The sequence below is a fragment of the Amycolatopsis sp. NPDC004625 genome (genome assembly GCF_040609695.1).
Classification (GTDB): domain Bacteria; phylum Actinomycetota; class Actinomycetes; order Mycobacteriales; family Pseudonocardiaceae; genus Amycolatopsis.
The window spans coordinates 57,326-112,846 of the sequence record NZ_JBEXKX010000015.1 but is presented as its reverse complement, the minus strand read 5'-3'; the positions used below and the strand labels follow the sequence as shown (position 1 = coordinate 112,846).

Below are 55,521 nucleotides of genomic sequence, written 5' to 3'. Positions count from 1 at the left end.
GAGCCCGGGGAAGTTGTACCGGGGGCAGCACCACACGACGAGAAGGAGTGACGCCGTGACCACGTCAACCGAAAGGGCCGTCCTGGCCGGCGGCTGCTTCTGGGGCATGCAGGAGCTGTTCCGCCGTCAGCCCGGGGTGATCTCGACCCGGGTCGGTTACAGCGGCGGCGACGTCCCGAACGCCACCTACCGCAACCACGGCACCCACGCCGAGGCCATCGAGGTGATCTACGACCCCGCGCAGACCACGTTCCGCGACCTGCTCGAGTTCTTCTTCCAGGTGCACGACCCGACGACGAAGAACCGCCAGGGCAACGACATCGGCCTGAGCTACCGCTCGGCGATCTACTTCGAGAACGACGAGCAGAAGCGGGTCGCCGAGGACACCATCGCCGACGTCGACGCCTCCGGGCTGTGGCCGGGCAAGGTCGTCACCGAAGTCGCCCCGGTGGGCGACTTCTGGGAGGCCGAGCCGGAGCACCAGGACTACCTGCAGCGCATCCCGAACGGGTACACGTGCCACTTCGTGCGCCCGGGCTGGAAGCTCCCGAAGCGTGAGAAGACCGCCTGACCCCTTGCACCACGGAAGGCCCCTTCGCCGAGTCCCGGCGAAGGGGCCTTCGTCGTCTCGGCCGCAGGGAAGATCACCCGAACGGCGGTGACCCTGATCAAGTCCTCAATGGACAGTGGACACCGAGATCCCAATAGCGTCGATTGTCCCGTTTGGGATGTATTGCTACTTCCAAATAAGACCGTACGTTAGTCGCTTGTTCACGAGGCTTCGGCACCGGATCCTGATTTTCGTTCCACGGCACCATCTCTCGTCCCCTTGATCCGGCCCGGCCATGAACCCGGGTCTGGTTCACCCTGCCCGGAGGGAATTCCTCGATGGATCTGAGACGTCCTGTCGTCTTGGCAGCAACCGGCGTACTCGTCGGCGCGCTGTGCATCACCGGCACCGCACAGGCCCAACCCACCCCGAACGCCGCCCCGGCCGCCGCGCCGAGCGCCCTGGCCCAGGCCGTCTCCGCGGCCTCCGGGCTCGTGGCGAGCAGGCCGGCCGCGCTGCACGCCAGCGCGGACGACGTTTTCTCCGCTCAGAAGGCGATTTCCGCCACCAACGGGCTCCAGTACATCCCCTACGAGCGCAGCTACAAGGGCCTGCCCGTGGTGGGCGGCGACTTCGTGGTGGCGACCAACTCGACGGGCCAGGTGCTCGGGACGTCGGTCGCGCAGGACCAGACCATCAACCTCGCCACCACCGGCGCCAAGGTGACGAAGGCGGCCGCCGAGGCCACCGCGCGCAAGCAGCTGTCCGCCGTGGACAGCGTGAGCCCGGCCGAGCAGGTCGTGTTCGCCCTCGGCGCGCCGACGCTGGCCTGGAAGAGCACGGTCGTCGGCCACGACGCCGAAGGCCCGAGCCGGCTCGACGTCATCGTCGACGCCGCCACCGGCAAGGTCATCCACACGCAGGAGCACGTCCTGCACGGTGACGGCACCTCCGCGTGGAACGGCCCGAACCCGGTGCACCTCGACACCACGCACTCGGGCTCGACCTACTCGATGAAGGACCCGGCCATCACCAACACGTCCTGCCAGGACGCGGCCAACAACACCACCTTCAGCGGCCCCGACGACCTCTGGGGCAACGGCAACGCCACCAGCCGCGAAACCGGCTGCGTCGACGCGCTGTTCGCCGCCCAGACCGAGAACAAGATGCTCTCGCAGTGGCTGGGCCGCAACAGCTTCGACGGCAACGGCGGCGGCTGGCCGATCCGCGTCGGCCTGGCCGACGAGAACGCCTACTACGACGGCACCCAGGTCCAGATCGGCCACAACTCGCAGAACCAGTGGATCGGCTCGATCGACGTCGTCGCGCACGAGCACGGCCACGGCATCGACGACCACACCCCGGGCGGTATCTCCGGCAACGGCACGCAGGAGTTCGTCGCCGACGTCTTCGGCGCTTCGACCGAGTGGTTCGCGAACGAGCCGGCGCCCTACGACGTCCCGGACTTCCTCGTCGGCGAGCAGATCAACCTGGTCGGCTCCGGCCCGATCCGCAACATGTACAACCCGTCGGCGCTGGGCGACAAGAACTGCTACGACAGCTCCGTCCCCAACGGTGAGGTGCACGCGGCCGCCGGCCCCGGCAACCACTGGTTCTACCTGCTGGCCGAAGGCACCAACCCGAGCAACGGCCAGCCGACCAGCACCACGTGCAACAGCTCGTCGATCACCGGCCTCGGCGTGCAGAACGCGGTCAAGATCTTCTACAACGCGATGCTGCTCAAGACCTCCGGCAGCTCGTACCTGAAGTACCGCACCTGGACGCTGACCGCGGCGAAGAACCTCTTCCCGGGCAGCTGCACCGAGTTCAACACCGTCAAGGCGGCGTGGGACGCGATCTCCGTCCCGGCGCAGTCGGCCGACCCGACCTGCTCGGCGACCGGCACCGTCACGGTTTCGAACCCGGGCAACCAGTCGACCGTGACCGGCGCTTCGGTCAACCTCCCGCTGTCGGCTTCCGGCGGCACCGCGCCCTACACCTGGTCGGCCACCGGCCTCCCGGCCGGCCTGTCGATCAACGCCTCCACCGGCACGATCTCGGGCACCGCGACCACCGCGGGCACCTCGAACGTCACGGTGACGGCGAAGGACGCGGCCAACAAGACCGGCACGGCGTCGTTCAGCTGGACCGTCGGCACCACCGGCGGCTGCTCCGGCCAGAAGATCGCCAACGGCGGCTTCGAGTCGGGTGCGGCGAGCTGGACCGGTGACACCGGGTCCATCGGCCAGTGGGCGTCCTCGGGTGAGGCGGCGCACGGCGGCACGTACAGCGCCTACCTCGACGGCTACGGCTCGACCCACACCGAGGCCGTCGCCCAGTCGGTGAGCATCCCGGCCGGCTGCCACGCCAGCCTGACGTTCTACCTGCACATCGACACCGCGGAGACCACCACCACGGTCGCCTACGACAAGCTGACCGTCACCAACGGCAGCGCGACGCTGGGCAGCTACTCCAACCTGAACAAGAACACCGGGTACGCCCTCAAGACCATCGACGTCTCGTCGGCGGCCGGCGGCACCCTGGCGCTCAAGTTCAGCGGCACCGAAGACAGCTCGCTGCAGACCTCGTTCGTCATCGACGACGTGGCCGTCACCCTGAGCTGAAGCTAGCCGATTGAGGCGGGGAGGCCGGGAAACCGGTCTCCCCGCTTTCGTCGTTTCCGGAGCACAATCGGCCCATGGATGCCGAAACCCTGCGTGCGACCCAAGGCCCGCTGAAGGACCAGTACCGCGAACGGCCCGAGAGCGCGCTCGTCACCCTGCACGCCGACGCCGAACTGGACGGTCTCGGCATCTCCTGCAAGGTCGAGACCGGGCGGGCGGTCGTCGAGGCCGGGCTGCACCCGGCGACCGGCGGCGACGGGACCCTCGCCTGTTCGGGCGACATGCTGCTCGAAGCGCTCGTCGCGTGCGCCGGGGTGACGCTGCGGGCGGTCGCGACGTCGCTGGGTCTCGAGGTCCGCGGCGGGCGCGTCCGGGCCGAAGGCGACCTCGACTTCCGCGGCACCCTCGCCGTCGCGAAGGACGCGCCGGTGGGCTTCCGCGCCATCCGGCTGTCGTTCGCCCTGGACACCGACGCTTCCGAAGAGCAGCTGGCCACGCTGAAGAAGCTGACCGAGCGCTACTGCGTCGTGTTCCAGTCGCTGCGGACACCCCCGGAGTTCGCCGTCACGCTTTCGGCGAACCAGGGATAAACCCGGAGGACAAAACGGGCGGCTTGGCCTAGCTTGTCGGGGTCACCGGAAGGGGGAGCCGACATGCCACAGCCGGAACCGGACGTTGCCGTCCGGGTGCGCGGGCTCGTGAAGACCTATGGTTCGACCCGCGCGCTCGACGGCGTCGACCTCGACGTCCCGGCCGGGCGCGTGCTCGGCCTGCTCGGCCCGAACGGCGCCGGGAAGACCACGACCGTCCGCATCCTGACCACGCTCCTGCGCCCGGACTCGGGTTCGGCTTCGGTGGCGGGCTTCGACGTGCTGGCCGAGCCGGACGAGGTCCGGCGGCGGATCGGCTTGTCCGGCCAGTACGCGGCCGTCGACGAGAACCTCACCGGGTTCGAGAACCTGTACATGGTCGGGCGGCTCTACGGCCGGCCGAAGGGCCCGGCCCGTCAGCGTGCCCGGGAGCTGCTCGCGCGGTTCCGCCTGGAGGAGGCCGCCGACCGGCCGGCGAAGGGGTATTCCGGCGGGATGCGCCGCCGCCTCGACCTGGCCGGCGCGCTGGTCGCCGAGCCGACCGTGGTCGTGCTCGACGAGCCCACCACGGGGCTCGACCCGGGCGGGCGCCTGGACACGTGGGCGGTCATCAAGGAGCTCGTCGCCGACGGCACGACCGTGCTGCTGACGACCCAGTACCTCGAAGAGGCCGACCAGCTGGCCGACTCGATCGTGGTGATCGACCACGGCCGGGTGATCGCGCGCGGCACCGCGGACGAGCTGAAGGCCCAGATCGGCGGCGAACGCCTGGAGCTGGTCGTCGCCTCGGCCGCGGACCTGCCGAAGACGCTGGACGTGCTGCGCGAGGTCGGCACCGGCGAGCCGGCCGGCGACGACCACACGCGGCGGGCCGAGATCCTCGTCGACACCGGGCCCAAGGCGTTGATCGAGGCCCTGCGCCGGCTCGACGCCCAGGGCATCGCGATCCAGGACGTCGCCCTGCACCGGCCGACCCTGGACGACGTCTTCCTGTCCCTGACCGGCCACGGCGCATCGGCCGAGGAGGCCGCGAAGTGAACGCGTTCGCGAAAGGCATTTCCGACGGCGGCATCGTGACGTGGCGCAACCTGATGAACGTCCGCCGCAACCCCGACTGGCTGATGGCGGCGACGCTGCAGCCGATCATGTTCGTGCTGCTGTTCGCGTACGTCTTCGGCAACGCGATCGGCGGCGAAGCGGGCGGCGCGGCGTACCGCGAGTTCCTGATCGCCGGGATCTTCGCCCAGACGGTGGCGTTCAACTCGGCGTTCACGGTCATCGGCTTCGCCAACGACCTGCAGAAGGGCATCATCGACCGGTTCCGCTCGCTGCCGATGTCCCGCATCGCGGTGGTGCTGGGCCGCACGACGTCGGACCTGGTCGTGAGCGTGGTGGCGCTGGTCGTGATGTCGCTGTGCGGGCTGCTGGTGGGCTGGCGCATCCGCGGCAGCTTCTGGGACGCCCTGCTCGGCTACCTGGTCATGCTGATGTTCGCGTGGGCCCTGTCCTGGGTGGGCGCGCTGATCGGCCTGGCGGCGCGCAGCGTGGAGGTCGCGCAGAGCGCGGGCCTGATCTGGATGTTCCCGCTGAGCTTCATTTCTTCGGCGTTCGTCCCGACGGGCACCCTGCCCCCGTTCCTCAAGGCGATCGCGGACTGGAACCCGTTCACGGCGGTGATCAACGCGACGCGGGACCTGTTCGGCAACCGCTTCGGCCCGGCGCAGACGGGCTGGCCGGCCGAACACGCGGCGCTGTACGCGATTTTGTGCTGCGTGGCGATCATCGCGGTCTTCGCTCCCCTGGCGACGGCGAAGTACCGCCGGGTGGCGAGCAAGTAGCACTGTCCGAAGAGGACCGTTTCAGTCCTCTTCGGACAGTTCCACGATCGGGATCACCCGCTTCGCCTGCCGGGCCTTCGCCTGGTGGTCGGCCAGGAACGGGTAGTGGTGCTCCAGCTCGGTCCACATCCGCACGTAGTCGGCCCCTAGCAGCGGCAGCGCCTCCGCGTCGAACTCGCGGCCGTCCACCTCGACGTGCACCCGCGGGTCGGCGTCGAGGTTCAGGTACCAGTCCGGGTGCCGGGGTGCGCCGATGTTCGACGCCACCACCAGCAGCCGGTCGCCGTCGCGGTGGTACATCATCGGGACCGTCCGGGGCTCGCCCGACGTCCGTCCCGTCGTCGTGAGCAGGACCAGCCTCTCGCGGTGCATCCCGTCGACTTCGCCGCCCGCCCGGAACTGCTCGATCACGCGGCGGTTGGTCTCCTGGACGTCCATGGTCACCGGTCGTAGTAGCGGGTCGGCGGGTCCTGCTGCGTCCACTGCTGCTGCGTCGGCGGCGGCGGCGTGCTCCGCTGGCTGCGGCGCCGGTGCAGCGTGCGGGCGCTGGCCGCCATGCTGTTCACCACCGCCGCGATGACCAGGCCGATCACCAGGTTGATCACCGCCGTGGCGATCTTCGCGCTCGGCGCCACCGTGAGCGTCAGCGGCAGCACCACGGCGATGAGCGTGACGAGCACCATGATCCAGCCGAAGAACTGGGACGGTGCCGGCGTCGCCACGCTCAGCAGGTGCATCAGCCCGGTGGCGAGCAGGGCCACCGCGGCGGCGACCAGCGCGTACGTCGTGGTGCTCGCGTTGCCCCAGACGCCCTCGCCTTTTGGGGCGAGCACTTCGACCTCGAAGATCCCCCGCGCGATCAGCAGCCCGACGACGGCGAGCAGGGCTGCGACCACCGCCGTCGCGACGCCGCCCGCCCACAGGCGGCGTGCGTCGATCCCCGGGCGGACGTCCTGGGGCTGGTTCCCGTAGTAGTCGGACATCAGTGCCTTCCTGGGTCGGCCTTCCTGGGTCGGCTGCGCCTCTCCGATCGATTGTCCCCCGTTTCGGCCCGGGACGCGCGATTTGCGCTGGAGCGCACTCCAGCTCTTAACGTCGGAGGCATGACAACCGCACAGCACAAGATCGGTTCGGGCTTCGGCGCCATTACCACGGCCGCCGAAGCCGTCGCAGGCGTCGACCTCACCGGGAAGCTCGCCGTCGTCACCGGCGGGTACTCCGGGATCGGCCTCGAAACCACCCGCGCGCTGACCGGCGCCGGCGCCCACGTCGTCGTCCCGGCCCGCCGCCGCGCCACCGCCGAGGAGGCGCTCGCCGGCGTCGGGAACGTCGAGGTCGACGAGCTGGACCTGGGCGACCTCGAGAGCGTCCGGGCGTTCGCCGAGCGCTTCCTGGCGACCGGGCGCCGGATCGACCTCCTCATCGCCAACGCCGGGATCATGGCCTGCCCCGAGACCCGCGTCGGCCCGGGCTGGGAGGCCCAGTTCGCCACCAACCACCTCGGGCACTTCGCGCTGGTCAACCGGCTGTGGCCGGCGGTCGCCGAGGGCGCCCGCGTGGTCTCGCTGTCCTCGCGCGGCCACCACTACTCGCCGATCCGCTGGGACGACGTCCAGTTCGAGCACGGCTACGAGAAGTGGCAGGCCTACGGCCAGGCCAAGACCGCGAACGTGCTGTTCGCCGTGCAGCTCGACCAGCTGGCCGCCGAGCAGGACGTGCGCGCGTTCGCGCTGCACCCGGGCGGCATCATGACGCCGCTGCAGCGCCACCTGCCCCGCGAGGAGATGATCGAACGCGGCTGGATCGACGAGGCCGGGAACTATCTGGTGGAGTTCAAGTCGCCGGAGCAGGGCGCGGCGACCACGGTCTGGGCCGCGACGTCACCGCAGCTGGCCGGGCTCGGCGGGCTGTACCTGGAGGACTGCGACGTGGCGGAGCTCGCACCGTCCGATGCCGAGGGCCTCGCCGCCTCCGGCGTCCGCCGGTACGCCCTCGACCGCGACGAGGCCGCGCGCCTGTGGACGCTGTCGGCGCAGCTCACCGGCGTGGACGCGTTCGCGCGAGCCTGACTGTCACGTCGGCGGGCCCCCGGACGATACTTCCTCCGTGATCTTCCGACGTTTGCCGTTCACGAACCCGGGGTACATCGGGCCCGTGGCCGACGAAGCCGGGAGACAGGGGCGCCCGCCGACGCGCGACGGCGATGACGTCACGTGCAGCCGGTACGCCCTCGGCGAGTTCACCATCACCCCGCGCAGCGCGTTGGACGACGAGCGGCCGCCGGGACTGCTCGGCGAGCGGTACGAGGTCGGCAGGCTGATCGGCAGCGGCGGCACGGCCCGGGTCTACCGGGCCTACGACGTCCGGCTGGGCCGCGAGGTCGCCGTCAAGATCTACGACCGCGACGCCGTGGCGCTCGACCAGCGCCGCCGGCTGCGCGAGATGACGATCCAGGGCAGCATCAGCCACCCGGGCGTGGTGGCGCTGCTGGACAGCGGCACCGAGGGCGGCCGGACGTTCCTGGTGATGCAGCTCGTCGAGGGCGAGAACCTGGCCGAGCGCCTGCTGAGCGGCCCGCTGCCGGCGGCGGAGGTGACGGCGCTGGCCGACGGGCTGGCGGAGGCGCTGGCCCACGTCCACGCGCGCCGGATCGTGCACCGCGACCTGAAGCCGGCCAACGTGTTCCTGTCCGCGGACGGCTCCCTGATCGGCGACTTCGGTATCGCGCACGCGCTCGACGCCACGCACATCACGGGCACGGGCCTGATCCCGGGCACGGCGGCGTACCTGGCCCCGGAGCAGGTGTCGGGCGAGCCGGCGGGCCCGCCCGCGGACGTCTACGCGCTGGGTCTGATCCTGCTGGAGTGCCTGACGGGCCAACGGGAATACCCGGGCACGATGGTCGAGGCGGCGATGGCCCGGCTGACCCGGCCGCCCCGGATCCCGGAGGAGGCCCCGGCGGCCCTGGGGTACACGCTGCGCCGGATGACCCAGCGCGACCCGGCCGACCGCCCGACGGCGGAGAAGGTGCGGGACATGCTGCGCCACCCGCCGCCGACCCTGCCGTGGAAGAGGACGCGCAGCCCACGCTGGCGCCGCCGGCTGGTGGCGGTGGAGCGGGGCGACGCGGTTTCGGCCCACGAAGGGGCTGGGGCCTTCAGCCCGGCTCGCGGGGAACTGACCGCCGGTCCGATCGCAGCCCACGGTCCGGCCGCCGATCCCAACGCGGCCCGAAGCGACCACCTTGCCCCCGGCGCAGCTGCCGGTGCCGCGGCCCTCTCGGCGACCGGTGCCGCCGACGCTCCCACTCGCCACCATGACCTCACCGCCACCCCCTCCCCGGCCGAGAACCCCCGGCGACGGCGGCTGGCCGCCGCGGGAGGGCTGAGCGCCGCCGCCGTGGCCGTCCTCGCCGCCGTGCTGCTGACCGGCCAGGACCCCGGGACCGGCTCCCCCGCCCCGCCGCCCGCCGCGCACTCGCCGGGCGCCACCTCCGCACCCCCTTCCTCGCTGCCCGTCGCCGAGTCCGGCACCCCCGCGACGAGCCGGAAATCCGGCTCCGGCACGCAGCCGGGCACCGGCGAGGCCGCGTCGCTGGAACCCGCCGCCGTCACGAGCCAGAGCACGTCCTCGGCCACCCAGCCGTCGTCGAAACACGGCAAGCCGCCGAAGACCGATCCGCCCGGCAAGACCCGGGGCAAGGGGCCCGGCAGCGACTGAGGCCGCCGCGGGAGGACCTCCGGCGCGCCGATCAGGGTCGAACGGCCCTAGTGCCGGAAACACGCGGAAACCGCGGGTAATTCAATTCCGTGAATTGGGACTCGAACCAATAACGACAGGTAACCGGAGGCGGGCGCGGCCCGACTCACTTCACGGTGCCGCCACCGGGAATCCCCTCCCGGCCGGTTCGACGAACATTCCCCCGGAGGTCTGGATGAGTGTCCACGCTGCCCTCGAGCGGCCGGTTTTCCGCACCACGAGCGGCCGGCACGCCAAGCCCCGCCCCGCGTGGCCGCGGGTCGCCGGCCGGGCAGTCTTCCTGCTCTTCGCCCTGATCTTCGCGGGTCTCACCGTCGCGCTCGGCTGGTCGCCTTTCCTGCTGCTGGTGCCCGCCGCCGCGTTCGTGCTGCTCGTCGCGAGCGTCACGAAACTGCGCACCGCGAGCCGGAAGATCGACACCATCTTCGCCGAAGAACTGTCCGGTAACTGATTTCCCTTCACCGCAGATCGAGCCACATGATGCGCAGGCCGACGTCGCCGGCGGACGGGTGGCGGAACGCGCCCGGCGCCGTCCCGAGGGTCACGAATCCAAGGCTCTCGTACAGCCTGATCGCGGGCAGGTTGACGTCGACGACCGCGTTGAACTGGATCGCCGCGAACCCGCTCCGCCGCGCCCAGGCGATCAGATCGGTCGTCAGGGCCCGTCCCACGCCCGCGCCGCGGGCCTCCTTCGCCACCATCAGGCTGCCGGAGGCGACGTGGCTGCCCGGCCCCGGGCGGTTGGTGTACATGTTCGCCGTGCCCGTCACCCGGTCGCCGTCGAGGGCGACGACGACCCGGGCGGGCGGCCCGAGCAGCCACATCCGCCGTGCGTCCGGCTCGGTCATCGCCGGGTCGTAGGGGAACGTCCGCTGCTCGGTGACGACGTCGTGGACGATCGGCCAGATCCCCGGCCAGTCCGCCGCGCGGGCTTCGCGGATCACCGGTCGCCGGCCACGGCGGCGCACAGCTCGGGCACGACGGTCTCGATGTCGTCCCGCAGCACGAACGTGGCGTCGTCGTCGTACGGTGTCGGGTCGCGGTTGACGATCACCAGCGTCGCGCCGGCCTGGACCGCCAGCGCGCACAGCGACGCCACCGGCTCCACCTGCAGCGAGCTGCCGATGGCCAGGAAGAGCCCGCTCGCCGCGGCGATGTTCCGGGCGTGGCCGAGCACCTCGGCGTCCAGCATCTGTCCGAAGAGGACGACGTCGAGCTGCAGGATCCCGCCGCAGCGCGGGCACGCCGGGTCGTCGTCGCCCGCCGCGAGGATCTCGGGGGTCGGGAACCGCCGCGGGCACCGGGTGCACCGCGTGGTGTGCATGCTCCCGTGCAGTTCGAGGACCTTCCGCGCGGCGAGGCCGGCCCGCTGGTGCAGGCCGTCGACGTTCTGGGTGAGCACCCGCACGGCGACCCCGGCCCCGTCCAGCCCGGCCAGCGCGCGGTGGGCGGCGTTCGGCTCGGCCCGCCAGGCGGCGTGCCCCGCGTAGGTGCGCCAGAACTCCCGGCGCACGGCCGCGTCGGCCATGAAGTTCTTGTGGGTGAACGCATTCACCGCACTCGGTGTGCGCGTCCAGACGCCGTCCGGACCCCGGTAGTCGGGGATCCCGGACGCGGTGGAGATACCCGCGCCGGTCAGCGCAGCGATCCGCGGGGCGCCGCGGATCAGGTCGATGAGCCGGCCGTCCATGTTCCGGAGGGTAACGACCGGCCCGCGGCGGCACGACCGGATTACCGCGCCGGATCGGTGACCAGCAGGGGACGCCGACAGCGCAGCTCGTCCTCGGTGAGGCCGAAGACCGTCAGGAACCGGCCGCCCAGGGGGCTCGCCGGTGGCGGGGTGAGCTCCAAACCCGCTGGTGCCGGGGTTGTCGCACTCCTTACCGGACAGCTCGGAAAGGCGTCCACCGCCGCAGGCTACCGGTCACGCCTTCCGCAGCCGCAGCGCCAAAGCCGGGCACGCCGCGGCCGCGCGGCGGGCCTCCGCCACCAGCTCCGGCGGCACCGGGCCCCGCGCCACCACCGGGTACCCCCACTCGTCGTGGCCCACCAGCTCCGGGAGCAGATCCGCGCACAGGCCGTGCGCGCGGCAGCCGATCGGGTCCACCGTCACCTTCATGCCACACCCGCCGGAACCCGGCACCGGCCGCCGGCCTGGTGCGCGTGGACGTCCGCCTCGAAGGCCCGCAGCGCGCTCGCCGCGAGGCGGGCCGCGCCGTCCGGGTGGGCGCACGCGCCGCGGCCGGTCAGCAGCGGGAGGCGGCGGGCCAGGCGGGGTGCCGCCGGGCCGCCGCGGACCAGGTCCGCGAAGTCCGCCGCGATCGACGGCAGGCCGAACGTGCACGGCCCGCACTGCCGGGCCGACTCCGCCGCCAGGAACGCCAGCACCTTCGCGGTGTACTCCAGCCCGCAGGCCCGCGCCGGGAGCGCGAAGGCCGCCGAAATGCCGGTCAGGCCGCCGTCCAGGTCCGTCGTCCACGACCCGCCGTAACCGCCGGCGAGCACGGCCACGACCGGTTCCGCTTCGCCGCCCGCCGCCGCCAGCACGCCGGCCAGGGACGTTCCGGCGGGCACCTCGACGACGCCGGGCCGCCGGACCGCGCCGGTCACCGTGACCAGGTCGGTCCGGGCCGCGCGGTAGTGGTGCGGGCCGAGCAGGACCACCGACGCCAGCTGCGCCAGTGTGTCCACATTGGACACCAGGGTCGGGCGGCCGCGCACCCCGCGTTCGGCGGGCCGCGGGAGCTTGCCGAGCGGGCGCGCGTCCCCCGACGTCAGGTAGCGCACGAGCGCCGTCTCCTCGCTGGCGACGTACCGGCGCGGGATTTCCGCCACCCGCACCGGCACCCGGTCGTCGCGCTCGGCCAGCGCCGCGGCGACGCCGGGAAGCACCGGGCTGCCCGCGTGCACGCAGAGGACGGCTTCGGCGGCGCCGATGGCGTGCGCGGCGAGTTGCAGGCCGTCGAGCACGAGGTGCGGCGAAAGGCTCAGCAGCGCAACGTCCTTCTGACTGAGCGGATCGCCTTCGCACCCGTTCGCGACGGCGATCGAGCGCTTCGCCCGGGCCGCGCGCAGCTTCACGGCGGTCGGGAAGCCGGCGCCGCCGCGGCCGCGCAGGTCCGCGGCTTCGACGGCCTCGATCAGCCGGTCGCGGCCGTCGTCACCGTGGTAGGCGACCCACGGCACGACGCCGTTGCGGCGCCGGTGCCCGGCCAGGTCGAGCCGGTACGGGGGCAGGATGCTCATCGGGTGCCTCCCAGGGCAGCGGATTTGCGGGCGCGGTAGGCGCCGACGGCGGCCACCGCCAGCACGCACAGCGCGTCGAGGGCGACGATCCAGCCGTAGGCGGAATCGTCTTCGGCCATGCCGAAGCCGTGCACCAGCGCGACCGGCCAGCACAGGTAGGCCAGCCAGTGCAACGCGCGCCAGGCCCGCGGCGGGATGCGGGTGCGCACGAGGCTGGTGACGACGATCGCGAGCAGCAGGTCGATCGCGACGGCGCCGAGCCCGACCCACAGCGGCTGGTAGCCGGCGCCGAACGGGACGACGACGTCGAGCCAGCTCAGCGAGACGTAGCCGTCGAGGATGGCCGACGCGATGTGCGCGGCGAGGAACGCGAGGCTGGTCAGGGCGAGGTTCCGGTGCACGGCGGCGACGGTGAACCGCGGCCACTCGCGGGTGGCGAACCGGCCGGCCCCGAGGGCGCCGAGGACGACGACACCGGTGAAGAGCACCAGCGAAACGAGCCCGGTGGCGCGGCTGAAGTACCACACGGCGGAGCTCATGACGCGGGCCATCCGGGCGTGGTGACGACGTCGCCGCCGACGCCGACGAGCCGCGCGGGCAGGTGTCTGCGTTCGAGCCAGTCCGGTGCCCCGGCGCCGAGGACGATCGCCGCGGTGCTCGCGGTGTTGGCGTCCACAGTGGACTTGGCCGCGACGGTGACGGTGCGCCAGCGCGCTTCGGGCACGTCGCCGGTGCGCGGGTCGACGATGTGGTGCACGGTCCGGCCGTGGCGGCGCCAGCGCCGCCGGGTGGTCCCGGAGGTGGCGAGGGCACCGTTCCGGCGCAGCGCGACGGTGGTGTCGGGCCGCGCAACGGCCTCGGCGTGGTCATCGGCGAGGGCGACCTGCCAGCCGCCGTCGGGAGCGGGCCCGGCGGCGCACAGATCACCCCCGAGGTTGACGAGCACCCCGCACCCGACGACGGCGTGGATCCGGCGGGCGGCCCGATCGGCGGCCAGGGCTTTCGCGGTCGCACCGAGGTCGAGGTGGACGCCACGAGGGAGGACGACGAAGCGGTGGACGGGGTCGAAGAGCACGCGGTGCCAGCCGGGCGCGGGTCCGCCACCGGTCGTCCCGGCGGTACCGAGCACGCCGGGCGGCGCGGCCGCACCCCGCGGGTGGTCCCGCTCCGCCGCGAGCGAGCCGGGAGCGTCCCGATCCTCGGCGACCAGGGCGAAATCCCGGTCGTACCCCAGATCCCGCACCGCCGCGCCGACCGTCGGGTCCACCAGGCCGCCCGTCAGCCGCGCCGCGCGGAAGGCCACGGTCAGCGCCTCCGCCAGCAGCGGCCCCACCCGGACCTGCCGGCCCGCCGCCGCGTGCAGGCGGGAGATCTCCGAGTCCGCGCGGAACCGGCTGCACGCCGCGTCGATCGCGGCCAGCTCCTCCCGCAGCAGCGCGACCGCCGGCGCCAGCCGGGCCGGATCGGTCACCACCAGCTCCGCCGTGGTGCCCAGCGCCGGGAACGCCGTGGTCACGACGCACCCGAACCGGTGTGCGCCGAACCGGAACCCGAACCCAAGCCGCTGTCCGGGGCCTGCAGCTGGTCACCCGAGCCGGTCGAAGACGAATCCGAAGACGTGGACGAAGACGTGGACGTGGACGTGGAGTCGGAGCTCGAAGCCGTGCCCGCCGAAAGGCCGAACCCGATCGCGCCGACCGCGGCCGCGCCCAGCACCGCCGCGGCCGCCGTGGCCAGGGCGGCCTTGTGCCGGCCGTGCTCTCGGCGGGCCGCGCCGCCTGTGCTGAAAGGTTCCATGGGACCGAGTGTCGGCTTCGTTCCTTTGAACGAGCTGGGAGCGACCTGTCAGCTCCCTGACCGGCCATTGTGGACACCTACCAAAGAGGGTTGACACCGGAAAGGCATTAACCCACTCTTTCCGTTGTCCGCCGGAGGTTTCCTGGTGTTCACGAGCCGGACCACGACACGGCACGTCCCGGCCCCCTGTCGTGGACATCATGAGGCGCCCTCACCCGCCACCGTTGGAGGACCCATGATCCGCAAGCGGATCTTCGCCGCGTTCGCCGCCGCCGCCCTGGTCACAGCCGGTGTCGTCACCGCGGCCGTCGTCACCGGAACGGACGAGCTCGGCGCGATCCGGCCGACCGCGTCGGCCGTGCCCGCGTTCGACCACATCGTCCTGGTGATGTTCGAGAACAAGAAGTACTCCTCGATCAACGGCAGTTCCAGCGCGCCCTACTTCAACACCCTCGCTTCGCAGAGCGCGAAGTTCACCAGCTCCTTCGCGATCACCCACCCGAGCCAGCCCAACTACGTCGCCCTCTTCTCCGGCGCGACGCAGGGCGTCACCGACGACACCTGCCCGGCCAACCTCGGCGCGAAGGCCAACCTGGGCCAGCAGCTGATCGGCGCGGGCAAGACGTTCAAGGGCTACTCCGAGGCCATGCCCTCGGACGGCTACACCGGCTGCTCCAGCGGCACCTACCGGCGCAAGCACAACAGCTGGGTCGACTTCTCGAACGTCCCCGCCGCGAGCAACGTCCGGTTCTCGAGCTTCCCGAGCGACTTCACCCAGCTGCCGACCGTCTCGTTCGTCACGCCCGACATGTGCAACGACATGCACGACTGCAGCATCGGCACCGGCGACACCTGGCTGAAGAACCACCTCGACGCCTACGCCCAGTGGGCCAAGACGCACAACAGCCTGCTGATCACCACCTTCGACGAGGACAGCGGCACGTCGGTCAACCAGATCTTCACGACGTTCACCGGCGCCAACGTCAAGGTCGGCAGCTACAGCGAGTCGATCAACCACTACACCGTGCTGCGCACGATCGAGGCGTCCTACGGCCTGCCGGGCATCGGCAACGCCGCGAGCAAGTCGCCGATCCTCGACGTCTGGCAGTAACCGCGTGTACCTGTCCACCATCGGCCGCCGAGAGCATGCTGGGGCGATGTCCCGGCGCAAGCTCTCGGCGGTCGGCGCGAACGTCTTCGCGCTGGGTGCCGTCAGCCTGGTCACCGACGTCTCCTCGGAGATGGTCACCGCGGTGCTGCCGGTGTACCTGGTCCTCGGCCTGCACCTCGGCCCGGCCGCCTACGGCCTGGTCGACGGCCTCTACACCGGTGCGACGGCGGTGCTGCGGATCGTCGGCGGGTACGTCGCCGACCGGATCCGGCGGCGCAAGGTCGTGGCCGGCGCGGGCTACGCACTGTCCGCGGTGGCCAAGCTCGGCCTGGTCGCGGCCGGGGCGTCGGCGGCCGCGATCGGCGCGGTGATCACGCTCGACCGCACCGGCAAGGGCCTGCGGACGGCGCCGCGGGACGCGCTGATCACCCTCTCGGCCCCCGAACCGCTGCTCGGCCGCGCCTTCGGCGTGCACCGCGCGATGGACAGCATGGGCGCCTTCGCCGGTCCGCTGGTCGCGCTCGCCGTGCTGGCCGCGGTGGGGGCGACCGACCCCGAGGCGTTCAACGCCGTGTTCGTCGTCAGCTTCTGCATCGCCGCGATCGGCGTCCTGCTGCTGGTCCTGTTCGTCCGCGACCGCCGGACGCCGAAAGCGGCCGCGACGCCGGTTTCGCCCCGCGCGGCGGCGGCGTTGCTGCGCGGCAGCGGCGTCCGGCGGCTGCTGGTGGCCGCGTGCGTGCTCGGGCTGGCCACGGTCGGCGACGGGTTCGTCTACCTGCTGCTGCAGCACAAGGAGGACATCGCCACCGGCTGGTTCCCGCTGCTCGCGGTGGGGACGAACCTCAGCTACCTGCTGCTCGCCGCGCCGCTGGGCGCGCTCGCCGACCGGGTCGGGCGGCTGCCGGTGGTGCTCGGCGGCTACGGCGCATTGGCGCTGGTCTACCTGCTGCTGGCCGGGCCGGTGTCCGGCTGGCCGCTGTTCGTCCTCGCGCTCGCGTTGTACGGCGCGTTCTACGCGGCGACCGACGGGGTCCTGATGGCCCTGGCCGGCCCGCTGCTGCCGGAGTCGTTGCGCACCACGGGGATCTCGCTCGTGCAGACCGCGCAGGCGCTCGCCTACTTCGCCTCGTCCGTCCTCTTCGGACTGGCGTGGCAGTTCTGGGGCGCGGACCGCGCGATCGTCGTCGCGGCGGGCGGGGCCGTGGTCGCGATCGCCGTTACGTTCGCGGTGCTCGCCCCGCGGAAGGCGACAGCGTGAAGACCCGGATCCTCGTCGCCGTCGCCGGGGTGCTCGTGCTGGCCGGGGCGGCGGTCGCCTACGTCGGGTTCGCCGGCGCGCGCAACCACGACGTCGCCACGACCGGCGCGGTCAGCCTCGCCCCCGGCCCGCGGCTGCTCTTCCGCAGCACCGCCGACGCCGACCGCGGGCACATTGCCACGGTCTCCGCCGGCGACCCCGGCGGCCCGCGGACGGTGTCGCCGCTGTCCTGCACGCGCGTGTACGCCGCCGGCGGCACCGGGCTCTGCCTGCGCCAGGACGGCGACCTGACCACCTACCAGCTGGCGGTGCTCGACCGCGGGCTGGCCGTGCAGCGGGAGATCCCGCTGGTCGGGCTGCCGAACCGGGCGCGGGTGTCGGCGAGCGGCCGGATGCTCGCGTGGACGGTGTTCGTCACCGGCGATTCGTACAACGGCGGCCTGTTCTCCACCCGCGCCGGCATCCTCGACACGGCCACCGGCGACCTCGCGGGCACGCTGGAGGACTACGCGGTGACCGTCGACGGCCGGCCGTACCAGGCCACCGACCTCAACTTCTGGGGCGTCACGTTCACCCGCGACGACCGCAGTTTCTACGCGACGATGTCGACCGCCGGCCACCGCTACCTGGTGGCGGGCGACTTCGCCGCCCACACCGTGCGCACGCTGCGCGAGAACGTCGAGTGCCCGTCGCTGTCGCCGGACGGGACGCGGGTGGCGTTCAAGTCCGCCGTGGACGGTGACCCGGCGCGCGGCTGGCGGCTGGCCGTCCTGGACCTGGCGGCGTCGAGGGTGACGCCGCTCGCCGAGACCCGCAGCGTCGACGACCAGCCGGCCTGGCTGGACGACCACACGATCGGCTACGGCGTCCCCCGCGGCCCCGGCCACGCGGACGTCTGGTCGGTCCCGGCCGACGGCTCGGGCGCGCCCAAGGTGCTGGTTCCGGAGGCCGAGTCCCCCGCCGCGCTGGGCGGGTGACGTCAGTCCAGCCGGCGCAGGCCGTCGAGGATCCGGCGCATCAGGTCGGTGTCCGGGGGCGCGAAGGCGAACCGCGGCGCCGGGGCCCCCGCCGTCGCCGGGCGTGGTGGCGGCAGTGAGCCGACCACGCGCAACGGCAGGCTGTCCAGGAGAGGCTGGCGCCGGGTCTGCGCCGGGATCGGCAGCGTCGGCAGCGCGACCGTGCCCGCTTCGGCCAGCTGCCTCGCGGCCTTCTCCCGGCGCAGGCGCGTCTGGATGCCGGCCACGGTGAAGTCCGGCTCGGGATCGGGTTCGGCCGGCGGACGCCGCCGGCGCGGCCGCCGTTCCAGGGCGATCGCCCACGCGGTGGCGGCGAGGACGGGCACCAGCAGCCCGGCCACGATGGCGAGGCCCGGCAGGTCGGCGGCCATCAGGGGGCCCCGGGCGCGGGTAGCAGCATGACGTTCACTTCCGGACGGACGGTTCTTCCGCAGCATGGCCGACACCTGGTTATTCGGGTTTAACGAATTTTCACGGACCCCGCCGCCCATCATGAATGACGGGCAACGCTCCCGCAAGCGGCCGAAAGGGGTCGACCGTCCGGACGGCAAAACGGCAGGTCAGCACGGGTTTGGCGGCAGGGTGGACCGGGCCCGTCACTGAGTAGTACGGCCCGCGGTTCGATTCGGTTCACCCGCGTTTTCGTACGATTCGCGCACCCCGCGACCGGGGTGGCGGGCAATCCCGCCCCTCGCCCGCCACCCGGTCGACGGCGCTCGACGATCAGCCCAGCGAGCAGGTGCGCGCCAGCTCGGCCGGGGTCGCCCCGGCGGGGCGGGCGATCGTCGCCGAGGCCGGCGGGCGGACGCCGCGCAGCCAGCCGCCGAGGGCGTCGAACGCCGTCCGGAAGCACGGGCCCAGCGGGCGCAGCCGGTCCGGGTAGGCGTCGACCAAGCCGTCCACGTGGTTGCCGCCTTCGACGCGGTAGTACCGGTGCAGCGCCCCGCGGCCCGCAGCCGTGATCATCCGGTCGTAGACGTCGGAGTCGCGGGTGATCGGCAGCAGCGTGTCGAGCGTGCCGTGCAGCGTCAGCAGCGGCTTGCCGATCCGCCCGGTCAGCGAGATCCGCTCCACCGCCCGCGCCACCGGCGCCGGCCGCGAAGAGTACGCGTAGTCCGCGTCGCAAGCCGGCGTTCCCGGGGCGCAGAACGGCGTCCCCGCCTGGACCGCGCCGTCGAACGACGGATCGACCTCCTCACGGTAGATCCGCTGGGTCAGGTCCCAGTAGACGCGGTAGTGGTAGTCCCACAGGAACTCCGACCCCGGCGCGAACCCGGCGTCCAAAATGGACTGGTGCGCCGCTTCCGAACCCGCGGCGTACGCCGGGTACGCGCGCAACGCCGGTGGCAGGAACGTGAGCAGGTTCGGCCCGTCGGGCCGCCACAGCGTCCCCTCCCAGTCGACACCGCCGTCGTAGAGCCACGGCCGGTTCTCCAGCTGCCACCGCACGAGGTACCCGCCGTTGGACAGCCCGGCCGCGAGGGTCCTGGTGACCGGACGGCCGTAGTGCCGGGCCGCGGCCGCGCGGGCGGCCAGCGTCAGCTGCGTGACGCGGGAGTTCCACTCCGCCAGCGCGTCACCCGGCCGGACGCCGTCGGTGTAGAAGGCCGCGCCGGTGTTGCCCTTGTCGGTCGCGGCGAACGCGTAGCCCGCCGCCAGCGCCTGGTCGCCGATCGCGCGGTCGTTGGCGTACTGGCGCCGGACGCCGGGCGAGCCGGAGACGACCAGGCCGCCGTTCCACCGGTCCGGCAGGCGCAGCACGAACTGCGCGTCGTGGTTCCAGCCGTGGTTGGTGTTCGCCGTCGACGTGTCCGGGAAGTAGCCGTCGACCTGCACGCCGGGCACGGCACCGAACGTGGGCAACCCCGCCGACGTCAGGCCGGCCCAGTCGGCCTCGACGGTGTGCCCGGACGCGACGGTCCCGGTCGTCGTCAGGTCGTCCAGGCACGCGGCGATCTGCTGCTGTGCGCCGGGCACGGGCGCCGAGCAGCGCCCGGCCGAAGCCGACGCCGACGCGGGCAGCGCCGCCGCGAGCGCTCCCGCGAGAACCAAAGCCAGCCAACTCCGCACGGTCCACCTCCGCCTCTTCCGATGCACGAACCCAAGCGCGCGCACCGGGCGGATGCCATCCCGCCCGCCACCACTAATCGCCGGGACGATGTGGTGGGCGGCCACATGGTTCCGGCGGCGGGGCGGATTTAGCGTCGCTGGGGACCCTCTCAACGACGAGAAGGAACTCATCATGCGCAAACTCGCCTTCGCCGGCCTCGCCGCGATCACCGCCGCCGTGCTCACCACCGTCGGGGTGGCCGCCGCGGATCCGCCGCCGTCGTCCCTGGTGCAGACCACGTCCTTCGGCGCCAACCCCGGGGCGCTGGCGATGTACAGCTACACCCCGGCCGGGCTGGAAACCGGCCGTCCGGTGGTCGTCGCCCTGCACGGGTGCACGCAGAGCGCGGCGGACTACCACGCCCACTCGGGCTGGCCGGAGCTGGCCGACCGCTGGCGGTTCGAGGTCGTGTTCCCGCAGCAGTCGACGGCCAACAACTCGCTGAAGTGCTTCAACTGGTTCTCCACCGCCGACGACACCCGGGGCAACGGCGAAGCCGCGTCCGTCAGGTCCATGGTGGACAAGGCGATCGCCGACCACGGCTCGGACCGCTCCCGGGTGTTCGTCACCGGGCTGTCGGCCGGCGGCGGCATGACTGCCGACCTGCTCGCCGCCTACCCGGACGTCTTCGCCGGCGGCGGGATCGACGCGGGGCTGCCCGCCCAGTGCGCCACGAGCGTCACCGAGGCGACGAACTGCCAGCAGAACGACCAGCACCTGACGCCGGCGCAGTGGGCGTCGAAGGTCAAGGCGCAGTACCCCGGCTACGGCGGCCCGTGGCCGCGCGTCGCGATCTGGCAGGGCACGGGCGACTACACGGTCTACCCGGTCAACGGCACCGAGCTGCGCGACCAGTGGACGGCGGTGCACGGCTTGTCCCCAACGCCGACGAGCACCCAGTCGTTGCCCGGCGGCACGACCTTGACGAACTACGGCGACCAGGTCCAGCTGTATTCGATCGCGGGCATGGGCCACGGCACGGCGGTCGACCCGGGCACGGGCACGACGCAGTGCGGCAGCACCGGCGCGTACTTCCTGGCCGGCATCTGCTCCAGCTACTACACGGGCGTGTTCTTCGGACTGGACAAGGGATCGGGCCCCACCACGACGGCCACCACTCCACCGCCGACGTCGACCACCACTCCCTCGGGAACCTGCGTGAGCGCGTCCAACTACGCCCACACGCAGGCGGGGCGAGCGCACCAGAGCGCGGGCCAGACCTACGCGAACGGGTCGAACCAGGCCATGGGGCTGTGGAACACGTTCACCGTGCACGCCCTGCGCGAGACGTCCCCGGGTTACTGGGTGCTCGCCGACGGTCAGTGCTAGGACCCTCGATCCGGTGGCTGGCTCCGTGGTCCGGGCCTGGTCCGCACTTGGTTCGAAACCGGTCGTTGCCCTGGTGACCCCGGGCAACGACCGGGAATCGTTCCTCCCGGCCGGAAAACAACCACGGGAGGAACAGCATGATCGGACACCGATGGCGGACCGGCGCGACAGTGGTCGCGGCCACCGCGGCCGCACTGCTCGGGTTCGCGTCTGGCAGCCACGCCACGACCCTCGACGACAGCCGGTACTGCGGCACGCGCAACTGGTCCGAGAACCCGCCGGGGCTGACGGTCTACCACGACTTCGTGTCGCGGGCGAACAAGTACGTCGGCTCCACCCTCTACGGCGTCTACGTCTGGGATGACACCACCTACGGCGGACTCCCCTTCCCGGCCACGTCCCGGTCGACGCACTACTGCTCGCCGTTCTGACCCGCACCGGGGGTTGTCCTAGAGGAAGATCCGCATCGGGTTGAGGGCGTCGAAGGCGGTCGGCTCGGCCAGGCGGCCGAGCCGCACCGGCACGTCGTAGAGCCGGCCGGGGGCGAACCGCGCCCAGAACCCGCGCAGGCCCGGCACGATCACCTTCACCACCGGCAGGCCGATGTCGGGCCGCGTCTGGTCGAGCACGAACACCTCCAGCCCGGCGGCTTCGAGCCTGGCCTGCACCAGTTTCACGTCCGCCAGCAGGTCGGGCGCGGAAAGGTCGTCGTGCCGGACCCCGGGAGCCGGGTCCGGTACCAGGTACGGCTGGTTGGCCACGGTCGCGTCCCGCAGCCACCGGACCGCGTCCGGGTCGCCGCCGCCGTCCCAGCCGTCGAGGACGGCGGGCATCATCTGGTTCAGCTCGGTCAGCGCGCGCCGCAGCGCGACGGCCGGGTCGAGGTGGGCGCCGAAGCCCAGCATGATCGCCTCGCGGGGGCCGCCGGTCTGCCGGGACAGCGCGACGAAAACGGGCACCCCGAGGTCGGCCGTGACGTCGAGGACCCAGAGCTCGCGGCCCAGTTCGGCGTACGCCCGCCGCAGCTCGGCGATCCAGGGGTCGCCGGAGGCGTCCAGGTCGACGGCCGGGTGCCGCGTGCGGTTGTACCACCACAGCGCGACGGCGTCGCGTTCGACGACCTCGAGCATTCCCTGCAGTACGGCGTCTTCCAAGGTGCTGCCCGCGGCGTTGCCGTTCGAGTCGGGGAACAGCGACGGCGGCCCGGACGCGCCGAAGTACAGCAGCGCGGTGGGGAACAGCCGGTGCTCGCCGTGGGTGAGCGACCACACCGGCGTCCAGTCCAGCTCGGCGTCCTCGTCGAACGGGTCGCAGACGAACTGGAAGGGCCCGTGGCTCGCGTTGCCGCGCGCCCGGTCGGCGAACTGGCGTTCGTGGAAGAGCTGGCACGTGTCCGGGTGCACGGCTTTGCCGCCCAGCGAACGGAAACTGGCGCGCACGCGCTCTTCGTCACCGTCGTGGTGACCGCTGTGCCGTTCGAGGGCCTCGCACAGCGCGCCGACCTCGGCCTGGAGCGGCGTGACGCCCTTGCCGCCGTTCTCGCTCCGCAACGCCGTGCGCAGCCGCATCGCGCCGCGGCGGCCCAGCGCGATGTTCGGCCCGGACCGGAACGAGCTGAACAGCGCCGGGCCGCGCGTGTCGCGGCGCAGTTCCTTGACGACCCCGGTCAGCGGGCTGACCAGGTGCCGGTAGGTGTCCAGGACCTGCTCCGGCGGCAGCGCCCGGTGGCCGCCGCCGTCGGTGACCGACTTGGGCCGTGACTCGAACACGACGGGCCGGCGCGTCCGTTCGCGCACCAGCTCCGGGTTTCCGCACGACGGGCACTGCGGCCGGGCGCGCACCTCGTGCCGTTCGCCGGTGAGGTCGCGGCTGTCGAACGTCCACAGTGCACGTTGCCCCGGATACCGCTGCCCGGCCAGCCACTTGGCGGCTTCGAGCGCGACGAGGTTGAGCGCGACGGCGGTCAGCGGTGTGAACGCGACTTCCGGGCGGGGCAACGGGCCGGGCCGGCCCAGCGCGTCCCGGACGTGGGCTTCGGCGGGCCGGTTGCCCCACAGCCGGGCGGCCAGGCAGTGCCGGCACGGGCCGTCGCCGGGGGTGAAGAACGGGCCGATCCACACCCGCGCCCCGAGCGGTTTGGCGAGCAGCCACGGCCGTCCGGACGCGCGGTGTTCGGCGTCCACTTCGGACAGACGCTCGTCGAGGTAGTCGTGGCACAGCACGACGGACAGGTCGGCGTCTTCGGCCACGGTGAGCCCGGCTGCGCGCAGCGCGCCGGCGGCCGCGGCGTCGCCGCCGACCAGCGCGACCCGGCCGTGCGCCGGTTCGCCGCCCACGGCGTCCCAGTAGGCCAGTTCGGGGGTGGCCGCCGCCGGGCGCAGGCCGATCAGCCCGGCTGCGGCGAGCCGGGTGAGCACGCCGGAAGCCTCGTCGGGCGGGACGTCGGCGGGCAGGTCACGGCGCAGGGCGGCGAAGTCCCTGGTGCCGTCCAGCAACGGAACCAGGGACTCCAGGTGCGGCCCGCTCAGCGCGGTGGCACCGTCTTCGGAGAGGACGTAGACCGCATCACCGGGCACCACCGCGGTGCTGAGGTGCCGCTTGAACCCGACGACGGGTGGCGACGGTTCGGGCGGGTCGGTCACCCGGCGGCCGGCGCCAGGCAGGGACTGACCGACCCGAGCACCGGCCCGGCCGGGCGGGCCACGCACAGCTGCACCGGCGCGGACACGATCGCCGGGCCGTCCAGCCGGTCGATCGCCGGCTCGGGCCCGTCGGCCGGGCCGGGCCCGAAGGCCGCCGTCAGCGCGTTCTCGAAGTCCTGCACGAGACCCCCTCCAGGTCGTTCCCTGGCCCCGCTAGGCCTGGGCGAGCACCGGCTCGGCCCGGCAGAAGCAGGTGCCGACCGGCTCGGCCCGGCAGACGGTCGCCAGGACCGCGGCGGCCGGTTCGGCCCGGCAGAGGCAGACGGTCGCCATGACCGGCTCGGTGTGGTCCGCACGGCAGAAGCAGGCGCTCGCCGGTGCGGCCTCGGCGCGGGTGACACAGGTCGACGCCCGGACCGCCGCCGAGCCGGGCAGCCGCCCGTCGAGCTGGTCGATCGTCAGAGCGGGCGGTTCGGCCCGGTCCACCCCGAACGCAGCCGCGAGCGCGTTTTCGAATTCCTTCACGAGACCCCCTCGGTGTTGGTATCCGTCAACTCCCACCGTGCCGAATCCGGCCGGGGTTCCGCTAGGGCCGGGCGGGGGTACTTGCCGGGCCCGCGGGGGCGCCCCCCGTTTTCCACGCTACCGGAGACCACCGACAAAAACGGAGGTCACCGCGGCGCACCGAGCCGGTGCAACCGCAGCGCCAGCTGGATTTCCAGCGCGCGGTCCGGCCCCTGCCAGTCCTCGCCCAGCAGCGACGCCACCCGCTCCAGCCGCTGCACCACCGTGTTCACGTGGACGTGCAGCACGTCCTTCGTCCGCGCCAGCTGCGCGCCGTTCGCGAAGTACGCCCGCAGCGTCGCGACCAGCTCGGTGCCGCGACGCTCGTCGTAGTCCAGGACCGGTCCGAGCGTCCGGCGGACGAACGCGTCCAGGTCCGCGCGGTCGCCGAGGAGCTGGCCGAGGAACCCCAGGCCCGCCATCGCCGCGCCTTCGCCCGTCCGGCCGAGCGCCAGCAGCGCCCGGACGCAGCGCGCCGCCTCCCCGTGGGCGTCCGCGATCGCCGACGGGCCGCCCGCCGGGCCCGCCGCGCCCACCGTCACCGGGCGGCCGGTGACCGAACCGAGGTCGGCCGCGACGCGCCGGGCCAGCTCGTCCGGGTCGCCCGCCGCGAGCAGCACGACCTCCTCCGCGTGCACCCCGACCAGCGTCGCGTGCCGGGCGGCCGCGCTCGCCACGCGCCGCCGCGAGCCGCCGTCCGCGTGGGCGACCAGGACCGCGTGCGGCGCCGAAAGGTCGATCCCCAGCCGGCGGCCGCGGGCCAGCAGCGCCCGCGGGTTGCGGTCCGGGGCGGTGAGCAGGTCGGTCAGCAGCTCGCCGCGGACCTCGTCCTCCGCGCGCACCACCGACCGCCGCAGCATCAGCAGCAACGCCGTCACGACGCCGGCGCGTTCGAACAGCCGCCGGTCGGGATCGCTGAGCCCGGCGCGGCCCGCCAGCACGAGGCTGCCGAGCAGTTCCGGGCCGGCCTGCACCGCGCACACCCAGCTGTCCTTTGTGGACACAGCGCGCCCGGACGCGCGGGCCGCGGCGAGCGCGTCGGCGTCGAGCGGCACCGGAGCCGACGAGCTCGCCAGGAGCGTGCCGTCGGCGTCGTACACCGTGAGATCGCCGTGCAGCACACCGGCGACGGCGTCGGCGACGTCCGGCAGGTCGCCCCCGCGCAGCACGAGGTCGGTCAGCCGGTCGTGGGCGTCTTCGGCGCGTTCCATCGTCGCGTTGGCTTCGTTGAGCTCGGCCACCGCGCGCCGGGTCTGGTCGAGCAGGTTCGCGCTGTCCAGCGCGATCGCCGCGTGGTCGGCCAGCGACGACAGCAGCGCCACCTCGTCGGCGGAGAACTCCCGCGCGGCGCGGTCGGAGGCGAACAGCACGCCGAGCACCTTCGGGCCGATGGCCAGCGGGACGCCGAGGATCGCGGTCAGGCCCTCGTCCTGCACGCCGGAGTCGATGTGCCGGGTGTGCTTGAACCGTTCGTCGGTGAAGTAGTCGGAAGTCGCGTACGGCCGCGCGGTCTGCGCGACCAGCCCGCCGAGGCCCTCCCCCAGGCCGAGCACGATCTGCTGGAACTCCGCCGACACCGAGCCGTCGCTGACCCGGATGTAGGTCTTGCCCTCGGCCTCGTTGTTCAGGCTCAGGTAGGAGACGTCGACGCCGAGCAGCGCCCGCGCCCGCCGGACGATCGAGCGCAGCACGGTGTCCGGGTCGGACAGCGCGGCGAGCTCGCTCGCGGTCTCGAACAACGCCGTGAGCTGGGCTTCGCGCCGCCGGTGCTCGGCCAGGGTTTCGCGGATCCGCAGGGCCAGCTCGCCCGCGCTGGCCAGCGCGGCCAGGTCGGCCGGGCCGAGCGTGCCCCCGGCCCGGGCCGCCACGACGACGTGCGCCAGCTGCTCGGTGCTCGCCCCGGAGGCGAGCAGGTCGAGCAGCCGGCGCAGCGCGTCCGAGGGTGCGGTCACGGCGGTCATGCTAGGGCGAAACGGTCGCCGTTTCCGCTTCGACGTCGTCGTGCAGCGATTCGCCGCGGGTTTCGCGGGCGGCGAGCAGGGCGACGACCGTGATCAGGCACATCGCCGCGACGTACAGCGACACCGGCACGGTGCTGCCCCACGCCGAGAACAGCGCGACGGCGATCAGCGGCGCGACGGCCCCGGCGGCGATCGACGACAGCTGCCCGCCGACCGAAAGGCCGGTGTAGCGCACCCGGGTCGGGAACTGCTCGGCGAAGAACGCGGCCTGCGGCCCGTACATCGCGCCGTGCAGCACCAGCCCGACGGTCGCGGCCAGCACGATCACCGGCGACGACTTCGTGTCCAGCAGGGCGAAGAACGCGAAGCCCCACAAGGCCATCCCGATCGCGCCGAACAGGTAGACCGGACGCCGCCCGACGCGGTCGGACAGCGCGCCCCACAGCGGGATCGTCACGAAGTGCACGGCCGAACCGATCAGCACCGCGGTCAGCCCGACGCCCTTGGGCAGGTGCAGCCCGGTCGTGACGTACACCAGGATGAACGCGGTGATCACGTAGTACGAGACGTTCTCGGCCATCCGCGCGCCGATCGTGATCAGCACCTGACGCCGGCTGTTGCGGAAGACGTCGACCACCGGAACGTGCTTCTCGACCCGCGCCTCGGCCTGCCGCTGGGCGGCGAGGAACACCGGCGACTCGGCGACGGCCAGCCGGATCCACAGCCCGATCAGCAGCAGGACACCGGAGAGGAGGAAGGGGACGCGCCAGCCCCAGGACAGGAACGTCGCATCGGACTGCGTGGCGGAGAGGATCGCCAGGACGGCGGTGGCCAGCAGGTTGCCGCCGGGCGCGCCGCATTGCGGCCAGCTCGCCCAGAACCCGCGGCGGCGGCCGTCACCGTGTTCGGAGACGATCAGCACGGCGCCACCCCATTCGCCGCCGAGCGCGAAGCCCTGGACGAGCCGCAGCAGCGTGAGCAGGATCGGGGCCGCGACGCCGGCGGTGGCGTAGGTCGGCAGGACGCCCATCAGGCAGGTCGAGCCGCCCATCAGGACGAGGCTGACGACCAGCAGTTTCTTGCGCCCGAGCCGGTCGCCGAAGTGGCCGAAGACCAGGCCGCCGATCGGGCGGGCCAGGAACCCGACGGCGTAGGTCAGGAACGCCAGCAGCGTGCCGGTCAGCGGGTTCGCCGTCGGGAAGAACAGCTTGTTGAAGACGAGGGCGGCGGCCGAGGTGTAGAGGAAGAAGTCGTACCACTCGATGGTGGTGCCGATCAGGCTCGCGCCGACGATCTTGGCGATCGCCGACCGGTGGGGTTGGCTCACTGCGGGCTCCACTTCCTTGTGGTTGTGCGGCGGGTTAAGCGGCGGTCCAGCCGCCGTCGAGCGGGATGGAGGCCCCGGTGATGTGACCGGCGTGCGGCGAGCACAGCCACACCACCAGGGAAGCGACGTCTTCGGGTTCGATCAGTTTCTTGATCGCGGCCCGCTTGAGCAGGACCTCGGCGACGACGTCCTCGCGCGGGATGTCGTGCTCGGCGGCCTGGGCGTCGATCTGCCCGTCGACGAGCGGCGTGCGCACGTAACCCGGGTTGACGCAGTTGCTGGTGACGCCGTGTTCGGCCCCTTCCAGCGCGGCGACTTTGGAGAGCCCTTCGAGACCGTGTTTGGCGGCGACGTAGGCGGCCTTGAAGGCGGACGCGCGCAGCCCGTGGACGCTCGACATGTTGACGATCCGCCCCCACCCCCGCGCGTACATCGAGGGCAGCGCGTGCCGGATGAGCAGGAAGGGGGCGGTCACCATCAGCGACTGGATGTGGGTGAACCGCTCGGGCGGGAAGTCCTGGATCGGCGCAACGTGCTGGACGCCGGCGTTGTTGACCAGGATGTCGACTTCGGCGGGCAAGGCGCCGACGGAGGCGGGATCGGCGAGGTCGGCGGCGTGCGCCCACCCGCCGACCTCGGTGGCGGCGGCTTCGGCCCGGTCGGCGTCCAAGTCGACGACGTGCACCTTGGCCCCGGCCGCGGCGAGGGCGCGGACGCAGGCGAGGCCGATGCCACCGGCCCCGCCGGTGACGAGGGCGGTGCGCCCGTCCAGATCGCTGGTCATGGACGGGAACGGTAAGCGTGACGCCGGTCGCGAGCTATGTGCGAGAGGGCTACACCTGGGGAAGATCCAGTGTGGCCGGGCGACACAGTGCGAAGAGTAAGGCATCCCACGATCGGGTGGAGATTTCGAGGGTGCCGCCGGACCGATCCTTGGTGTCGCGGATTTTTGCCGCAGGTCCGAGCGCCACTTCCACGCAGTTGATCTTCTCCGAATAGCCGGAGATCCGCCACTCACCCATCCGAGCCTCCGAGGTCGGCAAGCACCTCCCTGATCAGCGCGCAGCTGTCCGGCTCGCTCAGCGCGAGAGCCGCCAGGGACTTCGCGACCGACCGGTAGTCGGCCACCTGATCCTCAGCGTAGAGGTAGCCACCTACCCGATATTGCTCGAGAAAGACGATCGGCGGCAGCTGCGGGAATTCGAGGATCGACAGCGGGCCGCAGTACCCCGGGTGGTAGCTGCCGGTGCCGCGGAGCACCCGAATACCGATGTTCCGCCGCCGCGAGAGGTCGAGCAGGAGCTGCAGCTGCTCGACCATCACCGGAGCTTCGATGAAGGGCGGCCGCAGAACCGACTCCCCGATCACCGCCCGGAAATCGGCCGGCCTCGGCCCGGTGAGCAAGCCGCGCCGCACCTGCCGCAGCAGAAGGAGCTTCTCGAGCTCATCGCCCGCCACGCCGAGATCACTCAGCACCGCCCGGGCATAGGCCCGCGTCTGCAACAGTCCGGGAACCAGAGCCGGTTCCCAGTTGAACAAGTCGCTCGCCTCGCGCTCGTACAGGACATAGATCCCGGTTTTCGAGGCCTCCAGCCAGTTCTCTTCGGTCGCCGTGCGGGCGAGGTCCAGCAACCTCGCCCGCTCCCCCGGCTCCACCACCAGCGCCCCCATCAGCAGCGCCACCTGCTCGATCTTCGGGATCCGCTTCCCGTACTCCCAGTTGGACAGTTCCTGCGCATGCACGCCGATCTTCCGGGCCAGCTGCCGCACGCCGAGGTTCCGCGCCTCCCGGCAGGTGCGCAGCCCGAACCCGAGCGCTCTCGCCCGGGGTGTCGCGAAGGGTGTCGCCATGAGCGCATTCTGTCACCGGGGTCCGACATTTCCGTCCGGCCGCCCGCCCGCTGGTGTCGCGGATCCGCGTCGGTTTCCCTGCTGGTCATGGACCCGGACCACGCACTTCTGACCCGTCTTCGCGACCTCGCCGAAACGCTCCCCGGCGACGTCGCCTGGCTGAGCGGCCCGCCCCTGCGGGCCGACGGCATGCGCGATCTCGGCGAGCGGCTCGCCTGCCTCGGCGCGGACCTGATCACGCGCGCCGGCGAGCTCGACGAGATCGCCGCCGCCCGCCTGCCCGACCACGGCTGGATCCCCGAGTGCGGCCCGGAGCCGCGCCGCCGGGCCGTCCACTACGTCGGGCGCGGCGAAGTACGGCTCGGCCTGATCTACTTCGCCAGCTGCGGCGCGGGCTGCTTCCCCTTCTACAGCCGGGACCCGTGGGACAGGACCGCCCGGCACCGGCGGTGCGAGAAGTGCGTCGAAGAGGCGTACCGGCTCATGAGCGTTCCGCCAGCACCGCAAGGTAGTGCACGTTCGTCATGACCCCGAGGACGTTGCCGAACGGGTCGACGACCGACGCCGTCACGAACCCGGGTCCCCGCTCGGTGATCGGCTCGTACTCCTTCGCGCCCAGCTCGAGCAGCCGGGCGACCGTCGCTTCGAGGTCGTCGACGTGCCAGAAGACGATCTCGCCGCCCGGGCCGTCCTGCTTCGCGGGGGCGTAACGGCGGTCGATGATGCCGAGCTCGTGCCGGTAGTCGCCGATCCGGAACTCCGCGTATCCGGGGACGGTGAAGTACGGCTCGATCCCCAAGAACTCGGTGTACCAGGCCTTCGCGGCCTCGTGGTCGTCGGCGTAGAACGAGACGGTCGCCATTCCTCGCAGCATGTCCTGCTCCTTCTCCCTCGTGTGGAGCCATCCTGCGGAGTCAAAGTGCTCACGGAGTGAGCACTTTGACTGCGACACTTCCCCCATGCGCGCCGACCGCCTCGTGGCCACCCTCCTGCTGATGCAAGCCCGCGGCCGCGTCACGGCCGCCGAACTGGCCGCCGAGCTGGAAATCTCCGTCGCGACGGCCCGCCGTGACCTCGAAGCGCTCTCGTCGGCCGGGGTGCCGGTCTACCCGCAGCCGGGCCGGGGCGGCGGCTGGCAGCTCGTCGGCGGCGCGCGCACCGACCTCTCCGGCCTGAGCGCCCGTGAGGCCCAAGCCCTCTTCCTGCTCGCGGGTCCGGCGGCGGCCGGTTCCCCCGAGGTCAAGTCCGCGCTGCGGAAGCTGATGGGCGCGCTGCCGGGCACGTTCCGCGCGGAGGCCGAAGCCGCCGCGGACGCGGTCGTCGTCGACCAGGCGGGCTGGGGCGAGCGCCCGAAGGACCGGCCGCCCATCGTCTCCCTGCTGCGTGACGCCGTCATCGCCCGCCGCCGGGTCCTCCTGGCCTACGCCGGGCGGGAGCGGTCGGAACGCCTGGTCGACCCGTGGGGCCTGGTCGACAAGGACGACGTCTGGTACCTGGTCGCCGGCACCGCGAAGGGCCGCCGCACCTTCCGCGTGGACCGGATCGTCGCGGCCTCCCCGACCGACGAGCCCGCGGACCGCCCGTCGGACCTGGAGCTGGCGCGGGTGTGGCAGGAGGTCGTCGAGGAGGTGGAGCAGCGGCGGTCCCTGCTCAGCGCGCACGTGGTGCTCGACCGTCGCTGGTTCGGCGTGCTCCGGGATCGGTTCGGGCGGCACTGCGAGCTGGTCGCCGAACTGCCCGGGGACCGCGTCCGGGCGCGGGTGGCCGCGCCGGCGCCGGTCATGATCGCCCAGGAGCTCGCGGGGTGGGGCGCGCTCGTCGACGTCGAAGATCCGGACTCGGTCCGGGCGGAGCTGGCACGCCTGGGTGCGGAGCTGGTGGCCCGCTATGCTCGGTGAACGCTGTTAATTCCTCTACAATGGACAGCCGGAGGACCCACTACGAGTGTCCGTTACCCACCGGTATCTGGCCGTTCGGAGTATCCGCGATCACCCGTTTGCTGCTAATGTGACGCCTCCGTGACCTGAACGTGCGTTCGGTGACACTTACGTGAGGGACGAGCGATGCGTGACGATGTGGTCGAGGCGAGTGCCGTCGTGGGGCACACGCCGGACGTGGTGTGGCAGATCGTCGGATCGCCGGAGTGGTACTCGCGGTTCGTGCCGGAGATCAGCTGGTGCGAGATCCAGGAGCCGGCCGGGCGCGGCCGTGGCCCGAAGGGCGTGATCCGGATCGTCCCCGAGCGGGGGCCGATGCTCCAGACGCAGATGCAGGCCGTCGTCTACCGGCCGGGCGAGCACGTCGTGTGGTGCGGGGTCCCCGACGAGGGCACCTGGGTGTCCCTGGAGCTCAGACCCCTGGCCGGCGGGAAGACCGAGCTGTTCGTGCGGATGATGCTGCCGCCGTCGCACCTGGAACTCGTTTCGTCGATCAAGAAGGACGTCCGGACCCTCGGCCGTCGCCTCGACCTGCACCTGGCCGGCGCATCCGACCCGGACGCCGACGACGGCACCAAGGCCACCAAGCTGCGCACCACGAGCATCCTGCTGCGCGCGGGCGTGCTCAGCGCCGGCCGGCCGGACAAGCTGGCGCGGCAGCTGAACTCCCTCGCGCAGTGGGGCGCCACGGTCGCGGGCGGCTACCAGGCCGCGGCGGCGCGCGTCCCGGACGAACTCGCCCTGCACGACGAACGCAGCGTCCGCACCTTCCGCCAGGTCCAGGAGCGCAGCGACCGGCTCGCCAACGCGCTGAGCGAACTCGGCGTCGGCGAACGCGACCGGATCGCGCTGATGTGCCGCAACCACGCGGCGATGATCGAGTCGTTCGTCGCCGCCAGCAAGCTCGGCGCCGACGTCATCCTGCTGAACACCGGCCTCTCCGCGGCCTCGGTGAAGGACGTGCTCGCCGAGCACCAGCCCGCCGCCGTGCTGGCCGACGACGAGTTCGCGCAGACCATCGCGAACGTGCCGGGCGACTTCGCCCGGATCAGCACCTGGCCGGACGCCGACGCCGGCTACCCGACCGTCGACGAGCTGATCCACGCCGCGCCGGCCGACCGCCCGAAGCCGGTCGAGCGGCCGGGCCGGCTGATCGTGCTGACCTCCGGCACGACCGGGACGCCGAAGGGCGCCCGCCGTCCCACGCCGAAGGGGCTGGGCACCGCGGCGGCGATCCTCGACCGGATCCCGCTGCGCTCCGGCGACCGGCTGCTGGTGGCCGCGCCGCTGTTCCACACCTGGGGCCTCGCGGCGATGCAGATCGGCATGGCGCTGCGGGCGTCGCTGGCGCTGATCCGCAAGTTCGACGCCGAAGAGACGCTGCGGACCATCGCCGAGCAGAAGTGCGACGCGCTGTTCGCCGTGCCGATCATGCTGCAGCGGATCATGGACCTGCCCGAGCGGGTCCGCTCGCGCTACGACCTGTCGTCGCTGCGGATCGTGGCCAGCAGCGGCTCGGCGATGTCGGGGGCGTTCGTCACACAGTTCATGGACACCTTCGGCGACGTCCTCTACAACTTCTACGGCTCGACCGAGGTGTCCTGGGCGAGCATCGCCGACCCGGCCGACCTGCGCGCGGCCCCGACGACGGCCGGCCGCTGCCCGCTGGGCACCCGCCTGGCGATCCTGGACGAGGACCGCAAGCCGGTGCCGCCGGGCGGCGAGGGCCAGATCTTCGTCGGCAACGACATGCTGTTCGAGGGCTACACGAGCGGCACCGACCCGGCCCGCGCGGCGGACATGATGGCCAGCGGCGACGTCGGCTACCTGGACGCGGCGGGCCGCCTGTTCGTCACCGGCCGGGCCGACGAGATGATCGTTTCGGGCGGCGAGAACGTGTTCCCCCGCCCGGTCGAAGAGGCGCTGGTGGCGCTCCCGGGCGTGCACGACGCGGCGGTGGTCGGCGTGGCGGACCCGGAGTGGGGCCAGCGCCTGGCGGCGTACGTCGTCCCGCGGCGGGGCGCGTCCCTGCACGCGGAGGACATCCGGCAGTACATCCACCACCGCCTGGCCCGGTTCGCGGTGCCGCGGGACGTGTACTTCGTGCCGGACCTGCCCCGCAACGCGACGGGCAAGATCCTCAAGCGCCTGCTGCACGACGACACCTGGCCGGCGACCAGCGAGTACTGATGCCCGAGCACACCCCGGACGGCCGGTACATCGTCGTCAACGGGCGCCGCTGGCGCGCGACGGACCCCGAAATCCCCGACGACGTCCGCGACCGCCTGCAGAAGCACCTGATGGCGGCCCGGCGCGTCCAGGACCGCGCGCGCACCCAGACAGCGAAGGTGGCGTTGGGCGAACGCGGTGAGCCGTGGTGGGAGCAGACGTCCGCCCAACGCCGGGCGCGGTGGGAAAGCGGCCTCGCCGCCCTCGATCAGCCGACCGGCTGACGGATCACCGTCCTGAGCTTCGCGGGCTCGGTACGGCGCGGGTCGCCGAGGTAGACCTCGTGGTGCAGGCCGGTCTCCTTGAGCCCTTGCTCCGCCAGGAATTCGCCGTGCAGGCGAGCCAGGACCGGCCCTTCGTCGTCGTACGAGCCGATGTGGAGCACCTGCGCGCACCGGCCCTCGTGCAGCTTCTCGAACCGGACCGGCGCGTCGATCTTCTTCTTGCGCCGCACGGTTTCCCGCGCCTCCTCGACCGCCTCCTCACCGATCCACGGCGGCTGCGCGACGAGCATCGTCCACCGCCAGGAATCCTTGGCGCGCACGGTGAAGGCCGCGTAGTCCTCGGCCCACCACAAGCCTTCCAACGGCCCGACGACGAAGTCCTCGCCGCGCTGCTTCGCCGCCATCTTGATCGTGTACGCGAAGGCGTACAGCGCTTCGACGGCCTTCTTGTAGCTCTCGGCCGTGTTCGGGTTGCCGCGGCCGTCGACGGCCAGGAACCGCTGCTCGGGGATGTCCACCAGCGCCCAGTCGGTGTTCTTGGGCGCGTAGAGCTGCTTCAGTTCTTTCTTGATGTCGTACGGCATCAGGTCATCCCTTCCAGCCAGCGGGCTTCCGCCTCGAGCTGCGCGATGGAGTAGTCGAAGATCGCCCGGACGAACGGCGGGGCTTGGTGCTGGGCGTCGGCGGCCTGCCGGACCTCGGCCAGCCGTTCACCGACCGCTTCCGCGCGCCGGGCCAGGGCGGCCGCGAGCCGTTCGGGCGGCACCGCCGGGCTGTTGGCCAGGCCGACCAGCACCGGCTGGTGCATCGGACGCAGCTCCGCGATGGCGGCTTCGGCGGCGGCCGCGCACGCCTTGCGGCCCGCTTCGGTGGCCGTGAACGTCTTCTTGGCCTTGGCGTGCGCGCGTTCCCCCGCGACCTCGGCGACCAGGCCGCGGTCGCGGAGTTTGCCCAGGACGTAGTAGATCGAGCTGAACCCGAGGGCGGTCCAGTCGCGCATACCGCGTTCCGAGACGACCTCGTCCAGCTCGTAGCCGTGCCTCGGCCGCTCGACCACCAGGCCCAGCACCGTCAGTTCCGCGTCGGTCAGCACGTCAGTACTCTAGCACTAGAATACTTGGTCGTCGGAAAATGTCGGTGGGTGCTGGCATGCTGCACCGGTACCCGAAACCGAGGGAGAACAGTGGGGGGACAGGTGGTGACGGCGGTGCCGTGGACCGCGGAGCGCGTGGCCGGGCTGGCGCCGGATCCCGCATCGGAGAAGGCGGGCCGGGCGCTGGCCACGCCGGCGAAGTGGACGGGCTCGGGCGCGTCCGAAGACGCCGTGTGGGGCTTCTGCCAGGGCAGTGGCAAGAAGCCGTACCAGACGTGCGTGGAATTGGCCGAGCCCGCGTTCCGGTGTTCCTGCCCGAGCCGGAAGTTCCCGTGCAAGCACGCGCTGGGCCTGCTGCTGCTCTGGGCGGCCGGGCGGGTTTCCCCGGCCGAGGCGCCCGAATGGGTGCACTCGTGGCTGGCCGAACGGGCCGACCGCGCCCGGCGGGCGGAGAAACGCGCCGAGGCGGCGGGTCCCAAGGACGAGGAGGCGGCCGCGCGCCGCGCTTCCGAACGGGCAGCGCGCGTCGAAGGCGGCGTCGCGGAGCTGAAGGTGTGGCTCACCGACCGGATCGGCGCGGGGTTCGCGGGCTTCGAGCGCAACGGCGGCGAAGAGCTGCGCACGGTCGCGGCCCGGATGGTCGACGCCCAGGCCGGCGGCCTGGCGGGCGGCCTGCGCCGGGCGGCCGGGATCGTCGGCCGCCGCGACTGGCCGGAGGCGCTGCTGGCCGAGCTGTCGCTGTTGTACCTGTTGGCGGACTCGGCGACCCGCTTGGAGTCGCTGCCTCCCCCGTTGGCGGAGACGGTCCGTACCCGGCTCGGCTTTTCGGTGGAGACGGCGAGGGTCCTGGAGGAGGGCGAGCGCGTCGCGGACGACTGGCTGATCACCGGCGCGGCGGACGAGGAGAACGACCGGCTCCTCACCCGCCGCACGTGGTTGCGCGGCCTCGGCACGGGCCGGGACGCGCTGGTGCTGTCGTTCGCCCCGCCGGGCCGTCCCTTGGACACGTCACTGCCACCGGGCCACCGCCTGACGGCCGAGCTGGCGTTCTACCCGGCCGCGGCGCCTTTGCGGGCATTGGTGGCGGAGCGGGGAATCCCCCTGGCGGCCCCGACGGCCGAGGGCGGCTCGATCGCGGAAGCCTTGGCGACGTACGCGCGAGCGGTGGCGGCGGACCCGTGGGTGGAGCGTTGGCCGGTCCTGCTGTCGGACGTGACCCCGGCGGAGCACGGGGGCGGGTGGTGTCTGTCCGAAAAGGACGGGACGGCGTTGCCGCTGGTGCCGTACGCGTTCCCGTGGTCGTTGCTGGCGCTGTCGGCGGGCGCCCCCCTGACGGTGGCGGCCGAGTGGAGCCCGGCGGGGTTGCGACCACTGTTGTGCTGGCACGAGAACCGGGCGGTGCGGCTGTGAACACCTCCCCCGTCCACGATTCGGAGGTCCGCCCGTGAAGGCCTGGGAAGACCTCGTCGGCACCGCCCTCCTCGGCACCCGGCGGCGCACCCTCGACCCCTCCGCCCAGCCGCCGGCCGTCCGGCAGCTCGTCGCCGGCAAGACCGATCCCGCCGAACAGCTGCTCGCCGCCGCGGCCGTGCTCACCACCTACCGGCGGGCCGGTCGGCCCGCCCTGCACGACATCCGGCCCCTGCCCGTGGCCGCCGCCGATGAGCGGCCCTCCATCCCGCCCCTCGCCCGGGACCGGCTCGGCCGGTTGCTCGCCGCCAGTCATCCCGATCTGCTGCTCGAGTGGCTCGGGATCGTCGCCGGCACCGGCTACCGCGTCCCGCCCGAAACCCTGCCGCTGCTCGCCGAAGCCGCCCGGACCAAGGCCGCGCTGCGGGCACCGCTGGTCGCCGTGGCCGGGCCGGGTGGGGCGTGGCTCGGGCAGCGGAACCCCGACTGGTCCTTCCTCTCCGCGCCCGCGGACGAGCAGGCCGACGTCTGGCAGTACGGCAGCCTCGCCCAGCGCCGCCGCTGGCTGGCCGCCAAGCTCGCCGAGGATCCCGAAGCCGCGAGGAACGCCCTCACCTCTTCGTGGAAGAGCGAGCCCGCCGACGTGCGGGCCGACTTCCTCGGCGTGCTCGCCGGGCACCTCCGCCCGCAGGACGAGGACTTCCTCGAAGCCGCGCTCACCGATCGCGCCGCCGCCGTCCGGGAACAGGCCGCCGACCTGCTCGGGCGGATTCCCGGCACGCGCTACGGCGAGGGCATGGCACAGCGGCTGCGGCCGCTGGTCCACCGCCGCAACCGGGTGCTCACCGTCGCGCTGCCCCAGGGCGAACGCGGCGACGGCACCGTCCGGCTGCGCACGCTCGTCGCCGCCGCTCCACTGTCCTTCTGGTCCGAATTCGGCCCGCCCGCCGAGGTCGTCCGGATGACCGTCGAAGGCTGCCCGGCCGGTGTGCTGCGCGACTCCTGGGCCACCGCCGCCCTGCGCCAGCGCGACGAATCCTGGGCGCAGGCGCTGATCGGCGCCGATCCCGGCGGGCGCACCACGCCCCCGCTGCTCGGCGTGCTGAGCCCGGCCGCCCAGGCCGCCACCGTCGGGCACCTGATCGGCCGGCTGCCCGTCGAATCCTTCGCACGCCTGGTGCACGAACTGCCCCGGCCGTGGACGAAGGAGCTCGGCACCGCCCTGCTCGACTGGATCGCCCGCCAGGACGACCACCGCCTGGTCTCGCACGCCGCCGTCGTGATCGCCCGCGCGGTCCCGCGCGGCTGCCTGGGCCACCCGCTCGCCACCACCCGGCTGACCATGGACGCCGGTCCGTGGCGCCGGGCGCTCACCGAAACGCTGAACTTCCGCCGCGAAATGTACGAGGAGCTCGCATGACCGCCCCCACCGTCCTCCGGCCGCACGCCGAACAGGACCACGCCGCCGAGCTGGCCGCGCTGGCCGCCGCCGACGAGCGGGCCAAGCCGCCCAACTGGAACCTGTCGCCCTGGGCCGTCGTCGAGTACCTGCTCGGCGGCACCTTGCCCGACGGCACCGTCATCACCCCGAAGTACGTCGGCCCGCGGCGGCTGATCGAGGTCGCCGTCGCCACCCTCGCGACCGACCGCGCGCTGCTGCTGCTCGGCGTGCCCGGCACGGCGAAGACGTGGGTGTCCGAACACCTTTCCGCCGCCATCAGCGGCGACTCGACGCTGCTGGTGCAGGGCACCGCGGGCACGTCCGAGGAGTCGATCCGCTACGGCTGGAACTACGCCCGCCTGATCGCCGAGGGCCCGAGCGCCGCCGCCCTGGTCGAAAGCCCGGTGCTGCGCGCGATGCGGGACGGCAAGCTCGCCCGCCTCGAAGAGCTCACGCGCATCCCGGCCGACGTCCAGGACTCGCTGATCACCATCCTCTCCGAGAAGACGCTGCCGATCCCCGAACTCGGCACCGAGGTGCAGGCCCGCCCCGGCTTCAACCTGATCGCGACGGCGAACAACCGCGACAAGGGCGTCAACGAGCTGTCCAGCGCGCTGCGGCGGCGGTTCAACACGGTCGTGCTGCCGCTGCCGGACAGCGCCGAGGCCGAGGTCGAGATCGTCAGCCGCCGGGTCGCCGAGCTGGGCACGTCGCTGCAGCTGCCCGCGGAGGCCGCCGAACTGGCCGAGATCCGCCGTGTGGTCACGGTGTTCCGCGAGTTGCGCTCGGGCCGCACCGAAGACGGCCGCACGGCGGTGAAGTCGCCGTCCGGCACGCTGTCGACCGCGGAGGCGATCAGCGTGCTCACCGGCGGCCTCGCCCTGGCCGCCCACTTCGGCGACGGCGTGCTGCGCCCGCACGACATCGCGGCCGGCATCCACGGCGCGGTGGTCAAGGACCCGGTGGCCGACCGCGCGATCTGGATCGAATACCTGGAGACGGTCGTCCGCGAGCGCGACGGCTGGGCCGACTTCTACCGGGCCGGTCAGGAGCTCTCTTGACCTCGACCCAGCTGCTCGGCATCCGCCACCACGGCCCGGGATCCGCCCGGGCCGTGGCGACGCGGCTCGCCGAGCTCGAGCCCGACATCGTGCTGATCGAAGGCCCGCCCGAAGCCGACGCCCTGGTCGAGCTGACCGAAGACCCGGCCATGCAGCCGCCGGTCGCGCTGCTGGCGTACGCGACCGACGACGTCTCGCGCGCCGCGTTCTGGCCGTTCGCCGTCTTCAGCCCGGAGTGGCAGGCCCTCACCTACGCCCGCGAAGCCGGGATCCCGGTGCGGTTCTGCGACCTCCCGGCCGCGCACACCTTCGCGGCGCCGCCGGACGAGCACACCGGCCCGCCGGTCGACCCGCTCGCCCTGCTGGCCTCGGCCGGCGGGTACGACGACCCGGAACGCTGGTGGGACGACGTCGTCGAATCGCGGCGGGACGCCGAAAACCCGTTCGAAGTGATCGCCGAAGCGATGACAGCGGTGCGGGAGGGCGAAAAACCGCCGCAGGGCAACGAAGCACGCCGTGAGGCATACATGCGCTCGGTGCTGCGCCGCACCCGCAAGGACGGCTTCGAGAACATCGCCGTCGTCTGCGGTGCCTGGCACGTGCCCGCGCTGGCGGACCCGCTGCCGCCGGCGTCGCACGACCAGGCCGTCCTCAAAGGACTGCCGAAGCGGAAGGTGGCGTGCACCTGGGTGCCGTGGACGCACGGCCGTCTCGCCACGGCCAGCGGTTACGGCGCGGGCGTGCGCTCGCCGGGCTGGTACCACCACCTGTTCACCACGTCCGGCGACGTCACCGCGCGCTGGCTGGCCGGGGTCGCCGCCGTCCTGCGGGAGGAGGACCTGCCGGTCTCGACCGCGCACGTCATCGAGGCGGTCCGCTTGGCCGAGACGCTCGCCACGCTGCGGGGGCGGTCGTCGGCGGGGCTCGCCGAGGTCACCGAGGCGACCCGGTCCGTGCTGTGCGGCGGGGACGAGGTTCAGGTCGAGCTCGTCACGCGGCGGCTGGTGGTCGGCGAACGGCTCGGCGAAGTGCCGGAGCGCGTCCCGCAGCCGCCGCTGGCCGCGGACCTGACCGCGACCGCGAAACGCCTGCGGCTCAAGAAGGACCCGATCGTCAAGGAACTCGACCTCGACCTGCGGACGCCGGGCGGGCTCGACCGCTCGAAGCTGCTGCACCGGCTGCGGATCCTCGGTATCGAGTGGGGCAGCCGGGAGGCGTCGGCGCGGCGGAACAAGGGCACGTTCCGCGAGACGTGGGCGCTGTGCTGGGAGCCGTCGTTCGAGGTCGACCTGGTCGCGGCGGCGGTGTACGGCACCACCGTGCCGTCGGCGGCCACCGCCGCGGTCCGCGGCACGGTCGAGGGCACGCCGCCGCTGGACGAGGTCACCACGGCCGTCGAGAACTGCCTGCTCGCCGACCTGCCCGACGCCCTGCCCGAGGCGCTCGCGGCGCTCGACGCCCGCGCGGCGGCGGACGCGGACGTCGCCCGCCTGATGTCGGCGCTGCCCGCGCTGGCCCGGGCGACCCGGTACGGCAACGTCCGCGGCACGGACACCGCCGCCCTGCGGGCGGTCGCCGACCGGATGCTGGACCGGATCTGCGCCGGGCTGCCCCCGGCCGCGCACGGCATCGACGAAGACGCCGCGGCCCGGCTGGCCAAGCTCGTCGACGGCGTGCACGACGCGACGTCGCTGCTGGGCGAAGACCCGAAGGAGCGCTGGCTGGCGGCGCTGGCCCGGCTGGCGGAGCGGCCGTCGCTGCCCCCGCTGCTGGCCGGCCGGCTCACCCGCATCCTGCACGACGCCGGGCGGTTCGACGCGCTCGACGTCGAGCTGCGGCTGGGCCGGGCGCTCACGCCCGGGGTGGTCCCGTCGGCGGGCGCGGCGTACGTCGAAGGTTTCTTCGACGGCGGTGCCCTGCTGCTGGTGCACGACGAGAGCCTGCTGCGGGTGATCGACGCGTGGCTGTCGTCGATCCCGGCCGACACCTTCACCGAGGTGCTCCCGTTGCTGCGCCGCACGTTCGGGGCGTTCAGCGGGCCGGAGAAACGCGCGATCGGGCAGCGCGCGGCCGGGCTCACCGGGGCCGCGCGCACGGTGGCCGTCGCCGACGAACTGGACGAAGACCGGGCCGAGCGCGTGCTGCCGGTCCTGGCGGCACTTCTGGGGGTGGGGGCATGACGGCGGACACGGACCGGGTGCGGCGCTGGCGGCTGGTGCTCGGCGGGGACGGCGCCGGGCCGGGATCCGGCCTGGCGGACGCTCAGCTGTCCGATGAGGACAGTGGGGTCGACGCGGTGCTGGCCGCCCTCTACGACAAGCCGGACGAGGAGTCCGCGGGCAGCCCGCGCAGCGCGAACCTGGGCGCGTCGGCGCCGCGGGTCGCGCGCTGGCTGGGCGACATCCGGCGGTACTTCCCCAGCACGGTCGTGCAGGTCATGCAGCGCGACGCCGTCGACCGGCTCGGGCTCACCCGGATGCTGCTGGAGAAGGAGCTGCTGTCGGCGGTCGAGCCGGACGTCCACCTGGTCGGCACGCTGCTGTCGCTGAACGGCGTGCTGCCGGAGGAGACCAAGGAAACCGCGCGCGAGGTCGTCCGCAAGGTCGTCACCGAGCTGGAGGAGCGGCTGGCCGAACGCACCCGCGCGGCGATCCGGGGCGCGCTCGACAAGGCGTCGCGCACGCACCGGCCGCGGCCCGGCGACGTCGACTGGGCGCGCACGATCCATGCGAACCTGAAGCACTACTCCCCCGACCTGCGCACGATCGTCCCGGAGAAGCTGATCGGCTTCGGCCGGCGGCAGCAGGCGGTGCAGCGGGACGTGATCCTGGCCGTCGACCAGTCGGGGTCGATGGCGGAGTCGGTGGTGTACTCGGGGCTGTTCGGCGCGGTGCTGGCGTCGATGCGGGCGTTGAAGACGTCGTTCGTGGCGTTCGACACCGAGGTCGCGGACCTCACCGAGCACCTCGCCGACCCGGTCGACGTCCTGTTCGGCACCCAGCTGGGCGGCGGCACGGACATCAACCGCGCGATCGCGTACTGCCAGGGCCTGGTCGAGCGCCCCGAGCGGACGCTGCTGGTGCTGATCAGCGACCTGTACGAGGGCGGCGACGCCGACGAGCTGCTGCACCGGATGGCCGAGCTGGCCGGCGCGGGCGTGCAGGTGGTGACGCTCCTGGCCCTGTCGGACTCGGGCGCGCCGTCGTACGACCACGAGCACGCGGCGGCCTTGGCCGAGCTGGGCATCCCGGCCTTCGCGTGCACGCCGGACCAGTTCCCCGACCTGATGGCGGCCGCCCTCCGCGGCGACGACCTGCGGAGCTGGGTTGCGGAATCAAACTGACTCCGCGGTGGTTGTGCGAGGTGCGGGACGAGATCCCGCAGGAAGGACGGCTCGCCATGAAGGTCCGCACCTCGATCCGTTCACTCGCCCGCCAGCCGGGTGCCCAGGTCATCCGCCGCGGCAACCGCGTGTTCGTGATCAACAAGGACAACCCGCGTTCGAAGGCTCGCCAAGGCTGACCCACGCAACACGCCCGGCCCCGGAGCCACCAGCTCCGGGGGCCCGCGGTGCACCAAAAGGAGATGCCCCTCCAAACACACGTGATGCCTTCCTGATCACGGGTGATGCCGGTTAGCGCGCGGCGGGTGTTCGGTCTGCCGCGGGGGCGAAGCGGAGGACGCCGTCGTCCAGGCGGGCGAGGCGCATGTCGGCGAGGTCCAGCAGGTAGTTCTGGCGCATCGTCCAGGGCCGTCGGCCGCCCTGCTTCGGCAAGCCTGCAGCGGCCCGCTTGATGTAGCCCGACTGCAGGTCCACGATCGGCCGCGGCCGGCCCGCCCCGGCCGCCGACGCCACGTCCGGAACGCAGTACGCAAAGCCGTTCCGGTCCAGGTACGCCAGCAACCGGCACACGTACTGCGACGCCAGGTCCGCCCGCAGCGTCCACGAGCTGTTCGTGTACCCGACGCACCACGCCAGGTTCGGCACGCCGCCGAACATCGTGCCCTTGTACGCGCGCTGCTCCCCCGGCTCGATCTCGCGCCCGTCGACCGCAAGGGCGATCCCGCCGAACGCCACCAGCCGGAGACCGGTCGCCGTGACGACGACGTCCGCCGGCAGCGAGCGGCCCGATTCCAGCGCCACGCCCGACGGCGTGAACCGCTCGATCCGGTCCGTCACGATGTCCGCCTTGCCCGACCTCAGCGCCCGGAACAGGTCCGCGTCCGGCACCAGGCACAGCCGCTGGTCCCACGGGTCGTACGACGGCACGAAGTGCGGGTCCACCGGGATCGACGCCGGCAGCTGCGCCGCCACGCGCTTGCGCAGCGCCGCCGCCGCGCGGCGCGGCAACCGCCGCATCAGCTGGAAGAACAGCGTCCCCATCACCACGTTCTTGCCGCGGACCACCCGATGGGCGAGCTTCTCCGGCAGCAGCGCGCGGATCCGGTCGGCCAGCGCGTCGTGCCCGGGCCGCGCCACGATGTACGACGGCGACCGCTGCAGCATCGTCACCCGCGCCGCCGTCGAGGCCAGCGCGGGAACCAGCGTCACCGCCGTCGCGCCGCTGCCGATCACCACGACCCGCTTGCCCGCGTAGTCCAGGGACGCGGGCCAGTGCTGCGGGTGCACGATCTCCCCGGCGAACTCCGAACGGCCCGGGAAGTCGACCACGTGCCCGGATTCGTACGAGTAATAACCGCTGCACAGGTACAGGAAGCGGCAGGTGAACGTGGCGCCGTGCGCGGTCGAGACCGTCCACCGCGCGTCGGAGGACGACCACGAAGCCCGCACGACCCGGTGCCCGAAGCGGATGTGGTCCGGCACCCCGAAAGCCTCGGCCGTCGAGCGGATGTAGCTCAGGATCGACGGCCCGTCGGCGATCGCCTTCGGGTCCTTCCACGGCCGGAACGGGTAACCGAGGGTGAACATGTCCGAGTCGGAGCGGATGCCGGGGTACCGGAAGAGGTCCCAGGTTCCGCCGATCGTGTCACGCGCTTCCAGCACCGCGTACGTCTTGCCCGGTAACCGTTCCTGCAGCCGGCAGGCCGCGCCGACGCCGGACAGGCCGGCGCCCACGATCAGGACGTCCACGTGCTCGGTCATGTCCGGCAGCCTAACCGAGGTGGGGTCCCCGCCGGACCGGGTCGGGGCACCGGACCGGCGGGGAAGCCTGCCTACACCGCGACGATCTTCGTGGCGCCGAACGTGCCCTTCAGCGGCACTTCGACCGACCGGCCACGCACGGTCACCGTCACACTGTCCTGCAGCTGCGTCGGGTCCGCCACCGCGAGCTGGGTCCGGAACCCGCACCGCCCGACCGCCACCGACGCCGGCCCCGACACGCTGACGTCCCCGGCCGAGCCCGCCGCGAAGAAGTTCGCCAGCAGCGTGCCATCGGCCGTGCGGATCGCCTGCACCACCGGGGTGTTCGCCAGCACCCGCCAGCCCAGCGGCGCGGTGAGCGTGCCGATCACCGAGGCGCCCGGCAGCACCGCGTACGCGTACTTCGCGTCCGTCGGCTTGATTCCGTGCTCCAGGACGAGTTTCTGGTACCGGCGCGTGTTCGGCGTCGTGGTGCCCTTGGTGTTGGCGCCGGTGTCGATGTCGCGCCACGCGCCAGTCCGGTCCTCGCGCAGCGCGGTCACCGAGGCGTCGTCGAGCAGCACGTACCCGCCGACGTCCTCCAGGTGCAGCCACCGCGGACGGCGCAGCGCCGCCGCCTTGCCGAGGTCGGTGGCCACTCGCCGGCCGTCGGCCAGCAGGGAACCGCGGCCGCCCTCGCCGAGGTTGCGGTTCTCGATCGTCGTGCGCACGGTGTAGGCGGCCGTGCCGGTGATCCCGGCGCCGAGGCAGACGATCCCGGCCGGGGTGAAGAACCACGACTTCTTCGCGACCAGCGAGCCGTCCCAGTTCTCGAAGTCGAACGCGTAGGTGCCGTGCCGCGCGTCCCAGCTGACACCGCCGGTGTGGGCGTTCGGGCCCACCGGCACGCCGCCGAACTTGGGGTCGACCGGGCCGTCGTGCTCGGTCGTGCCCGGCAGCAGCAGGGGGTCGACCGTCGGCCAGTAGGCGTCGGTGTAGTGGCCCTTGGCGTTCGGCAGGAACGTGTAGAGCACGCCGTCGCCGACGTGGTAGCCCTTCATGTTCTGGCCGTTGATGGCTTCGTAGCGCGAGATCCGCGTCGAGCTGACGCCCAGGGACGCCGACCAGTCGTCGGTGACGTGCACCAGCCGGTCCTGCTGGCCGAAGGTCCGGTGCGTCGCCACGACCCGCGCCGGGCGCGCCCCCGACGCCAGCATGTCCTGCGCGAACTCGATGCCCGGCGTGGCCACCAGGTCCGGGCCGGGCGCGAACCGCTCCGGGTCCGGGATCTTCAGGAACGGCGCGTACGTGCCTTCCTTGATCCACTTCGCGGCGAGGGCGTTGAGGTCGGTCTTCGTCTTGCCGGACGCCGTGCGCGCGAGCACGAGCGTCGCGACGGTGAGCTGGTGGCCGATGTCGTGCCCGGTCTCACCCTGGCGCGACAGCATCCGGCCGCGCACCGGCTCCATCAGCGCGCCCGCGTAGACGAACGGCGCGAAACTGTCCGCGACCAGCGCGTAGATCTTGTCCTTCAACGGTTGCGGCAGCGCGTACTCGGTGCCCTGCGTGACGTGGATGGCGCCGGCGAGGGCGGTCAGCAGCACGATGCCGTAGTGGCCGGGGTACGGGATGGTGTCGTGCTGGATGAACGAGCCGTCGACGTGGAAGCCGTCGCCGGCCGCGCGGTCCAGCTTCGCGACGACGCTCGCCGCGCCCCCGCCCGCGACGTCGGTGAGCGCGTCGATGCCGGTCCTGATCCAGGCGGTGTCGCCGAGCATGGCGCCCGCGACGATCGAGATGAGCCCCTTGTCCGCGCGGTTGGCGCCGGTTTCGACGACGGACGCGTTGTTCGCGCGCAGGTTCGGGTTGCCGACGAACCGCTTGACCGGCTTGAGGTAGCGCGCGAGCTGATCGGCGGTGAGCTGGTCGGCGACCACCGACAGCGTGTGCAGCAGGTAGTACGGAATGCCGATTTCGTAGGTGTACCAGTTGCCGATTTCGCCGACGTTTTCGTTGTACTGGCTCGCGTAGATCAGTTCGAGAGCGGCCTTGACGCGGTCGAGCACGACGGGATCGCCGGACAGCGCCCCGCCGGGGGTGCCCCAGTCGACGGCGATCGCGCGCAGCCGCGCGTACATCGAGGTGGTGTAGTCGCTGCCCGGGCCGAGCGGCAGATCTGTCCACAGTGGAGCATCACCGCCGGCGACGGACAGGCCGGCGTTGTACGCCTTGGCGACGCGGCCCAGGTTGGCGAGGGCAGCGGCCCGTTCCGGCGACGGCCGGTTGATGCCGGTCTGCAACTGCCGGTAGGCGGCGACGATCGGCGCGGTCGCGGCGGGCACCGCGGGTTGTACGGCGGGTTGTACGGCGGGTTGTGCGGGTTGTGCGGCCGGCGCGGCGCTCGCGAGTGCCGGCCGGGTCAGGAGCACGGTGGAAGCGGCCGCCAGGGCACCGCCGCGCAGGGCGTTTCTCCGGTTCACGGGCATGACAATGCCTCCCAGGATCAAGACATCCTTGGCTTGCGGGGAAAGGGATTCAGTTGTGCGGCGGCGTGGGGTCCCGGCCCGGCGCCCTGCGGGAAAGGCACCGGGCCGGGCCGGCGCTTCCCCGGGGAAGCGCCGATTCAGCGGGTCGGAAACTGTCGGTGGCGAGCGATAGGCTGGAAACGGGGGGCGCCCCCGCGGGTCAGCCGGGTCAGCCGGGTCAGCGGGAGCCGTCCGTTCGGCGGGGCAGCTGCCACGGGTTGGCCTCCTGCAGCGGCTCCGGCAACAACGCGTCCGGGAACCCCTGCCAGGCGATCGGCCTCAGGAACCGCTCGATCGCCGCCGTGCCGACCGAGGTCGTCGTCGGGGCCGTGGTTGCCGGGTACGGGCCTCCGTGCTGCTGGGCCCAGCTCACCGTCACCCCGGTGGGCCAGTCGTTCCACAGCAGGCGGCCGGCGATGCGGGCCAGCGGGGGCAGCACCGGCCGGAGCCAGTCCACATCGGACTCCTCGCCGTGGATCGTCGCCGTGAGGCCCGGTTCGAGCACGTCGAGCAGGCTCAGCAGCTCCGCCTGGTCGGCGTACGTGACGATCAGCGACGCCGGCCCGAAGCACTCCTCGTGCACCGTGTCGCCGCCCTCGAGGAACTGCTTGCCCGTGGTGGCCAGCAGGGTCGGGGTGAACGCCGGTGACGAGGAATCCGACGACGACACCACCTCGACGCCCGGGACCTCCCGCAGCGAAGAAAGCTGCGCGGCGTACCCGGAAGCGATCCGGTCGTTCAGCATCGGCTGGGCGGCCGCCCCGGAAAGGGCCGACCGCAACACCTCCGTCAGGCCGTGGTCCTCCGGCAGGAACAGCAGGCCCGGCTTGGTGCAGAACTGGCCCGCACCGAGCGTGAACGACCCCGCGTAGCCCTTCGCCACGGCCTCGCCGCGCGCGGCGATCGCGGCCTCGGTGACCACGACCGGGTTGACGCTGCCGAGTTCGCCGTAGAACGGGATCGGCCGCGGCCGGGCGTTCGCGATGTCGAACAGCGCGCGGCCGCCCGGGATCGAGCCGGTGAAGGACGCCGCCGCGAGGCGCGGGTCCTTCAGGGCCACCACACCCTGGTCCTGGCCGAAGATCACGTCGAAAATGCCCTCGGGCGCACCCGCGCCGAGCAGGGCGTCGCGGACGATCCGGCCGGTCAGCGCGGACAGCTCCGGGTGCCCGGAGTGCGCCTTGACGATCACCGGGCAGCCCGCCGCGAGCGCGGACGCCGTGTCGCCGCCCGCGACGCTGAACGCGAACGGGAAGTTGCTGGCCGCGAACACCAGCACCGGGCCGATCGCGGTCTTCACCCGGCGGATGTCCGGACGCGGGCCCATCGGCCAGTCCGGGTCGGCGTGGTCGACGGTGGCGCCGAGGTACTCGCCGTCGGTGAGGACCTCGGCGAACAGGCGCAGCTGGAACGTCGTGCGCTTCAGCTCGCCCGCCAGCCGCGGCGCCTCCGGCAGGTGCGTCTCGGCGTGCGCCAGCGGGACCAGTTCGCCCGCGGCGGCGTCGAGCGCGTCCGCGGCCGCGGTCAGCCAGCGGGCCCGTTCGGCCGGGGTGGCTTCGGCGGCGGGACGGGCGGCTGCCGCGGCTCCCGTCAGGATCTTCTCGAGCGTGGCGGCGTCGGTGGCCTGGCTCATGGGGGGAACAGCTCCTCAGTTCTCGTGGGCGGCGGCGGTGGCCGTGCCCAGGTCGCCCCAGCGACCCGGACCGGCCAGTCCGAGGTGGTACAGGTGCAGCTCGGCGGCCCCCGCCTTGGCCAGCTCGCCGACGTAGGCGGCGATGTCCGGCACCGGCGCGGCGGCCACCGCGGTGATGTAACTCGCGACCGCCACGCGTTCGGGCAGGGCCTCCCGGGCCGCCGCGACGGCCTCGGCGCCCGTGGCGGGCGCCCACCCGAACAGTACGACCGCGTCGACGTCGTCGGGGGCGGACGGCGTCAGCCCGGGCAGCGCGCCGGTGACCCAGGGGTCGAGCGCTCCGTGCAGCACGATCCGGGTGCCCGCCGGCAGCGTGGCCAAAACCGCGGCCCGCAGCTCGTCGGTCGCCCGCTGCCGAGCCCGCAGCAGCATCTGCGTGAGCTCCGGGGGCAGCCGGTCGCCGGTGACCGCGAGGTCGCCGGTCGCGATCAGCCGCCGGACCTCCTCGACGAGCCGGGCCCGGACGGTCTCCGCGTCGACGTCCCACGAAGCGGCGCAGGCGGCGCAGCAGCAGATCGACAGCAGCCGGGCCACCGCGGGCGCCCACACGCCGTCGGTCTTCTCGTGCTGGTGCTGGTGCACCGCGCCGAGGGGGCCGCAGGCTTCGAGGATCACCGACGACAGCTCGAGCCCGGCCACGGAGTTCGCGACCACGGCCGCGGCGTACTCGCGCACCTCGGGCCGCGACGGGCACAACGCCCACGGGTAGCTCTCCCCGAAGCAGTTGCGCACCACGACGTCCGGGTGCTCGTAGCCGAGCTGGGAGTTGTGGGTCAGGACGATCCAGGCGGCGGCCGGGATCCCGGCGTCGTTGAGCAGCCGGACGGCGTCACCCCCGGAATCCGGAGCCGGCACCCAGTCCGGAGTGGACGGACGCAGCTCGCCCCACCCGCCGGAAACGGGCCGGTAGAACGCCGCGTGCCGCGCCACGACGGCCGTCCGCGACGCCGACCACGGCGTGGCCGCGCGGGCGCTGTGGTAGGACAGCGCCACGGCCACCTCGTCGACGCCGAGCGCCTGGACCCGCGGAACGAAATCGGTCTCCAGGACGTCCCAGGGGTAGGCGTATCCCGTCACCTTCACCGGTTCACCACCTCGCCGTGTTCGGCTCGAACCCGGGCACGTACTTGCGCATGTACGTCCCGTCGTCGCGCTTCGTCAGTCCACACCGGACGTAGTTCTCGTGCAGGCGGGCCAGCGCGTCCTCGTCGAGGGTGATCCCGAGCCCGGGCGTCGTGGGCACCGCGACGGCGCCCTCCCGGAACTCCAGCACCCCGGGTTCGATGACGTCCTCGACCTTCCACGGCCAGTGCGTGTCGCACGCGTAGGTCAGGTGCGGTGTCGCCGCGGCGACCTGCACCATGGCGGCCAGGCTGATCCCGAGGTGGCTGTTGGAGTGCATCGACAGGCCCACGCCGAAGCTCTCGCACGTCACCGACAACGACTGCGTGGCCCGCAGGCCGCCCCAGAAGTGGTGGTCCGACAGCAGCACGCCGATCGCCCGCGCCCGGAAGCCCGGCTCGACGTCACCGAAGTTGACCACGCACATGTTGGTGGCCAGCGGCATCGACGCCTCCGCCGCGACCTGCGCCATGCCTTCGATGCCCGGCGTCGGGTCCTCCAGGTACTCCAGCACCCCGTCGAGCTCGCCGGCCACCCGGATGCCCGTCTCGACCGTCCAGGCGCCGTTCGGGTCGATCCGCAGCGGGTGGCCGGGGAACGCCTCGGCCAGCGCGCGGACGCCGTCGACCTCCCGGGCCGGCTCGTAGACCCCGCCCTTGAGCTTGATCGAGCGGAAGCCGTACTCGTCGATCATCCGCTTCGCCGAGCCCACCAGGGTTTCCGGCGTGGTGATCTCGCCCCAGGAGTCCTCGCGGCCGTCGACGTGCTTGCCGTACTTGTAGAACAGGTACGCCGAGAACTCGACGGCGTCGCGGGCCTTGCCGCCGAGCAGGTCGGTGACCGGGCGGCCCAGGTAGTGCCCCTGCGCGTCCAGGCAGGCGACCTCGAACAGCGAGTACACGCTCGCCACGGTCTTGCGGATCGAAAACCCGCCGATCAGCCCGTGCGCGTCGGTCAGCACCGTGTCCGACAGCGCCCGCGCGACCAGCCGCTGCAGGCCGGGCAGGTCGAACACGTCGTGGCCGCGCAGCTGCGGCAGCACCTTGCGCACCTCGCCGAGGAACGCGGAATCGCCGTAGGACTCGCCGAGCCCGACGACGCCGTCCTCGCACTCGACCTGCACGACGCTGCGCAGCGCGAACGGCTCGTGCACGCCCATGACGTTGAGCAGCGGCGGGTCCGCGAACGCGACCGGGGTCAGCACCACGTCGAGGATCTTCATCAGCCGAGGCCCTTCAGCGTGACGAAGCCGTCCTCCACGACCTTCTCCAGGCGCCGGATCTGCTCCGGCGTCGGCTCGACCAGCGGCGGCCGGACCGGGCCGACCTTGTCGCCGCGCAGCCGGGCGGCGGCCTTCACCAGCGAGACGGCGAAGCCGGGCGTCTCGTCCCGCAGCGCCACCAGCGGCAGGTAGAAGCCGGTCAGCAGCGCGTCCATCACGCGCGTGTCGCCTTCGCCGAGCGCGCGGTGGAAGCGGTGGGCGATCTCCGGCGCGAAGCAGTGCACCGCCGAGGAGTACCGGGCGACGCCGATCGCGGCGTACGCCTTGGCCGAGACCTCCGCGGTCGGCAGGCCGTTGAAGAACAGGAAGTTCCGCGACCGCTCGGTGTCCAGCGCGCGGATGGTGGTGACGATCCGGGTCATCACCTCGGCGTCGCCGTAGCCGTCCTTGAGGCCCACCACCGACGGGATTTCCAGCAGCGACGCCGCGGCCGGCGCGGTGAACACGCCGGTGCCGCGGTGGTAGACGATCACCGGCACCGACGAGTCGCCGACGGCGTAGCGGACGAAGTCGACCAGCCCCGCCTGCGGCCCGGAGACGAGGTACGGGGGCAGCAGCAGGACGCCGTCCGCGCCCCCGGCCTGGGCCGCCGCGACGCCGGCCCGCGCCGACGCCGCGCCGCCCCCGGCGCCCACCCAGACCGGGACGCGGCCGGCGGCCACCTCCCGGGACTTGGCGAGCACCGAGGCGTGCTCGGCGGGCGAGAGCGAGCTGAACTCGCCGGTGCCGCACGCGACGAACAGCGCACCGGCGCCCGCCGCGATGTGGCTCTCCACGTTCTCCGCGAGCGCGTCGAGGTTGACCTCGAGGTCCTCGGTGAACGGGGTGAGGGGGAACGCCAGCAGGCCGTCCAGCTCGATCTCGTTCTGTGCCATCAGTTTCCGCTCTCTCGTCCTTCTTCGGTTGCGGCCGGGTTGGCCATCGTCAGGCGGGCACGGTCGTGCCTTCCTGCTTGCGGTCGACGTCGTCGTCGGCGTTGACAGTGTCGACGATCTCGTCGGCGGCCGCGCTGCGCTCGGGTGCGAGCAGCCCGAGGCCGACGTAGAGCGCGAGCGAAACCAGGATCGGCGTTGCGACGAGGACGGTCTGGTTCGCCTTGAACACGTAGTACACCAGTGCGTAGTCGATCAGGCCGCCCGCCCAGGAGATCAGCGCCGCGCGCGGGCCGCACCTGCGGAACCACGGCAGCATGCCCAGCAGCAGCGGGATCGAGATCGGGCCCATCAGCGCGGCGACCCAGTTGACGACGATCTGCAGCACGCCGCCGAGGTTCTGCGCCTGGGTGGCCACCAGCATGGTCAGCGCGACGAAGATCACCGTGGTGATCCGCGCGGCCTTGAGGCCCTGGACGTCGGTCCACTGCCGGGTGCGGCGGAACATCGCCGGGATCATGTCCCGGGTGATCACCGCGGAGATCGCGTTGGCGTCGGAGGAAACCATCGCCATCGTGTGCGAGAAGATGCCGGCCAGCACCAGGCCGATCAGGCCCGGCGGCAGGAACGTCGTGGTCATGATCGCGTAGGACTGCGTCGGGTCCTTGACGCCGGGGATGAACAGCGGCGCCGCGAACATCGGGAACATGAGCACCAGCGGCCACAAAAGGTACAGCGCCGACGAAAGCCGCGCGCCGCGCCGGGCCTCGTGGGTGTTCGGCGCGGCCATGTACCGCTGCGCCAGGTTCCACATGCCTCCGTTGTACTCCAGCGTCTTCACCAGCACGTAGACGAGCAGGAAGATGGTGGTGTACTTGGACGTCACCGGGTTCACGTGCCCTTCGGGCAGCTTGTCCCACATCGTCCAGAGCGCGGAGATCCCGCCCAGCTTGCCGAGCACCACGACGATCATCACGATCGCGGCGATGGCCTGGATGACGAACTGGCCGAAGTCGGTGAGCGCGTCGGCCCACAGGCCGCCGATGGTGCAGTAGACCAGGGTGACCGCGCCGGTGATGAGGATGCCGAGGTTGTAGTCGAGCCCGGCGAAGACGTGCAGCAGGGTCGCGACGGCGAACCACTTGGCCGCGATGTCGAAGATCTTCAGCAGGCTGCCGCTCCAGGCGAGCGCCTGCTGCGTCGGCACGTTGTACCGCTTGGCCAGGTACTCCAGCGGCGAGGCGACGCCGAGCTTCGAGCGCAGCCGGTTCCAGCGGGCAGCGAACAGCCAGCTGCCGATGCCCACGCCGATGCCGATGCTGGCGAAGCCCCAGAAGTAAACGGTGACGCCGCTGGTGTACGCGACGCCCGCGTACGCGACGAAGAGCACGGCGCTGTACCCGGACATGTGGTGCGAGATGCCGGCCAGCCACCACGGCATCTTGCCGCCGGCCGTGAAGAAGTCCTTCACGTCGCTGACCCGTTTGTGCGACCACCAGCCGATCACGATCATCAGCGCGAAGTACGCGCAGACCATCGTCCAGTCGAGTGCGTGCACCGCAGGCTCCTTTCCGCGTCCACGTCGATGTGGTGCCACTGTTCACATCTATGAACGGAGTCTGTTATAGTGATTATGTTCATCCATAAGAACGTTGTTCGGGACGCTAATATGGCCGGAGTCACAAGTCAACGGCCGGACGGAGGCACACAAATGCCGCAAAAGGTGGACAACGCGGCCGAGAGTGCCCCGGCCGAGTCCTCGGGCGTGAAGTCCGCGCGCCGGGCCGTCGACCTCATCGAGACCTTCGCGGCGAACGACGTCTGGCTCTCGCTGTCCGACCTGCACGCGCGCACCGGCTTCCCGCGCTCGTCGCTGCACGGCCTGCTGCGGACGCTGCTGGAGGCGGGCTGGCTGGAGGCGGACACCAACACCGCCCGCTACCGCCTCGGCGTCCGCGCGCTGATCTGCGGCACGGCGTACCTGGACCGCGACGCCGTCGTCCCGTTCGCCACCGAAGCCCTCGAGCGCATCCGGGAGAAGACCGGCTTCACCGCGCACTTCGCGCGCCGCAACGGCACGGAGGTCGTCTACCTGGAGACCCGCGAGTCACAGCGGTCGACGCACCTCGTCTCCCGCGTCGGGCGCACGCTGCCCGCGCATGCGACGGCCCTGGGCAAGGCGCTGCTGGCCGAGCTGACGCACGACGAGATCGAGGCGCTGATGCCGGCGGCGCTGATCCCGCTCACCCCGAACACCATCACCACGCTCGAAGGCCTGCACGCCGAGTGCGCCGCGACGCGCGAGCGCGGGTACGCCGCGGAGATCGAGGAAGGCACGCTCGGCGTCCGGTGCGTCGCCGCGGTGATCCCGTACCGCATCCCGGGCACCGACGCGATCAGCTGCTCGATGCCGATCGCCCAGGTGGGTGACGACGACGCCCGCCGCGTCGGCGAGCTGCTCGCCGAAACCACCGCCGAGCTCGGGCAGCAGCTGCGCCGGGCCGGCATCCGCTAGCCGCCGCCCTCACCGAAAGGAACCCCATGACGGACCAGCGTGTGCTCATCACCGGGTCGGCGGGTGTCGTCGGCACCCTGATGCGCCCCCGCCTCAGGCGCGAAGGGCGCGTGCTGCGCCTGCTCGACGTCGCCCCGCAGACGGCGTCGGACGCCTCCGAAGAGATCGTGACCGCGTCGGTGACCGACCCGGCGGCGATGGCGGCGGCGTGCGAAGGCGCCGACGCGCTGATCCACCTGGGCGGGCACAGCCGCGAGAACTCGTGGGAGGCCACCCTCGACGTCAACATCAACGGGACGCAGACGGTCCTGGCGGCGGCGCAGGCCGCGGGGATCCGGCGGGTGATCCTGGCGTCGAGCAACCACGCGGTCGGCTTCCGCCGGGTCGACTCCGACCTGCCGGCGGACTCGTCACCGCGACCGGACACCTACTACGGCGTCTCCAAGGCGGCGATCGAGGCGCTGGGGAGCCTGTACCACTCCCGCTTCGGCATGGACGTCATCGTGATCCGCATCGGCTCGTGCTTCGAGACGCCGTTGCCGCTGGGCCCGCGCGGGTTGACGACGTGGCTGTCCCCCGACGACGGCGCCCGGCTGTTCGAGGCGTGCCTGTCGGCGCCTTCGCCGGGGTACCGGCTGATCTGGGGCGTCTCGGACAACACGCGCCGGATCTACTCCCTGGAGGAGGCGGAGGCGCTGGGTTACAAGTCCCTGGACGACGCGGAGGTGTACGCGGACCAGCTGGCCGCGAAGCCCGCCCCGACGGGAGCGGCGGCCGAGTACGTCGGCGGCCCGTTCTGCACCGCTCCCCTGGGCGCGCACAACCCGCTCTGACGGTTCCGGCAAGCCGCGGAGGTACTAGTACCTCCGCGGCTTCCGCCGTTCCCGGGTCCTCGCCAGGGTGACCCCCATGATCTTGAGATCCCGCCGGGCCCGGAAGTGGACGATCGCCGTGGCCAGTGCGCTCGTCGTCCTCATCGCCGGGGCCTACGCCCTGCTCCAGGTGGCCGACTCGCCGACCTTCCAGTTCTTCGGCACGCTCGTGGACCGCGTCGACACCACCGAGAAGGTCGTCGCGCTGACCTTCGACGACGGGCCTGATCCCGCCGGCACGCACACCATCCTGGACACGCTGAAAAGCCGTCAGGTGCCCGCGACCTTCTTCCTCATCGGCCGGGACATCGCCGCGCACCCGGACCTCGCCCGGGACATCGCCGCCGCCGGGCACGAGATCGGCAACCACAGCTTCCGCCACGACCGGATGATCGGCGTGACGCCGGCCTGGGTCGCCGACGAGGTCGAGGCCACCGACGCCCTGATCCGCGCGGCCGGCTACCCCGGCGAAATCCTCTTCCGGCCGCCGAACGGCAAGAAGCTGCTCGCCCTCCCGCGTTACCTGGCCGAGCACCACCGCACGACGATCACCTGGGACGTCGCCCCGGATTCCGCCGGCCTCCCGGAC

Annotated in this window: 55 protein-coding genes (1 of these 55 running past the window's edge); 26 read left to right on the top strand and 29 right to left on the bottom strand. The window is 72.5% G+C overall.

Annotated elements, in window-relative coordinates:
• Window positions 1–55: 55 nt before the first annotated feature.
• The 5 genes from msrA (at window position 56) to ABZW17_RS19245 (ending at window position 5,602) form a co-directional block, all read left to right on the top strand.
• A complete protein-coding gene (gene msrA / locus ABZW17_RS19265; RefSeq protein ID WP_354815391.1) occupies window positions 56–571 on the top strand; it encodes a peptide-methionine (S)-S-oxide reductase MsrA in 516 nt (171 codons plus the stop codon).
• Window positions 572–912: 341 nt separating this feature from the next.
• On the top strand, window positions 913–3,174 hold the full coding sequence (locus tag ABZW17_RS19260) for a M4 family metallopeptidase (RefSeq protein WP_354815388.1): 2,262 nt from the start codon (window positions 913–915) through the stop codon (window positions 3,172–3,174).
• A 74-nt stretch (window positions 3,175–3,248) separates the two neighbouring features.
• Window positions 3,249–3,764 carry an OsmC family protein gene (locus ABZW17_RS19255; RefSeq protein ID WP_354815385.1) on the top strand — a complete coding sequence of 172 codons (516 nt, stop codon included), beginning with the start codon at window positions 3,249–3,251 and terminating at the stop codon, window positions 3,762–3,764.
• A gap of 63 nt (window positions 3,765–3,827) precedes the next feature.
• Entirely contained in the window at window positions 3,828–4,802 is a 975-nt protein-coding gene (locus tag ABZW17_RS19250) for an ATP-binding cassette domain-containing protein (RefSeq protein WP_354815382.1), read from the top strand.
• The gene (locus ABZW17_RS19245; protein ID WP_354815379.1) at window positions 4,799–5,602 is read left to right on the top strand and encodes an ABC transporter permease; all 804 of its coding nucleotides are present in this window, start codon (window positions 4,799–4,801) and stop codon (window positions 5,600–5,602) included. Before ABZW17_RS19250 ends, ABZW17_RS19245 begins: the two co-directional genes overlap by 4 nt.
• 21 nt (window positions 5,603–5,623) lie before the next feature.
• Here the strand turns inward: ABZW17_RS19245 and ABZW17_RS19240 are convergent, their stop codons facing one another.
• Window positions 5,624–6,040 (bottom strand): nitroreductase/quinone reductase family protein, encoded by a 417-nt coding sequence (locus ABZW17_RS19240; protein WP_354815691.1) that lies wholly within the window; start codon window positions 6,038–6,040, stop codon window positions 5,624–5,626.
• 2 nt (window positions 6,041–6,042) lie between these two features.
• Entirely contained in the window at window positions 6,043–6,585 is a 543-nt protein-coding gene (locus ABZW17_RS19235) for a DUF6069 family protein (protein ID WP_354815376.1), read from the bottom strand.
• Window positions 6,586–6,705: 120 nt separating this feature from the next.
• On the opposite strand from ABZW17_RS19235, the gene ABZW17_RS19230 reads away from it, so the two are divergent.
• The 3 genes from ABZW17_RS19230 (at window position 6,706) to ABZW17_RS19220 (ending at window position 9,812) form a co-directional block, all read left to right on the top strand.
• Window positions 6,706–7,671, top strand: coding sequence for an SDR family NAD(P)-dependent oxidoreductase (locus tag ABZW17_RS19230; RefSeq protein WP_354815373.1), 966 nt, complete (start codon window positions 6,706–6,708; stop codon window positions 7,669–7,671).
• 37 nt (window positions 7,672–7,708) lie between these two features.
• Complete coding sequence (locus tag ABZW17_RS19225) at window positions 7,709–9,322, top strand: serine/threonine-protein kinase (protein WP_354815370.1); 1,614 nt, start codon at window positions 7,709–7,711, stop codon at window positions 9,320–9,322.
• Window positions 9,323–9,536: 214 nt separating this feature from the next.
• Window positions 9,537–9,812 carry a hypothetical protein gene (locus ABZW17_RS19220; protein ID WP_354815367.1) on the top strand — a complete coding sequence of 92 codons (276 nt, stop codon included), beginning with the start codon at window positions 9,537–9,539 and terminating at the stop codon, window positions 9,810–9,812.
• A 7-nt stretch (window positions 9,813–9,819) separates the two neighbouring features.
• Here ABZW17_RS19220 and ABZW17_RS19215 read toward each other — a convergent pair whose 3' ends face one another.
• From ABZW17_RS19215 to ABZW17_RS19185, 7 genes are all read right to left on the bottom strand, one after another.
• Window positions 9,820–10,305 carry a GNAT family N-acetyltransferase gene (locus ABZW17_RS19215; RefSeq protein WP_354815364.1) on the bottom strand — a complete coding sequence of 162 codons (486 nt, stop codon included), beginning with the start codon at window positions 10,303–10,305 and terminating at the stop codon, window positions 9,820–9,822.
• Window positions 10,302–11,051 carry a Sir2 family NAD-dependent protein deacetylase gene (locus ABZW17_RS19210; RefSeq protein WP_354815361.1) on the bottom strand — a complete coding sequence of 250 codons (750 nt, stop codon included), beginning with the start codon at window positions 11,049–11,051 and terminating at the stop codon, window positions 10,302–10,304. The genes ABZW17_RS19215 and ABZW17_RS19210 overlap by 4 nt, the downstream gene beginning before the upstream one ends.
• Before the next feature lie 234 nt (window positions 11,052–11,285).
• Window positions 11,286–11,480: a ferredoxin gene (locus ABZW17_RS19205; protein ID WP_354815358.1), complete on the bottom strand. Its 195-nt coding sequence runs from the start codon at window positions 11,478–11,480 to the stop codon at window positions 11,286–11,288.
• Window positions 11,477–12,607, bottom strand: a complete 1,131-nt coding sequence (locus ABZW17_RS19200; protein WP_354815355.1) for an NADH-ubiquinone oxidoreductase-F iron-sulfur binding region domain-containing protein — start codon at window positions 12,605–12,607, stop codon at window positions 11,477–11,479. Before ABZW17_RS19200 ends, ABZW17_RS19205 begins: the two co-directional genes overlap by 4 nt.
• The gene (locus tag ABZW17_RS19195) at window positions 12,604–13,146 is read right to left on the bottom strand and encodes a ferric reductase-like transmembrane domain-containing protein (RefSeq protein ID WP_354815353.1); all 543 of its coding nucleotides are present in this window, start codon (window positions 13,144–13,146) and stop codon (window positions 12,604–12,606) included. The genes ABZW17_RS19200 and ABZW17_RS19195 overlap by 4 nt, the downstream gene beginning before the upstream one ends.
• Window positions 13,143–14,123 (bottom strand): FAD:protein FMN transferase, encoded by a 981-nt coding sequence (locus ABZW17_RS19190; RefSeq protein WP_354815350.1) that lies wholly within the window; start codon window positions 14,121–14,123, stop codon window positions 13,143–13,145. Before ABZW17_RS19190 ends, ABZW17_RS19195 begins: the two co-directional genes overlap by 4 nt.
• The gene (locus tag ABZW17_RS19185; protein WP_354815347.1) at window positions 14,120–14,404 is read right to left on the bottom strand and encodes a hypothetical protein; all 285 of its coding nucleotides are present in this window, start codon (window positions 14,402–14,404) and stop codon (window positions 14,120–14,122) included. The genes ABZW17_RS19190 and ABZW17_RS19185 overlap by 4 nt, the downstream gene beginning before the upstream one ends.
• A gap of 235 nt (window positions 14,405–14,639) precedes the next feature.
• Between ABZW17_RS19185 and ABZW17_RS19180 the strand changes: the two genes are divergently transcribed.
• Genes ABZW17_RS19180 through ABZW17_RS19170 form a run of 3 tightly spaced genes read left to right on the top strand, consistent with a single transcriptional unit; the run spans window position 14,640 to window position 17,750 of the window.
• On the top strand, window positions 14,640–15,515 hold the full coding sequence (locus ABZW17_RS19180; protein ID WP_354815344.1) for an alkaline phosphatase family protein: 876 nt from the start codon (window positions 14,640–14,642) through the stop codon (window positions 15,513–15,515).
• 46 nt (window positions 15,516–15,561) lie between these two features.
• Complete coding sequence (locus tag ABZW17_RS19175) at window positions 15,562–16,773, top strand: MFS transporter (protein WP_354815341.1); 1,212 nt, start codon at window positions 15,562–15,564, stop codon at window positions 16,771–16,773.
• Window positions 16,770–17,750, top strand: coding sequence for a hypothetical protein (locus ABZW17_RS19170; RefSeq protein WP_354815338.1), 981 nt, complete (start codon window positions 16,770–16,772; stop codon window positions 17,748–17,750). The genes ABZW17_RS19175 and ABZW17_RS19170 overlap by 4 nt, the downstream gene beginning before the upstream one ends.
• 2 nt (window positions 17,751–17,752) lie before the next feature.
• On the opposite strand, the gene ABZW17_RS19165 is transcribed toward ABZW17_RS19170, so the two are convergent.
• Window positions 17,753–18,160, bottom strand: coding sequence for a hypothetical protein (locus tag ABZW17_RS19165; RefSeq protein ID WP_354815335.1), 408 nt, complete (start codon window positions 18,158–18,160; stop codon window positions 17,753–17,755).
• Between the two features lie 352 nt (window positions 18,161–18,512).
• Window positions 18,513–19,841: a tannase/feruloyl esterase family alpha/beta hydrolase gene (locus ABZW17_RS19160; protein ID WP_354815688.1), complete on the bottom strand. Its 1,329-nt coding sequence runs from the start codon at window positions 19,839–19,841 to the stop codon at window positions 18,513–18,515.
• A 190-nt stretch (window positions 19,842–20,031) separates the two neighbouring features.
• Here ABZW17_RS19160 and ABZW17_RS19155 point away from each other — a divergent pair, with 190 nt between their 5' ends.
• Together ABZW17_RS19155 and ABZW17_RS19150 are read left to right on the top strand one after the other, a co-directional pair.
• Entirely contained in the window at window positions 20,032–21,228 is a 1,197-nt protein-coding gene (locus tag ABZW17_RS19155; RefSeq protein ID WP_354815332.1) for a PHB depolymerase family esterase, read from the top strand.
• A 137-nt stretch (window positions 21,229–21,365) separates the two neighbouring features.
• Window positions 21,366–21,659, top strand: coding sequence for a hypothetical protein (locus ABZW17_RS19150; RefSeq protein ID WP_354815329.1), 294 nt, complete (start codon window positions 21,366–21,368; stop codon window positions 21,657–21,659).
• Between the two features lie 18 nt (window positions 21,660–21,677).
• Here ABZW17_RS19150 and ABZW17_RS19145 read toward each other — a convergent pair whose 3' ends face one another.
• From ABZW17_RS19145 to ABZW17_RS19110, 8 genes are all read right to left on the bottom strand, one after another.
• The gene (locus tag ABZW17_RS19145) at window positions 21,678–23,870 is read right to left on the bottom strand and encodes a TOMM precursor leader peptide-binding protein (protein WP_354815326.1); all 2,193 of its coding nucleotides are present in this window, start codon (window positions 23,868–23,870) and stop codon (window positions 21,678–21,680) included.
• Window positions 23,867–24,052 (bottom strand): hypothetical protein, encoded by a 186-nt coding sequence (locus tag ABZW17_RS19140; protein WP_354815323.1) that lies wholly within the window; start codon window positions 24,050–24,052, stop codon window positions 23,867–23,869. Before ABZW17_RS19140 ends, ABZW17_RS19145 begins: the two co-directional genes overlap by 4 nt.
• 31 nt (window positions 24,053–24,083) lie before the next feature.
• Window positions 24,084–24,395, bottom strand: a complete 312-nt coding sequence (locus tag ABZW17_RS19135; protein ID WP_354815320.1) for a hypothetical protein — start codon at window positions 24,393–24,395, stop codon at window positions 24,084–24,086.
• A gap of 146 nt (window positions 24,396–24,541) precedes the next feature.
• On the bottom strand, window positions 24,542–26,395 hold the full coding sequence (locus tag ABZW17_RS19130; protein ID WP_354815317.1) for a GAF domain-containing protein: 1,854 nt from the start codon (window positions 26,393–26,395) through the stop codon (window positions 24,542–24,544).
• A gap of 1 nt (window position 26,396) precedes the next feature.
• On the bottom strand, window positions 26,397–27,722 hold the full coding sequence (locus tag ABZW17_RS19125) for an MFS transporter (protein WP_354815314.1): 1,326 nt from the start codon (window positions 27,720–27,722) through the stop codon (window positions 26,397–26,399).
• A gap of 34 nt (window positions 27,723–27,756) precedes the next feature.
• Window positions 27,757–28,506 (bottom strand): 3-hydroxybutyrate dehydrogenase, encoded by a 750-nt coding sequence (locus ABZW17_RS19120; protein WP_354815311.1) that lies wholly within the window; start codon window positions 28,504–28,506, stop codon window positions 27,757–27,759.
• A 49-nt stretch (window positions 28,507–28,555) separates the two neighbouring features.
• Window positions 28,556–28,744 carry a DUF397 domain-containing protein gene (locus tag ABZW17_RS19115; protein ID WP_354815308.1) on the bottom strand — a complete coding sequence of 63 codons (189 nt, stop codon included), beginning with the start codon at window positions 28,742–28,744 and terminating at the stop codon, window positions 28,556–28,558.
• A complete protein-coding gene (locus ABZW17_RS19110) occupies window positions 28,737–29,573 on the bottom strand; it encodes a helix-turn-helix transcriptional regulator (protein WP_354815305.1) in 837 nt (278 codons plus the stop codon). Before ABZW17_RS19110 ends, ABZW17_RS19115 begins: the two co-directional genes overlap by 8 nt.
• Before the next feature lie 87 nt (window positions 29,574–29,660).
• Between ABZW17_RS19110 and ABZW17_RS19105 the strand changes: the two genes are divergently transcribed.
• Window positions 29,661–30,101 (top strand): hypothetical protein, encoded by a 441-nt coding sequence (locus ABZW17_RS19105; protein WP_354815302.1) that lies wholly within the window; start codon window positions 29,661–29,663, stop codon window positions 30,099–30,101.
• Here the strand turns inward: ABZW17_RS19105 and ABZW17_RS19100 are convergent.
• A complete protein-coding gene (locus ABZW17_RS19100; protein WP_354815299.1) occupies window positions 30,055–30,447 on the bottom strand; it encodes a VOC family protein in 393 nt (130 codons plus the stop codon). The genes ABZW17_RS19105 and ABZW17_RS19100 overlap by 47 nt on opposite strands.
• 85 nt (window positions 30,448–30,532) lie before the next feature.
• Here ABZW17_RS19100 and ABZW17_RS19095 point away from each other — a divergent pair, with 85 nt between their 5' ends.
• The 3 genes from ABZW17_RS19095 (at window position 30,533) to ABZW17_RS19085 (ending at window position 33,963) form a co-directional block, all read left to right on the top strand.
• On the top strand, window positions 30,533–31,471 hold the full coding sequence (locus tag ABZW17_RS19095; RefSeq protein ID WP_354815296.1) for a WYL domain-containing protein: 939 nt from the start codon (window positions 30,533–30,535) through the stop codon (window positions 31,469–31,471).
• 165 nt (window positions 31,472–31,636) lie between these two features.
• Window positions 31,637–33,700, top strand: coding sequence for an AMP-binding protein (locus tag ABZW17_RS19090; RefSeq protein ID WP_354815293.1), 2,064 nt, complete (start codon window positions 31,637–31,639; stop codon window positions 33,698–33,700).
• Window positions 33,700–33,963 carry a hypothetical protein gene (locus ABZW17_RS19085; RefSeq protein ID WP_103347479.1) on the top strand — a complete coding sequence of 88 codons (264 nt, stop codon included), beginning with the start codon at window positions 33,700–33,702 and terminating at the stop codon, window positions 33,961–33,963. Before ABZW17_RS19090 ends, ABZW17_RS19085 begins: the two co-directional genes overlap by 1 nt.
• Here ABZW17_RS19085 and ABZW17_RS19080 read toward each other — a convergent pair.
• Both ABZW17_RS19080 and ABZW17_RS19075 read right to left on the bottom strand, forming a co-directional pair.
• Window positions 33,948–34,547 carry a GyrI-like domain-containing protein gene (locus ABZW17_RS19080; protein WP_354815290.1) on the bottom strand — a complete coding sequence of 200 codons (600 nt, stop codon included), beginning with the start codon at window positions 34,545–34,547 and terminating at the stop codon, window positions 33,948–33,950. The genes ABZW17_RS19085 and ABZW17_RS19080 overlap by 16 nt on opposite strands.
• Entirely contained in the window at window positions 34,547–35,056 is a 510-nt protein-coding gene (locus tag ABZW17_RS19075) for a PadR family transcriptional regulator (RefSeq protein WP_354815287.1), read from the bottom strand. The genes ABZW17_RS19080 and ABZW17_RS19075 overlap by 1 nt, the downstream gene beginning before the upstream one ends.
• A gap of 102 nt (window positions 35,057–35,158) precedes the next feature.
• Between ABZW17_RS19075 and ABZW17_RS19070 the strand changes: the two genes are divergently transcribed.
• Genes ABZW17_RS19070 through rpmJ form a run of 6 tightly spaced genes read left to right on the top strand, consistent with a single transcriptional unit; the run spans window position 35,159 to window position 42,490 of the window.
• Window positions 35,159–36,466 carry an SWIM zinc finger family protein gene (locus ABZW17_RS19070; protein WP_354815685.1) on the top strand — a complete coding sequence of 436 codons (1,308 nt, stop codon included), beginning with the start codon at window positions 35,159–35,161 and terminating at the stop codon, window positions 36,464–36,466.
• 34 nt (window positions 36,467–36,500) lie between these two features.
• On the top strand, window positions 36,501–37,886 hold the full coding sequence (locus tag ABZW17_RS19065) for a DUF5691 domain-containing protein (RefSeq protein ID WP_354815284.1): 1,386 nt from the start codon (window positions 36,501–36,503) through the stop codon (window positions 37,884–37,886).
• The gene (locus tag ABZW17_RS19060; RefSeq protein WP_354815281.1) at window positions 37,883–38,968 is read left to right on the top strand and encodes an AAA family ATPase; all 1,086 of its coding nucleotides are present in this window, start codon (window positions 37,883–37,885) and stop codon (window positions 38,966–38,968) included. Before ABZW17_RS19065 ends, ABZW17_RS19060 begins: the two co-directional genes overlap by 4 nt.
• Window positions 38,965–41,148 (top strand): DUF5682 family protein, encoded by a 2,184-nt coding sequence (locus tag ABZW17_RS19055; RefSeq protein ID WP_354815278.1) that lies wholly within the window; start codon window positions 38,965–38,967, stop codon window positions 41,146–41,148. Before ABZW17_RS19060 ends, ABZW17_RS19055 begins: the two co-directional genes overlap by 4 nt.
• Window positions 41,145–42,311, top strand: coding sequence for a VWA domain-containing protein (locus tag ABZW17_RS19050; protein WP_354815275.1), 1,167 nt, complete (start codon window positions 41,145–41,147; stop codon window positions 42,309–42,311). Before ABZW17_RS19055 ends, ABZW17_RS19050 begins: the two co-directional genes overlap by 4 nt.
• 56 nt (window positions 42,312–42,367) lie before the next feature.
• Window positions 42,368–42,490: a 50S ribosomal protein L36 gene (gene rpmJ / locus ABZW17_RS19045; protein WP_354815682.1), complete on the top strand. Its 123-nt coding sequence runs from the start codon at window positions 42,368–42,370 to the stop codon at window positions 42,488–42,490.
• 112 nt (window positions 42,491–42,602) lie between these two features.
• Here the strand turns inward: rpmJ and ABZW17_RS19040 are convergent, their stop codons facing one another.
• From ABZW17_RS19040 to ABZW17_RS19010, 7 genes are all read right to left on the bottom strand, one after another.
• Window positions 42,603–44,072, bottom strand: a complete 1,470-nt coding sequence (locus ABZW17_RS19040) for an NAD(P)/FAD-dependent oxidoreductase (protein WP_354815272.1) — start codon at window positions 44,070–44,072, stop codon at window positions 42,603–42,605.
• A 71-nt stretch (window positions 44,073–44,143) separates the two neighbouring features.
• A complete protein-coding gene (locus ABZW17_RS19035; RefSeq protein ID WP_354815269.1) occupies window positions 44,144–46,537 on the bottom strand; it encodes a polysaccharide lyase 8 family protein in 2,394 nt (797 codons plus the stop codon).
• A gap of 217 nt (window positions 46,538–46,754) precedes the next feature.
• Entirely contained in the window at window positions 46,755–48,209 is a 1,455-nt protein-coding gene (locus ABZW17_RS19030) for an aldehyde dehydrogenase (NADP(+)) (RefSeq protein ID WP_354815266.1), read from the bottom strand.
• Window positions 48,210–48,224: 15 nt separating this feature from the next.
• Window positions 48,225–49,352, bottom strand: coding sequence for a hypothetical protein (locus ABZW17_RS19025; protein ID WP_354815263.1), 1,128 nt, complete (start codon window positions 49,350–49,352; stop codon window positions 48,225–48,227).
• Window positions 49,353–49,356: 4 nt separating this feature from the next.
• Window positions 49,357–50,613, bottom strand: a complete 1,257-nt coding sequence (locus tag ABZW17_RS19020; RefSeq protein WP_354815260.1) for a glucarate dehydratase family protein — start codon at window positions 50,611–50,613, stop codon at window positions 49,357–49,359.
• Window positions 50,613–51,548, bottom strand: a complete 936-nt coding sequence (locus ABZW17_RS19015) for a 5-dehydro-4-deoxyglucarate dehydratase (RefSeq protein WP_354815257.1) — start codon at window positions 51,546–51,548, stop codon at window positions 50,613–50,615. Before ABZW17_RS19015 ends, ABZW17_RS19020 begins: the two co-directional genes overlap by 1 nt.
• Before the next feature lie 49 nt (window positions 51,549–51,597).
• On the bottom strand, window positions 51,598–53,103 hold the full coding sequence (locus ABZW17_RS19010) for a sodium:solute symporter family protein (protein ID WP_354815254.1): 1,506 nt from the start codon (window positions 53,101–53,103) through the stop codon (window positions 51,598–51,600).
• 153 nt (window positions 53,104–53,256) lie between these two features.
• On the opposite strand from ABZW17_RS19010, the gene ABZW17_RS19005 reads away from it, so the two are divergent.
• From ABZW17_RS19005 to ABZW17_RS18995, 3 genes are all read left to right on the top strand, one after another.
• Window positions 53,257–54,060, top strand: a complete 804-nt coding sequence (locus tag ABZW17_RS19005) for an IclR family transcriptional regulator (RefSeq protein ID WP_354815251.1) — start codon at window positions 53,257–53,259, stop codon at window positions 54,058–54,060.
• A gap of 26 nt (window positions 54,061–54,086) precedes the next feature.
• Window positions 54,087–54,893, top strand: a complete 807-nt coding sequence (locus ABZW17_RS19000) for an NAD(P)-dependent oxidoreductase (RefSeq protein WP_354815248.1) — start codon at window positions 54,087–54,089, stop codon at window positions 54,891–54,893.
• Between the two features lie 76 nt (window positions 54,894–54,969).
• Window positions 54,970–55,521: the 5' portion of a polysaccharide deacetylase family protein gene (locus ABZW17_RS18995; RefSeq protein ID WP_354815245.1), read on the top strand. It continues 186 nt past the right edge of the window; only the first 552 of its 738 coding nucleotides appear in the window; its start codon is at window positions 54,970–54,972; the stop codon falls past the right edge of the window.

Bases quoted from the DNA above. Each gene is read 5' to 3' on its own strand.
- ABZW17_RS19255 (WP_354815385.1), top strand. From the start codon at position 3,249: ATGGATGCCGAAACCCTGCGTGCGACCCAAGGCCCGCTGAAGGACCAG.
- ABZW17_RS19250 (WP_354815382.1), top strand. From the start codon at position 3,828: ATGCCACAGCCGGAACCGGACGTTGCCGTCCGGGTGCGCGGGCTCGTG.
- ABZW17_RS19240 (WP_354815691.1), bottom strand. From the start codon at position 6,040: ATGGACGTCCAGGAGACCAACCGCCGCGTGATCGAGCAGTTCCGGGCG.
- ABZW17_RS19235 (WP_354815376.1), bottom strand. From the start codon at position 6,585: ATGTCCGACTACTACGGGAACCAGCCCCAGGACGTCCGCCCGGGGATC.
- ABZW17_RS19230 (WP_354815373.1), top strand. From the start codon at position 6,706: ATGACAACCGCACAGCACAAGATCGGTTCGGGCTTCGGCGCCATTACC.
- ABZW17_RS19220 (WP_354815367.1), top strand. From the start codon at position 9,537: ATGAGTGTCCACGCTGCCCTCGAGCGGCCGGTTTTCCGCACCACGAGC.
- ABZW17_RS19210 (WP_354815361.1), bottom strand. From the start codon at position 11,051: ATGGACGGCCGGCTCATCGACCTGATCCGCGGCGCCCCGCGGATCGCT.
- ABZW17_RS19205 (WP_354815358.1), bottom strand. From the start codon at position 11,480: ATGAAGGTGACGGTGGACCCGATCGGCTGCCGCGCGCACGGCCTGTGC.
- ABZW17_RS19200 (WP_354815355.1), bottom strand. From the start codon at position 12,607: ATGAGCATCCTGCCCCCGTACCGGCTCGACCTGGCCGGGCACCGGCGC.
- ABZW17_RS19195 (WP_354815353.1), bottom strand. From the start codon at position 13,146: ATGAGCTCCGCCGTGTGGTACTTCAGCCGCGCCACCGGGCTCGTTTCG.
- ABZW17_RS19185 (WP_354815347.1), bottom strand. From the start codon at position 14,404: ATGGAACCTTTCAGCACAGGCGGCGCGGCCCGCCGAGAGCACGGCCGG.
- ABZW17_RS19180 (WP_354815344.1), top strand. From the start codon at position 14,640: ATGATCCGCAAGCGGATCTTCGCCGCGTTCGCCGCCGCCGCCCTGGTC.
- ABZW17_RS19175 (WP_354815341.1), top strand. From the start codon at position 15,562: ATGTCCCGGCGCAAGCTCTCGGCGGTCGGCGCGAACGTCTTCGCGCTG.
- ABZW17_RS19165 (WP_354815335.1), bottom strand. From the start codon at position 18,160: ATGGCCGCCGACCTGCCGGGCCTCGCCATCGTGGCCGGGCTGCTGGTG.
- ABZW17_RS19155 (WP_354815332.1), top strand. From the start codon at position 20,032: ATGCGCAAACTCGCCTTCGCCGGCCTCGCCGCGATCACCGCCGCCGTG.
- ABZW17_RS19150 (WP_354815329.1), top strand. From the start codon at position 21,366: ATGATCGGACACCGATGGCGGACCGGCGCGACAGTGGTCGCGGCCACC.
- ABZW17_RS19130 (WP_354815317.1), bottom strand. From the start codon at position 26,395: ATGACCGCCGTGACCGCACCCTCGGACGCGCTGCGCCGGCTGCTCGAC.
- ABZW17_RS19120 (WP_354815311.1), bottom strand. From the start codon at position 28,506: ATGACCAGCGATCTGGACGGGCGCACCGCCCTCGTCACCGGCGGGGCC.
- ABZW17_RS19115 (WP_354815308.1), bottom strand. From the start codon at position 28,744: ATGGGTGAGTGGCGGATCTCCGGCTATTCGGAGAAGATCAACTGCGTG.
- ABZW17_RS19110 (WP_354815305.1), bottom strand. From the start codon at position 29,573: ATGGCGACACCCTTCGCGACACCCCGGGCGAGAGCGCTCGGGTTCGGG.
- ABZW17_RS19105 (WP_354815302.1), top strand. From the start codon at position 29,661: ATGGACCCGGACCACGCACTTCTGACCCGTCTTCGCGACCTCGCCGAA.
- ABZW17_RS19100 (WP_354815299.1), bottom strand. From the start codon at position 30,447: ATGCTGCGAGGAATGGCGACCGTCTCGTTCTACGCCGACGACCACGAG.
- ABZW17_RS19095 (WP_354815296.1), top strand. From the start codon at position 30,533: ATGCGCGCCGACCGCCTCGTGGCCACCCTCCTGCTGATGCAAGCCCGC.
- ABZW17_RS19090 (WP_354815293.1), top strand. From the start codon at position 31,637: ATGCGTGACGATGTGGTCGAGGCGAGTGCCGTCGTGGGGCACACGCCG.
- ABZW17_RS19085 (WP_103347479.1), top strand. From the start codon at position 33,700: ATGCCCGAGCACACCCCGGACGGCCGGTACATCGTCGTCAACGGGCGC.
- ABZW17_RS19080 (WP_354815290.1), bottom strand. From the start codon at position 34,547: ATGCCGTACGACATCAAGAAAGAACTGAAGCAGCTCTACGCGCCCAAG.
- ABZW17_RS19060 (WP_354815281.1), top strand. From the start codon at position 37,883: ATGACCGCCCCCACCGTCCTCCGGCCGCACGCCGAACAGGACCACGCC.
- ABZW17_RS19050 (WP_354815275.1), top strand. From the start codon at position 41,145: ATGACGGCGGACACGGACCGGGTGCGGCGCTGGCGGCTGGTGCTCGGC.
- rpmJ (WP_354815682.1), top strand. From the start codon at position 42,368: ATGAAGGTCCGCACCTCGATCCGTTCACTCGCCCGCCAGCCGGGTGCC.
- ABZW17_RS19040 (WP_354815272.1), bottom strand. From the start codon at position 44,072: ATGACCGAGCACGTGGACGTCCTGATCGTGGGCGCCGGCCTGTCCGGC.
- ABZW17_RS19035 (WP_354815269.1), bottom strand. From the start codon at position 46,537: ATGCCCGTGAACCGGAGAAACGCCCTGCGCGGCGGTGCCCTGGCGGCC.
- ABZW17_RS19030 (WP_354815266.1), bottom strand. From the start codon at position 48,209: ATGAGCCAGGCCACCGACGCCGCCACGCTCGAGAAGATCCTGACGGGA.
- ABZW17_RS19020 (WP_354815260.1), bottom strand. From the start codon at position 50,613: ATGAAGATCCTCGACGTGGTGCTGACCCCGGTCGCGTTCGCGGACCCG.
- ABZW17_RS19015 (WP_354815257.1), bottom strand. From the start codon at position 51,548: ATGGCACAGAACGAGATCGAGCTGGACGGCCTGCTGGCGTTCCCCCTC.
- ABZW17_RS19005 (WP_354815251.1), top strand. From the start codon at position 53,257: ATGCCGCAAAAGGTGGACAACGCGGCCGAGAGTGCCCCGGCCGAGTCC.
- ABZW17_RS19000 (WP_354815248.1), top strand. From the start codon at position 54,087: ATGACGGACCAGCGTGTGCTCATCACCGGGTCGGCGGGTGTCGTCGGC.